The sequence below is a fragment of the Flammeovirga sp. EKP202 genome (genome assembly GCF_014534745.1).
Classification (GTDB): Bacteria; Bacteroidota; Bacteroidia; order Cytophagales; family Flammeovirgaceae; genus Flammeovirga.
The window spans coordinates 1-57671 of sequence record NZ_JACVVP010000023.1 but is presented as its reverse complement, the minus strand read 5'-3'; the positions used below and the strand labels follow the sequence as shown (position 1 = coordinate 57671).

The 57671-nt window shown below is 34.6% G+C and carries 49 protein-coding genes, 1 pseudogene and 1 CRISPR repeat array (1 of these 51 running past the window's edge); of the genes and pseudogenes, 40 read left to right on the top strand and 10 right to left on the bottom strand.

The features are described from left to right. Positions 1-1026 carry the 3' portion of a porin gene (locus IC221_RS15350; RefSeq protein WP_223241398.1) on the top strand. The gene continues 270 nt to the left of window position 1, outside the view, so 1026 of the gene's 1296 nt are visible here — the last part of the coding sequence; the start codon falls outside the window, past its left edge; its stop codon occupies positions 1024-1026. Positions 1027-1127: 101 nt separating this feature from the next. Here the strand turns inward: IC221_RS15350 and IC221_RS15345 are convergent, their stop codons facing one another. The 3 genes from IC221_RS15345 to IC221_RS15335 form a co-directional block, all read right to left on the bottom strand. After that, the gene (locus IC221_RS15345) at positions 1128-1709 is read right to left on the bottom strand and encodes a hypothetical protein (RefSeq protein ID WP_188169811.1); all 582 of its coding nucleotides are present in this window, start codon (positions 1707-1709) and stop codon (positions 1128-1130) included. 221 nt (positions 1710-1930) lie between these two features. Further along, complete coding sequence (locus IC221_RS15340) at positions 1931-5506, bottom strand: M1 family aminopeptidase (RefSeq protein WP_188169810.1); 3576 nt, start codon at positions 5504-5506, stop codon at positions 1931-1933. A 13-nt stretch (positions 5507-5519) separates the two neighbouring features. After that, positions 5520-6404 (bottom strand): ABC transporter ATP-binding protein, encoded by an 885-nt coding sequence (locus IC221_RS15335; protein WP_188169809.1) that lies wholly within the window; start codon positions 6402-6404, stop codon positions 5520-5522. 315 nt (positions 6405-6719) lie between these two features. Between IC221_RS15335 and IC221_RS15330 the strand changes: the two genes are divergently transcribed. Both IC221_RS15330 and IC221_RS15325 read left to right on the top strand, forming a co-directional pair. Then, the gene (locus IC221_RS15330) at positions 6720-7679 is read left to right on the top strand and encodes an aldo/keto reductase (RefSeq protein ID WP_188169808.1); all 960 of its coding nucleotides are present in this window, start codon (positions 6720-6722) and stop codon (positions 7677-7679) included. A 157-nt stretch (positions 7680-7836) separates the two neighbouring features. Next, positions 7837-9024, top strand: coding sequence for an aspartyl protease family protein (locus tag IC221_RS15325; RefSeq protein WP_188169807.1), 1188 nt, complete (start codon positions 7837-7839; stop codon positions 9022-9024). 68 nt (positions 9025-9092) lie between these two features. Here the strand turns inward: IC221_RS15325 and IC221_RS15320 are convergent, their stop codons facing one another. Then, positions 9093-10436: a DEAD/DEAH box helicase gene (locus IC221_RS15320; RefSeq protein WP_188169806.1), complete on the bottom strand. Its 1344-nt coding sequence runs from the start codon at positions 10434-10436 to the stop codon at positions 9093-9095. Positions 10437-10655: 219 nt separating this feature from the next. Between IC221_RS15320 and IC221_RS15315 the strand changes: the two genes are divergently transcribed. From IC221_RS15315 to IC221_RS15210, 22 genes are all read left to right on the top strand, one after another. After that, positions 10656-11933 carry a thioredoxin family protein gene (locus IC221_RS15315; protein WP_188169805.1) on the top strand — a complete coding sequence of 426 codons (1278 nt, stop codon included), beginning with the start codon at positions 10656-10658 and terminating at the stop codon, positions 11931-11933. Between the two features lie 4 nt (positions 11934-11937). Further along, positions 11938-12519 (top strand): YfiT family bacillithiol transferase, encoded by a 582-nt coding sequence (locus tag IC221_RS15310; protein ID WP_188169804.1) that lies wholly within the window; start codon positions 11938-11940, stop codon positions 12517-12519. 4 nt (positions 12520-12523) lie between these two features. After that, complete coding sequence (locus tag IC221_RS15305; protein ID WP_188169803.1) at positions 12524-12994, top strand: GNAT family N-acetyltransferase; 471 nt, start codon at positions 12524-12526, stop codon at positions 12992-12994. After that, entirely contained in the window at positions 12984-13427 is a 444-nt protein-coding gene (locus IC221_RS15300; RefSeq protein ID WP_188169802.1) for a GNAT family N-acetyltransferase, read from the top strand. Before IC221_RS15305 ends, IC221_RS15300 begins: the two co-directional genes overlap by 11 nt. Then, complete coding sequence (locus tag IC221_RS15295) at positions 13412-13939, top strand: GNAT family N-acetyltransferase (RefSeq protein ID WP_188169801.1); 528 nt, start codon at positions 13412-13414, stop codon at positions 13937-13939. The genes IC221_RS15300 and IC221_RS15295 overlap by 16 nt, the downstream gene beginning before the upstream one ends. Next, the gene (locus IC221_RS15290) at positions 13926-14468 is read left to right on the top strand and encodes a DUF1697 domain-containing protein (RefSeq protein ID WP_188169800.1); all 543 of its coding nucleotides are present in this window, start codon (positions 13926-13928) and stop codon (positions 14466-14468) included. The genes IC221_RS15295 and IC221_RS15290 overlap by 14 nt, the downstream gene beginning before the upstream one ends. A gap of 18 nt (positions 14469-14486) precedes the next feature. Then, positions 14487-16106, top strand: coding sequence for a hypothetical protein (locus tag IC221_RS15285; RefSeq protein ID WP_188169799.1), 1620 nt, complete (start codon positions 14487-14489; stop codon positions 16104-16106). Between the two features lie 276 nt (positions 16107-16382). Then, positions 16383-18269 (top strand): DUF4139 domain-containing protein, encoded by a 1887-nt coding sequence (locus IC221_RS15280; protein WP_188169798.1) that lies wholly within the window; start codon positions 16383-16385, stop codon positions 18267-18269. Positions 18270-18603: 334 nt separating this feature from the next. Beyond that, positions 18604-20277 (top strand): PhoX family protein, encoded by a 1674-nt coding sequence (locus IC221_RS15275; protein ID WP_223241397.1) that lies wholly within the window; start codon positions 18604-18606, stop codon positions 20275-20277. 182 nt (positions 20278-20459) lie between these two features. After that, positions 20460-22253 (top strand): cytochrome-c peroxidase, encoded by a 1794-nt coding sequence (locus IC221_RS15270; protein WP_188169797.1) that lies wholly within the window; start codon positions 20460-20462, stop codon positions 22251-22253. A gap of 204 nt (positions 22254-22457) precedes the next feature. Further along, positions 22458-22883 (top strand): MarR family winged helix-turn-helix transcriptional regulator, encoded by a 426-nt coding sequence (locus IC221_RS15265; RefSeq protein ID WP_188169796.1) that lies wholly within the window; start codon positions 22458-22460, stop codon positions 22881-22883. Between the two features lie 2 nt (positions 22884-22885). Beyond that, the gene (locus IC221_RS15260; protein WP_188169795.1) at positions 22886-23440 is read left to right on the top strand and encodes an NADPH-dependent FMN reductase; all 555 of its coding nucleotides are present in this window, start codon (positions 22886-22888) and stop codon (positions 23438-23440) included. Continuing rightward, the gene (locus IC221_RS15255) at positions 23418-24233 is read left to right on the top strand and encodes a pirin family protein (RefSeq protein ID WP_188169794.1); all 816 of its coding nucleotides are present in this window, start codon (positions 23418-23420) and stop codon (positions 24231-24233) included. Before IC221_RS15260 ends, IC221_RS15255 begins: the two co-directional genes overlap by 23 nt. A 63-nt stretch (positions 24234-24296) precedes the next feature. Further along, entirely contained in the window at positions 24297-25691 is a 1395-nt protein-coding gene (locus tag IC221_RS15250; protein WP_188169793.1) for an MATE family efflux transporter, read from the top strand. Between the two features lie 192 nt (positions 25692-25883). Continuing rightward, positions 25884-26756 carry a lysophospholipid acyltransferase family protein gene (locus tag IC221_RS15245; RefSeq protein WP_188169792.1) on the top strand — a complete coding sequence of 291 codons (873 nt, stop codon included), beginning with the start codon at positions 25884-25886 and terminating at the stop codon, positions 26754-26756. A 173-nt stretch (positions 26757-26929) separates the two neighbouring features. After that, positions 26930-27367 carry a hypothetical protein gene (locus tag IC221_RS15240; RefSeq protein WP_188169791.1) on the top strand — a complete coding sequence of 146 codons (438 nt, stop codon included), beginning with the start codon at positions 26930-26932 and terminating at the stop codon, positions 27365-27367. Positions 27368-27659: 292 nt separating this feature from the next. Continuing rightward, positions 27660-28178 (top strand): peptidylprolyl isomerase, encoded by a 519-nt coding sequence (locus IC221_RS15235; protein ID WP_188169790.1) that lies wholly within the window; start codon positions 27660-27662, stop codon positions 28176-28178. A gap of 120 nt (positions 28179-28298) precedes the next feature. Then, positions 28299-28820: a peptidylprolyl isomerase gene (locus IC221_RS15230; protein ID WP_188169789.1), complete on the top strand. Its 522-nt coding sequence runs from the start codon at positions 28299-28301 to the stop codon at positions 28818-28820. An 11-nt stretch (positions 28821-28831) separates the two neighbouring features. Beyond that, entirely contained in the window at positions 28832-29041 is a 210-nt protein-coding gene (locus tag IC221_RS15225) for a YwbE family protein (RefSeq protein WP_188169788.1), read from the top strand. 21 nt (positions 29042-29062) lie between these two features. Continuing rightward, positions 29063-30349, top strand: coding sequence for a DEAD/DEAH box helicase (locus tag IC221_RS15220; RefSeq protein WP_188169787.1), 1287 nt, complete (start codon positions 29063-29065; stop codon positions 30347-30349). A gap of 446 nt (positions 30350-30795) precedes the next feature. Next, on the top strand, positions 30796-31233 hold the full coding sequence (locus IC221_RS15215; protein ID WP_188169786.1) for a MarR family winged helix-turn-helix transcriptional regulator: 438 nt from the start codon (positions 30796-30798) through the stop codon (positions 31231-31233). A gap of 61 nt (positions 31234-31294) precedes the next feature. Beyond that, entirely contained in the window at positions 31295-32233 is a 939-nt protein-coding gene (locus IC221_RS15210) for an NAD(P)H-dependent oxidoreductase (RefSeq protein WP_188169785.1), read from the top strand. A gap of 135 nt (positions 32234-32368) precedes the next feature. Here IC221_RS15210 and hpt read toward each other — a convergent pair whose 3' ends face one another. After that, positions 32369-32917 (bottom strand): hypoxanthine phosphoribosyltransferase, encoded by a 549-nt coding sequence (gene hpt, locus IC221_RS15205; protein WP_169655670.1) that lies wholly within the window; start codon positions 32915-32917, stop codon positions 32369-32371. Between the two features lie 205 nt (positions 32918-33122). Here hpt and IC221_RS15200 point away from each other — a divergent pair, with 205 nt between their 5' ends. From IC221_RS15200 to IC221_RS15190, 3 genes are read left to right on the top strand one after another with little or no spacing between them, the layout of a single operon-like run. Beyond that, a complete protein-coding gene (locus IC221_RS15200) occupies positions 33123-33800 on the top strand; it encodes a hypothetical protein (RefSeq protein WP_188169784.1) in 678 nt (225 codons plus the stop codon). 6 nt (positions 33801-33806) lie between these two features. Next, complete coding sequence (locus IC221_RS15195) at positions 33807-34670, top strand: hypothetical protein (RefSeq protein WP_188169783.1); 864 nt, start codon at positions 33807-33809, stop codon at positions 34668-34670. Positions 34671-34672: 2 nt separating this feature from the next. Then, the gene (locus IC221_RS15190; protein ID WP_188169782.1) at positions 34673-35218 is read left to right on the top strand and encodes a hypothetical protein; all 546 of its coding nucleotides are present in this window, start codon (positions 34673-34675) and stop codon (positions 35216-35218) included. Here IC221_RS15190 and IC221_RS15185 read toward each other — a convergent pair. The 5 genes and pseudogenes from IC221_RS15185 to hisE form a co-directional block, all read right to left on the bottom strand. Next, complete coding sequence (locus tag IC221_RS15185; protein ID WP_188169781.1) at positions 35213-36055, bottom strand: DUF4249 family protein; 843 nt, start codon at positions 36053-36055, stop codon at positions 35213-35215. The genes IC221_RS15190 and IC221_RS15185 overlap by 6 nt on opposite strands. 7 nt (positions 36056-36062) lie before the next feature. Further along, positions 36063-38663, bottom strand: coding sequence for a TonB-dependent receptor (locus tag IC221_RS15180; protein WP_188169780.1), 2601 nt, complete (start codon positions 38661-38663; stop codon positions 36063-36065). Positions 38664-39046: 383 nt separating this feature from the next. After that, a complete protein-coding gene (locus tag IC221_RS15175; protein ID WP_367397772.1) occupies positions 39047-40552 on the bottom strand; it encodes a helix-turn-helix domain-containing protein in 1506 nt (501 codons plus the stop codon). Between the two features lie 398 nt (positions 40553-40950). Continuing rightward, entirely contained in the window at positions 40951-41301 is a 351-nt protein-coding gene (locus IC221_RS15170; protein WP_188169779.1) for a hypothetical protein, read from the bottom strand. 65 nt (positions 41302-41366) lie between these two features. Then, positions 41367-41627, bottom strand: a pseudogene (gene hisE / locus IC221_RS15165) (phosphoribosyl-ATP diphosphatase); the annotation flags it as partial. Between the two features lie 326 nt (positions 41628-41953). Between hisE and IC221_RS15160 the strand changes: the two are divergent. The 12 genes from IC221_RS15160 (at position 41954) to cas2 (ending at position 54045) form a co-directional block, all read left to right on the top strand. After that, the gene (locus IC221_RS15160) at positions 41954-42565 is read left to right on the top strand and encodes a hypothetical protein (RefSeq protein ID WP_188169777.1); all 612 of its coding nucleotides are present in this window, start codon (positions 41954-41956) and stop codon (positions 42563-42565) included. A gap of 243 nt (positions 42566-42808) precedes the next feature. Further along, positions 42809-43303 (top strand): hypothetical protein, encoded by a 495-nt coding sequence (locus IC221_RS15155; RefSeq protein WP_188169776.1) that lies wholly within the window; start codon positions 42809-42811, stop codon positions 43301-43303. Positions 43304-43595: 292 nt separating this feature from the next. After that, positions 43596-44129 carry a helix-turn-helix domain-containing protein gene (locus IC221_RS15150; protein ID WP_188169775.1) on the top strand — a complete coding sequence of 178 codons (534 nt, stop codon included), beginning with the start codon at positions 43596-43598 and terminating at the stop codon, positions 44127-44129. A gap of 237 nt (positions 44130-44366) precedes the next feature. After that, entirely contained in the window at positions 44367-45302 is a 936-nt protein-coding gene (locus tag IC221_RS15145; protein WP_188169774.1) for a YafY family protein, read from the top strand. A gap of 58 nt (positions 45303-45360) precedes the next feature. Then, positions 45361-46188, top strand: coding sequence for a CRISPR-associated endoribonuclease Cas6 (gene cas6 / locus IC221_RS15140; RefSeq protein WP_188169773.1), 828 nt, complete (start codon positions 45361-45363; stop codon positions 46186-46188). Between the two features lie 16 nt (positions 46189-46204). After that, positions 46205-48784, top strand: coding sequence for a CRISPR-associated helicase Cas3' (gene cas3, locus IC221_RS15135; protein WP_188169772.1), 2580 nt, complete (start codon positions 46205-46207; stop codon positions 48782-48784). After that, complete coding sequence (locus IC221_RS15130; protein ID WP_188169771.1) at positions 48777-50528, top strand: hypothetical protein; 1752 nt, start codon at positions 48777-48779, stop codon at positions 50526-50528. Before cas3 ends, IC221_RS15130 begins: the two co-directional genes overlap by 8 nt. A gap of 40 nt (positions 50529-50568) precedes the next feature. Continuing rightward, positions 50569-51510, top strand: a complete 942-nt coding sequence (locus IC221_RS15125) for a DevR family CRISPR-associated autoregulator (protein WP_188169770.1) — start codon at positions 50569-50571, stop codon at positions 51508-51510. Next, positions 51510-52184 carry a hypothetical protein gene (locus IC221_RS15120; protein WP_188169769.1) on the top strand — a complete coding sequence of 225 codons (675 nt, stop codon included), beginning with the start codon at positions 51510-51512 and terminating at the stop codon, positions 52182-52184. Before IC221_RS15125 ends, IC221_RS15120 begins: the two co-directional genes overlap by 1 nt. 67 nt (positions 52185-52251) lie before the next feature. After that, positions 52252-52770, top strand: a complete 519-nt coding sequence (cas4, locus tag IC221_RS15115) for a CRISPR-associated protein Cas4 (RefSeq protein WP_188169768.1) — start codon at positions 52252-52254, stop codon at positions 52768-52770. Continuing rightward, positions 52767-53771 (top strand): type I-B CRISPR-associated endonuclease Cas1b, encoded by a 1005-nt coding sequence (gene cas1b / locus IC221_RS15110; RefSeq protein WP_188169767.1) that lies wholly within the window; start codon positions 52767-52769, stop codon positions 53769-53771. The genes cas4 and cas1b overlap by 4 nt, the downstream gene beginning before the upstream one ends. 13 nt (positions 53772-53784) lie before the next feature. Continuing rightward, on the top strand, positions 53785-54045 hold the full coding sequence (cas2, locus tag IC221_RS15105; protein WP_188169766.1) for a CRISPR-associated endonuclease Cas2: 261 nt from the start codon (positions 53785-53787) through the stop codon (positions 54043-54045). Between the two features lie 205 nt (positions 54046-54250). Then, positions 54251-57625: a CRISPR direct-repeat array (repeat unit 30 nt; unit sequence ATTCAACAGCAACCTATGAGGTATTGAAAT). Positions 57626-57671: the final 46 nt, after the last annotated feature.

The following is a 57671-nucleotide window of genomic DNA, read 5'->3' as shown; positions in this document are numbered from 1 at the left end:
GATAAAAACTGGGGAGCAGACAAGGGAATATCTCTAAGACGAGTACGTTTGAAAGTAAGCGGTTGGTTATTAGACAACGTTTATGTTTATATGCAAGCGGATTTTGCAGGTACTCCAACACTGCGAGATGCCTACATGGACTTATATTTTGATCACCATAAATCGACATGGCTTAGAGTGGGGCAAAGCAAGGTGCCTTTTGGATATGAAAATATGCAATCGTCTCAGTTCCGTATTCCTTTAGACCGTTCAGATCCTATCAACTCCGCTTTACCCAATGAGCGTGATTTAATGGCTGTTTTATATCATACTCCACAAAAAGTGAGAAAGATTTATGAATACATGAAAGATAAAAACCTAAAACATAGTGGTAACTATGGTACTTTTGCACTAGGTGTATTCAATGGTCAAGGAATTAATACTCCTGATAAAAACGATAATTTACATGCAGTGGGTAGAGTGTCTTGGCCTTTCCAATTTGCTAATAATCAAATTATGGAGTTATCTGTTCACGGATATGCTGGTAAATATGTTTTACCAACCACTTCTCAAGGTTTGCAAGCAGAAATTGATAACAATGGAGAAAAAGAAATTATATACGCAGCAGGTCATAATTTTAACGATAGAAGGGTAGGAGGTACTTTTGTTTGGTATCCACAGCCCATCGGTTTTCAAGCAGAATACAATTACGGTATTGGACCAGAATATGACCCGGAAGCGAATTTAGTGAAAGAACAAAACTTACATGGGGGGTATGCTATGCTTTATGGTAAGTTTAATTACAAGCATCACACATTTTTCCCATTCACAAGGTATATCACTTACCATGGTGGAAAGAAGTTTGAGTTAGATGCTCGTAGTTATAGAGTAAACGATTTAGAAATTGGTGTAGAGTGGCAACCTAATAGAGCGTTTGAATTTGTAGCAATGTATGTAATTGCCGATAGAACGTACGTTGATTCTCAGAATCCTATAAATGACCAAGCAGGTAATCTTTTAAGATTACAAATGCAAGTCAATTTCTAGACAACAGTTTCTTTTCTAATGAGTAGGAATTATTTAAAACACAAGCGTCATTTTGGAATATATCCAAAATGACGCTTGTATTTATAGGGTGAGAAGGTTTATTAAAACCTTTTTCCTATTGCAAACCCAAAAGTAATAGCGTCATAAACTTTTTCTTCTCCTCTAAATTTTATTTCATAACTCAGCATAGGCGTAACATCCCATCCGCCTTTTCCTACAATAGGAAACTCTCTCTCAATAGACATTTTGAGCACTCCAAAATTTTTATTCTTTTCCATCTCTATTCCGGGACCAATACCAAAAACCCAAAGGTGGGCAAACTCTACAAATCCCATTAATGCTCCAATGTATACATACTCTCTTTCAAGTTCATCCCCTTCCCTTGTTTCAATGACATAATTTTGCAGTTCTAAATCATTGGATAATCCAATCGCAAAACGATGTGAGAACCAATATTCGTATTCAAAACCAATGGTGGGGATGATTAATGTTTTAGTGCTATTATTATTGTTAAACCCCTTAGGAACATAACTATGCCCCCAAAGCAAGGCTATTCTGTGATGTTTAAGTTCACCATGTGCTTCCTCTCTTTTATGGACTTTTTTATCTGTCGAAGAGATTTCCTGAGCAAAAGAAATAGAAGTAATAAAGAGAAATGGTAGACATAGGGTTAGGTACTTCATTTGAATAGAGAACTTTATAATGAAACTTTTATCGTAGGACGTTTCAAAATAAAGAAAACAAATACTTTTCAACCTATTTTAAATTGCTCATTTTGTCTTAATCCAAATAGTTCTTCTCTTAGTACTAGAACTAGAGTTTTGGGTGATAGTAAAAGAAAAAGGATAGAAATGTGAAGTGTTCCGTGGCACAAACATTTCTATCCCTTTCATTTTCCTACATTCTAGAATTTTTTGCTATTGTCATTAATTACCCTTTCCACATATAACCTCTTAGGGTCAATGGCTGCTTTTACAGGCTTTTCAGGTAATTTTAATTGAATGGTTTGAGATTCATTTTGAAGAAAAACCTTTTCCGTATAGAAGAGTTCTTTCTCATCTTGGTCTTTATAAAAACCAATTTCTACCCAATCTTTTATTGGAACATTGACTTCATTACCTATAGAATCAGATTTGATTTTTTTAGCTTCAACTTGTAATGAAACTTCATACGTTGAAGCATTAATTTCACTTAGTGAGGCTTCCTTAATTCTATAATCATATAACGTAATATCTTCAAACCAGTCTCCGATAAGGTACTGTAATGAATCCGGAATTTTAGGTTGAAGATGTCTCAAAAAGTCATTGGAAGTAGGGTATGGAGGTGCCTTATACCTGTATTCAGCAAGGAAACTTTTTAAAGCCGCATTGACACTGTCTTCTCCTATAAAGTCTTGAAGAGCGTACATAATTACACTTCCCTTTCCATAATGAAGGTAACTTTGATTTTCAACTTCTTTTAACGGTAATTCCTTTTCTCTTTCAAAACTTCTTCCTGTTAAATAACGATCATAATCATATTTCAAGAAGTTTTTCATTTTGATATCATCATTATTCGAAGATTTTTTCATGACCATCAGAGAAGAATATTCCGCTAAACTTTCAGTCATTAATGTACTACCTTGCACATTGGCACTAACTTCTTGATGAGCCCACCATTGATGTGCCATCTCGTGTGCAATGACAGCATCAACTACATTATTCTTTTCCTCATTTTCCAAGTCTACAATAAAACCAAAAGCTTCTGAATAAGGCATGGTTCCAGGGAATGCTTGGGCAAAGGTTGCATATCTTGGGAATTCGATGATACGTGCTTGTTTCAAATAATAAGGACCGAAATTTTCAGTATAATATTTTAATGAATTTTCTATAGCAAGGAGCATTTTATCTACATTCACGCCATGTTTTTGATCATGGTATACTTCCATGCTTACACCCTTCCAATTTCTCTTTGCCACTTCAAATCTTCCTGAATTAAAGGAAACAAAATTCAGTGCCTTATGATCCATTTTATAGGAATAAAAATTTCGATTATTTTTTGTCCATTGTTTGACCAAATTACCAGGAGCAATAGCCATTTGATCGGCAGATGTTGAGATGGTTGTCTCAAAATTCACCCAATCAGATTGTCCTCTAGAAAGATAGTTATGATTACAGGCTTTACTACAATGCTCTGTGAGTAAAGGCATACGGTTCCTTGGCGGCAGGTTATGTTCCTTTCTTTTGAAACGATCACTTAATTCTACAGAGGAATTGTATCCAAAGAAAGGTAAGAAAACAAGGTTATTAAAGAATGTACCATTTTCTAAGATCATGATATCTTCTCCGCTGTTCTTAAACCCTTTTGTGATATAATTAGCATGAATGACAATTTCCAATGAGTCTTTGTATTGTAATGGTTTTTGTAATACAAACTGTTTAACACTTAACTCTTTGTCATCAAGAATTTCTATCGCATTTTGAATTTCAAACTGTATTTCCCACTCATTATTGTAAGAGTACATCAAAGTATCAATACTTTCTTTATTTTCATTGACTACTTTTAGGTTTGAAACCGTATAAATATTCCTTTCTTCAGGGTATATATTTACGTTGTATTCAATGTCTACAATTTTAGGGGCAGTCATGTCTTCGTACTGCTTGTATTTCTGTTCGTATTGTACTTGAAGCAGTTCGGTTTCTTCCTCTGTTTTATAAGTATTCATCATCTGAGTATTGTAGAAGATAAAACTTCCGATACTCACCCAAACAATAAATAGCGTTCCAACAGCACCGATAAAATTAGCATCCGTTTTTTGAGGAATTCTCTTGATTCTAGTCAGTAAACTATGTGTGGTGCCTCTACTAGAAAGTAAACCTCCCACCAATAGCATAATGATACCAAAGAGAACCCAATATGCATTAAACCAAATAGCCGAAATCACTGAAGGACCATATCCACTAATATCCGAGAATTTAATTTTTGGAGCACTTGCAATATCAAGCATTCTTGAAGAAATGTCTAAAGCATTTAACATTAGTTCTATTGCAAAAAGCATCACAATAGAAACTCCAAATCCAATAAATTTATGATCGACTAGGATATGGATGAGCATTAATACGGCTGTCCAGGTAGCAATCATTGGCATGATGTTCAGGATATATGTAAGGCAATAAACATCAATATCAATGGCAGTAAATCCAGACCCTAGTTGGTAAAGTATACCCACTATTGATAGGCAAGCATAAATGATAAAAATACTAGTATTGATTGCAAAATACTTGGCAAACAAAGAAATATAAGGGCTATGCGGACTGGCATCAATCACTTCATTGAGATGATGATCTCTATCTTCCCAAAGAAGATCACCAGCATAATAGACCATTATTATCAATAAGAAAATCAACGTACTATTTTGAATATCCTCCACTACCATATACGTCACCGGATATGATTGAAGCCCCATATATTCGTAGCCCTCTTTCAAAATAGCAGCTAACTGTACAAAACTAAATAGCAATAAGATCTTGAATGTATTACTATTAACGATATTTTTCAGATGAATCTTTGTAAAACTATAGCATTGAGCAAAGTCGGTAAACTGCGAAAAATGACTATAGGTCATAGGTTTTTGGAAAGTGACATTTTCCTTTTTAACCGCCTTTTCTGTTTTCTTTTTGAATTTGCTACCCCTTTTTTCAAAAGAGAAAAACCCATAAAAGAGTTTTAAAAGTACAAAACTGATAATGATCCATAAAATTCTATTGTAGACAATAAAACTATTGAAACTTGGTGTCAGTGTATTTTTTTCTTGAGGTGTGAAATATTTACTATCCAACCCAAAGGCTGACAAACCAAAAGGATCCACCATTGCACCTAAAACTTCATTTTCTAAGTCTGAACTTAAGGATAAAGCAATACTGTAACCTATAAATAGGAGCATTGTACCTGCAAAAGAGACAGCCGTAGATCTTGAAATAGAGGCAATAGAAAAGATGATTACACCAGAAATAAAAATATTAGGTATGATCACTAAAAAATAATTAGCAAAGAAACCTGAAAAAGAGATAGGTCCCATTTTTTCTGGGTCGACCCAACCCATGGCAGGAGCAATAAAGGTGGCAAGAATAAAACCTATATATATTCCTAAAAATGGTAAAATTGCTAATGTAAACGCACCACAAAATCGACCTAAGAAGTAATCTTTTTTCTTGATGGGTGTTGTAAACAGTATATCATCAAAATTATTATTGAAGTCTCTTAATGCCGCATTATTAAAAAATGCAGTAGCAATAAAAAGACCTAATAATGAGAATATTAAGCCCATATGCATGATCACATGCGGACTGTTTCTATGTATATTACCAATGGTACCGCCAATGACAATACTGTCACTCGATACGGCTGCAAAAACTAGTATTCCTAATAAAAGAGAGAAAACGTAGATCATGGGCTGTTGAAGTGCCGACCTAACTTCTCTACCATAAAATTCTTTAAACATGTTGATAGTGGGTTTAGTCTGCAATAATTGAAGCGGATGTTTTAGCGAAGAAAACATCTTCTAAATCAGGTTTTACTTGAATAAAACCCTCTTCAGGTTGTTCATGATGAAGCACATGGATTACAGACTTACCAGAGTTCATTTTATTAGAGATAACTTTATGCTGTGCTTGGTATGTTTCTATAGTGTTACGTTCCACTGTTTTTTCCCAAACCAAACCCTCTAACTCACTCAATACATTTTGTGGAGAACCTTTGTACATGATTTCTCCTTCATTCATAATGGCCATATCAGAGCAAAGTTCTTTTACATCATCTACAATATGAGTAGAAAGAATGACGATAACGCTTTCAGCTACATCGGCTAATAAATTATGAAATCGATTTCTTTCCCCAGGATCAAGTCCAGCAGTAGGCTCATCTACAATGATCAGTTTAGGATCGCCAATTAAAGCTTGAGCAATACCTATTCGTTGTTTCATGCCTCCCGAGAAGCTTTTTACAGCCTTTTTTCTTTTTTCGTAGAGGTTGACTTTTTGTAGTAGGTAACCGACTAGTTCTTTTCTTTCTTTAGCTTTTGAAATTCCTTTAAGTACAGCAATATGGTTGAGTAGTTCTTCGGCTGAAATTTTAGGATAAACCCCAAATTCCTGAGGTAAATACCCCAAAACTCTTCTTAAGGATTCAGGTTCATTGAGTGCATCAATGCCGTTAAGCGTAATACTCCCTTGATCAGGTACTTGCAACGTGGCAATTGTTCTCATCAAAGACGATTTTCCTGCACCGTTTGGGCCTAATAACCCAAACATGCCGCTTTCTATTTCTAGACTGATGTTATTAAGAGCTTTTACGCCATTATCGTAGGTTTTTGTAAGATTTAATATGCTTAGTCTAGCCATTCTTTTGAGTTGGATTAGATGAAAAAAAGATTAAATAATGAGTATTTGTTGATTATTATTCGAAAGTAAAAGATGATGAATATAATTTGACACTTGAGAGATTTAATAATGCTCCTTGTTAGTTTAGACCTTTTAGTTTTTGTGAAGAATAATGTTAGTAACAGATACTCAGGACTCAAAGCTAAGAAGTTTTTCTTGAATAGTTACTTTCCTATTCTGAATTTTTATTGAGATAAAATAAAAACAGTCCTTTTTTATCAACTTAATCAGTCGTATATTAATAATGCAAAAACTATTAGGAAAACTATATTACACATGAGCAAAACCTTTAAATTAAATAATGGAAAAGAAATCCCTGCTATCGGATTGGGAACATGGAAATCTGAGCCGGGAGAAGTATTTAAAGCTGTAAAAAAAGCAATTGAAATAGGGTATAAACACATTGATTGTGCAGCAATTTATGGAAATGAACCTGAAGTAGGAGATGCCATAAAAGAATGTATTGACGAAGGTATTGTAAAACGTGAAGACCTTTTTATTACCTCAAAATTATGGAATGATGCCCATCTAAAAGAAGATGTGCCCAAAGCCATAAACAAGACATTACAGGATCTGAAATTAGATTATTTAGACCTTTACCTAATTCATTGGCCCATCGCTTATAAGCCAGGGGTTCAATTCACCCAAAAAAGAGAGGAGTTTCTGACGGCAGGAGAAGCACCGATTCTTGAAACTTGGAAAGCAATGGAAACATTGGTTGCTGATGGGAAGACACATTCCATTGGGGTATCTAACTTTAGTATTGAAAATCTAGAAACAATACTTACCAATGCTACAATAGCTCCTGTCATTAATCAAATTGAGATGCACCCTCTCAATCAGCAAAGGAAAATGATGGAATATGCTGATGCACACGATATCATTCTAACGGCTTATTCACCTTTAGGAACAAGAGATAGTTTGTCGTTTGAAGACGGAGCTAATCCGCCCATCTTATTAGAAAATGACCTTCTAAAAGAAATAGGAGATAAGCACGATGCAAGCCCTGCTCAGGTAATGCTTGCGTGGGCCAACCGTAGGGAAACTGTAGCGATTCCAAAATCAGTACATGAAGATAGATTACGTCAGAATTTAGCTTCGACTGAAATCAAATTAACGCCTTGGGATTTAAGAGAAATTGCTGATCTTAATGAAAAGTACAGATTTGTAGATGGTTCTATTTTTACTTCTGGTGGAAGTCCTTATACTTTAGAATTTCTTTGGGGAAAAGGGTAATACCATCTAATTAAAATAATAAAGAGAGTGATGAAAGAAGTAGTAGTTTACTTTTTTTATCACTCTTTTTTTGATGAAATTGAATGCTTCACTTCTTTCTACAACCTAATCTTCACGTTTGGTGTCATGTTTAATAGTTGAAAACAAACTATTAACTATGTTATATTTTAAGAAAATTCTATTCTTCTGTCTATTGCTATCCCTTTGTGCTTGTAATCGAAAACTGATGTCGGTGATTAATTCTGGACATGCCACTGAAAAATTTCGAACAATTATTCCTTTTGAAACTAAAATGGGAATTATCATAATTCAAGCAAAAATTAAAGATAAACCCTACCAATTTATTTTTGATACCGGAGCTCCAAGTTGTATTGTTTCTTCAGAAATAATGAAATCTTTAGATGCTAAAACGATTACCACGAGTAAGATCTATGATGTAAACAATAGCTATAAAGAACAGGAATTTACCAAAGTGAATAATATTGAAATTGGTGATGCAGTGTTCTCAGATGTGGGGGCAATGGTAATGGACCTAAACACTATATCTACAATCAAATGTCTTGATGCGGATGGGTTGTTGGGAAGTAACTTATTTCGACATGCTACTTGGTATATTGATTATGAGAAAAAAGAAATTGTTGTAGCAAATGATCTAGCAAGCTTAGAAAAGCCGTTGGAAGGTTTTCATTCTATTAAGTTTTTTGAAGGTTTTGGTGGAGTTCCTTCTATCTTCACCTACTTGAATGGGCATAAAATATTAAATACAACAATCGATTCTGGTTTTGGAGGAACAATATGTTTAGCAGAGGACAAAATGAAGAAAATGAGTGATACTCCTATAAAAAAAGGGTATGGTACTACAAGTGCAGGTCTCTATGGAGATGGAAAACCTAAGGTAACTTACCAAGCAACCGTAGACCAATTTTCTTTGGGAGAAGGAATTGACTTCATGCAAGAAAATATAGTTTTTGAAGGTAAAGGAAGCAACCTAGTGGGGAATGGTATCTTTAAGCATTACCATGTTATTCTGGACTGGGAAAAAAGAGAGATCTACTTGAAAAAGAATAATCTTACAGAAAAGTCTAAAAAGGATTTTGGGTATTCTTTGGGATATGATCATGAAAATAGTGTTTATATCAATAATATTTATGAGGAATCAGAAGCCTCTAAAAAAGGTTTACAATTGAATGACAAAATTATTTCAATCAACGGAGTTAATTTAGAGCAAATTACCGAAGAGGAGTGGTGCAGTTTTCGTTTGATGAATGATAATAGTAATTCCAAAGTCTTGATGATTGAGAGGGAAGGTAAGCGACAAAAAGTAACTTTGGGTTCAAGTAGCTAAAAATGAAAAGGGTGAGAGGAAATTGCAATTATTCCTCTCACCCTTTATGCTACTATTTGTTTTAGCATTTATTTTTTTCTGAACTTTTTTTTCAACCTTCCTCTGTTGACCGGTTTGGTTTTCTTTGGTCCTCTGTGTACCTTTTTTGTTTGGTTGGCAGGGTTGTTAATTCCTACTTTTTCATGGAAAGCACCGCCTCCACTAGCTTCATTGGTTTTCTTTGTAACGAAGTAATTTTTAGTAGAAAGCTTAGGTTTTTCCTCTTCTGTAAAAATATCTGATACTTTTACCTCCTCCGGCATAGGTTCTAATGGAATTTGCTTTTTCATTAATTCCTCAATCATCATTTGGTATTCCTGTTCTACCTCATTGATGAATGTTATGGCCAATCCCTTTTCATCTGCTCTACCTGTTCTACCAATTCTATGGATATATTCCTCTGGAATTTCGGGAGTATCAAAGTTGATAATATGCGTAATGCCTTTTATATCAAGTCCCCTTGCAATGATGTCTGTAGCGACAAGAATTTTAAGTTTTCCTTCATCAAATTCATCTACCATTCTGAAACGGTAGTTTTGTGATTTATTGGAGTGAATAACTCCTACTTTTTCAGGAAATAGCTTTTCGATCATCTCATAAAGGCGATCTGCTAATTTTTTATTTCTAACGAAGACCAATACCTTTTCCATTTCAGGTTCATTGGCAAAAAGATATTCCAACAGGTTGACCTTCGTGAAAAAATTGGGCACATGATAAGCTCGTTGTGTTACCTTGTCAGCAGGAGTACCCGTTTTTGCAATCTCTACTTTGGTAGGTTTTCTAAAGAAGGTCTTAATGATCTCTTCCACATCATCAGTGATAGTGGCTGAAAGCATGATGTTTTGACGACGAGGAGGTAGTAAATCCATCAAACGAGTCAGCTGAGGTCTAAAACCAAGGTCAAGCATTTCGTCTACTTCATCAATGACAAATTTTTGAATTGTTTTTAATTTCAAAACACCAGACAACGCTAAATCATATACTCTACCCGGAGTACCTACTAGGATATCGACACCTTCGTTGACATATTGTTTTTGAGTATTGATATTAGCACCGCCATACACCCCTAAGATTCTCAAGGATTGATATTTAGAAAGTGCCTTAGCCTCTTCAACTACTTGAGCTACAAGTTCTCTGGTAGGCACAATAATGAGTACTCTAGGCTCATATTGTTTGGAAAAATTTAAATTTTGAAGAATAGGAAGAAGATAGGCCATCGTTTTACCTGTACCTGTTTGGGCAATACCAATCATATCTTTTCCTGCTCCGATGACCGGAAAGGCCTGTTCCTGAATAGGAGTTACATTGATAAATTCTAAATCATTAATTGCATTTAGAATAAATTTATTCAGCTTTAATTCGTCAAATGTCACTTTCTCAAAATTTATGTTTCCACAAAGGTACATTCCTTGGGGAATAAAGTGTGAAAATAAAGAAGAATTATAACACACATTGACACGCATGCTCTAAAAATGTATCTTGTGTTTACATTTAATAACGGATTATCAGTGATTTCAAATTGATTTTATTTATTTCTCACAACATGTAATTTGTGTATTGCGTTTTTTCTAATCTATTAATAATGAGATGAAATGGATAGATTAGTTAAGACAGAACCAATTGATAATCAACGTGGAGTTTATATATCGGAAATCTCAAGCAAACCATTACCAATGATCAAGCTACAATTATTATTATTGATAGGGGTCTTTTTAGTGCATCCCCTAACTGCTCAGCAGGTTGATTTTTTTGAAGGCAAATGGGAAGAAGTACTTAAGGAAGCGAAAAAGAAAGACTTGCAGGTGTACGTTGGAGTCAATACGCCTTATTGCGAATCTTGTAAAGAAATGGACCGTCATGTTTATAGTGACAAAGAAGTTGCACGCTTTTATAATGAGCAGTTTGTGAATTATAAAGTGGATATTCAATCGGAAATTGGACGTTTTATTAGTTCCAATTATAATATTCGATCGTTTCCAGCACATTTATATTTTTCATCCGCTGGAAAAATTCTTCATCAAGCGAAAGGGAAATTACCTCCCAAGGTTTTTTTAGAAAAAGGAGAAGAGGCCCTATCTCCCAGTTTTCAGCTGTATACCTTAAAGAAAAAAGTTGAACAAGGAGAAGAGTTAACTTTCAATGAATACTTAAATTATACATTAGCTTCTTACGATGTAGGTGCGATGGATCATGCTACAAATGATAAATTATTTACATTATTAAAGCCAGAAGATCTAAAGGATAAAAAAGTACAATCGGCAGTGAGTCAGATATTATATAACTCGGATGTCAACTCTGAAGCATTCTGCTTTTTTGTGAAATACAAACCACTATTTGCTGATATTTTTTCTCCTCAAAAAATGAATAAAATTTATAGAGGATTAGCAAAGAATACACTTTCGTCTTCTATGGAAGTAAAGGATGTACATTCTTTTGAAGAAAAGATGGCTCAATTAAAAGAAGTGCTTCCCAATACAATAGCACTCCGTATGGCTTTTAGTTATGAACCTCGCTTTTTTCTTTCTATGGGTTATGATGAAAAAGCATTTGAATCCATTCAAAACAATTTCCGCTACATACAGTCTAAACCTAATGCATCGGAGTTAAAAAAGTGCAACGATTGGGCTTGGTATTATTATCAGCATTCAGATAATGTGGAACAGCTACAAGAAGCATTGAAATGGGTGACATTTAGTATATCAAAGAAAAACTCCTATAACTACTTAGACACTCAAGCACATTTGTATTATAAATTAGGAAGGTATCAAGACTCTGAAAATGTAGCACGAATTGTGCAAAAGCATTATCAAGAAACAGGAAAAGACACAAAAGCAATAGCACAGCTATTAAGTAATATAAAAGTACACTGATCTTATGAACAACTCTTTCACCACTCTAGAAATATTAAAGTTCCCCTTTGGACAATTTGAAGTCCCTGCTTATATCCATGAAAATCAAATTAAACTTTGGATACACGAAATAAGAGTATTCCCTATTCGACTAAAAAAGCTAGTAGAAAATCTAACAAAAGAAGAACTCAACCTCATTTACAGACCTGGAGGATGGGCTATTAAACAAGTAGTACACCACTGTGCTGACAGTCATATGAATAGTTATATACGATTCAAGTTGGCCTTGACGGAAGAGAACCCTTCTATAAGACCCTATTTTGAAGATCGATGGGCGGAGTTGGTAGATAGTCAAGAGGAAGATCTCTCAGATACTTTACAGATGATTGAATTTCTTCATAAAAAATGGACATATTTGTTAGAGAGACTGACCAAGGAAGATTTAAACAAAACTTTTTTCCATCCAGAATCTGAAGAACAAACGAGCTTAAAGGAAAATATCGGCATTTATGCTTGGCACTGTAACCATCATTTAGGTCATATTAAACAAGCCCTAAAGTTTCGAAATGTTTTTCCTGAAATAGTTGAAAACCTAGAAGCAAAGTGAAATTATGATTACTCTTATCAAGACAGACGCAAAACACCGTGATTTTTTACATATGGTAAATCTTTTAAACCAAGACCTTGCCGTGAGAAATGGTGAGGACCATGAGTTTTATATGCAGTTCAATGGCTTGGAGGATATTGACCATGTAGTATTGGCCTACAGTGATGGAAAAGTAGTGGGATGTGGTGCCATGAAAGAGTTTGAAGAGAGAATTTTTGAAGTGAAAAGAATGTACGTGTTACAGGATCAGAGGGGAAAGGGAATTGCAACTAAAGTACTTCAAGAATTGGAAGAGTGGGGAGTAGCCATGAATTTAAAAGCATTGGTTTTAGAGACCGGTTTGATGTTACCAGAAGCCATCGGTTTGTACGAAAAATATGGTTTTGATAAAACGCCAAATTATGGTCAGTATATTGGTAATGAAGATAGTGTTTGTTTTAGAAAAGAATTAAAAGCTCCATCTTATGAAAGTTAGAAAAGCTAATTTTACAGATTTTGATCAATTAGCAGAATTGTTTGACGCCTATAGAGTTTTTTATAAACAAGAAAGTGATATTGAAGGTGCGAAACAATTCTTGCAAGAAAGAACAGAAAGAGGTGAAAGTGTAATTTATGTCGCAGAAGAGGAAGGACATTTAATTGGCTTTGTACAGCTCTATCCACTTTTTTCTTCAACTAGAATGAAAAGACTTTGGTTGTTAAATGACCTCTTTGTGGCAACATCACATAGAGGAAAAGGAGCATCGAAATTGTTGATGGGTGAAGCCAAAAACTTAGCAAAAGTTTCAGGTGCAGCAGGGGTGATTTTAGAAACAGAAAAAACAAATACGGTAGGAAATCAATTGTATCCTGCTGTTGATTTTAAATTAGACACAGAACATAATTTTTACTATTGGGACGTAGAGTAATACAGTTGAAGCCATTACAGAAAGAGAATGTCAACTCTTTTTATCAATGGTTGAATGATCCTAAAGTAATCCAATATTCTCTATCTCTTTTTCAAAAACTCAACACTGAAGAAGAGATAGATTTTTGGTTTAAAGGAGTATTGAGGGATGCCAAAACGCTTTCTTTGGGTATTTATGCTGACGAAATATTTATAGGTTACGCGGGAATATCTAATTTTTCAAGCACTAATAGATCAGGAGAATATTATATTTTCATTGGAGATAAAACCTATTGGGGACAAGGAGTTGGAACTGAAGTAACAAAGCAAATTATAAAAATTGCTTTTGAAGAAAAGGAGTTGGAAAGATTGATGTTAACCGTTTCAGTACCCAACAAAGGTGGAGTTATTGCTTATACCAAAGCAGGGTTTAAGGAAGAAGGTATTTTAAGAAATGCAGCGTTGAGAGATGGTGCATTTCATGATAAAATAATAATGTCAATTTTGAAAACTGAATACAATGGGCAAACATAAATACATCAGTTTATTGAGAGGAATCAATGTAGGGGGCAGGCGAAAAATCTTAATGAAAGATTTAAAGGAACTCTATCAAAAAGAAGAGGTGGAAGAGCTACAAACTTATATTCAGTCTGGTAACGTTCTATTTCAAAGTAAAGCAATTGTTGAAGCAGATTTCTCTCAAGTCATCAAAGAAAGAATTCAAGAACAATATGGGTTTGATGTACCGGTCATTACGGTGGATTTACAAACATTAAAAAATGTTGTAAAACTCAACCCCTATTTTGGAGAAAACGTATCAATAGATAGTCTACACCTTACGGTGCTCTCTATAATTCCTGAGAAAGATAAATTAGAGCAAATTGTTTCCCCCGTTAATGGAGATGAGTTTTTTATTCATGATCGCTTCGTCTTTATTCATTGCCAAGGAAAATACAGTCAATCCAAGTTATCCAATCAGTATTTTGAAAAGAAATTGGGTGTAGAGGCAACCACTAGAAACTGGAAAACAGTAGAAAAGCTGATTGCATTACACGAAAATTAACATAACACAAAACGTCAAATGAAAAAAACTATCACTTATGCTTCCATATCAGTCATTCTGTTATTTTTATTGTATTACTTATTTTTACCAACGATAAGATTTGATTTTACAGGATGGATAGTCGCTATTTTGGCTGTTGCAGGAGCAATATTATCCATAGAATCTATTGTAGAGCAAAATAAGAAATTCACAACCACCAAAGTAATTACATCATCTATCCTTTTATTAGGTTTAGTGTATGTGACAATTGTACCTTTTGCAACCTCTTGGGCTTTATTTAGAAGTAAAGATTATAGAGATATGATTGGGGAAGTAAAAGCGGGTGAAAATTTTACAGATCATGTAGCACCAATTTCAACGGATGAAATCAGAATTGTAGATAATGCCATGGCTCACCGATTAGGGGATAAGGTGTTAGGTTCTATTCCTTCGTTAGGTAGTCAAGCTGAATTAGGAGAGTTTAGTATTCAAAAAGTAAACGGGAAGTTGTATTGGGTAGCACCTTTATTACACTCCGGTATTTTCAAATGGAATAATAACCGTGAAGGAACTCCAGGTTATGTAATGGTGTCTGCCACTAATGAACGAGATGTAGAATTAGTGCAAACTGTAGGAGGAAAAGGAGTACAGATTAAATATCAGCCAGGTGCTTATTTCTCGACTGATTTACATAGACATATTTACTTTAATGGTTACATGACAAAAGGAATTACAGATTTTTCATTTGAAATTGATGATGATGGAAAACCGTATTGGATTGTAACGCTTTATGATAAAAAAGTAGGTTTCTCAGGTAAAAATGCTTCTGGTGTTTTGACAGTTGATGTCACTTCAGGAGAAATTATAGAATATGAAATTGATAAAGCACCCATCTGGATTGATAGAATTCAGCCGGAAAGTTTTATTGTAAATCAATTGGATGATTGGGGAGAATATGTTTTAGGGTATTTCAATTTCTCGAATGAGAGAAAATTGACGACTACAAAAGGTATCTCTTTAGTATATGGAGCCAATAATAGAGCGTATTGGTACACTGGTTTAACCTCTGTGGGTAGCGATGAAGGTACGGTAGGTTTTGTGTTGGTAGATACCAGAACCAAAGAAACGATATGGTACCGTCAGATTGGTGCAACGGAACAAGCCGCTAGACAATCAGCAATGGGTAAAGTACAGGAAAAAGGCTATGTCGCTTCTTTTCCAATTACTTATAATATCAATGGAATGCCAACTTATGTCATGTCTTTAAAAGATAGAGCGGGGTTGATTAAAATGATTGCAATGGTTTCAGTGGAAGACTATACAATTGTGGGTGTAGGGAATACCATCAAAGAAGCATTGAGGTCATATAAAAACAGCTTGAATAGCAAAGGCAATGCAGTTTCACCAAGTACTTATGCTAATACTTATCAGATTACTTCTGTAGTTACAAGGATAAGCAAAGACATCAGAAACGGCAATACGAATTACTATTTGATGGTGAAGGATAAGCAAGAAAAACTCTTTATTGGTTCTTCAATGATTTCGAGTGAATTGCCCATCACTGCCATTGGAGACAGTGTTGCAGTGAGGTATGATGATAGTAATTCTGAAATAGTAGATATTGTTGATTTTGAAAACTTGACTATTGATTTGAAATAAAATAAATCATACATAATAGTATGCCTGATAGCTGCTGCTGTCAGGCTTTTTTGTATATTTAAGCAGTTGCACATTTAAAATTGGGATAAGTTGGATTATTATTTTTTAGTCTAATCAAGGCAGAATAGAAGAACATAGCCGAAGCTACGTGATGATATTCTAACGAAGAGTAGGATAAAAAAGGTAAGATAAAATGTCCGTTTTCTTTTGTCCTAGTACTTATTATGATAAAGTACGACTATCGTATTGAATGAGAACTATTGAAATTAAATGAACATGAAAGCTACAATCACTCTTCTTTTTCTTCTACTTTTTCAGACTTATGTAATGGGGCAATCTTTTCAGGAAAAGAAAATGAAAAGTACCATTAAATCAGCCAGAGTATTCTTGCAGGGAGCAGAACTTTTAAGAAAAGGATCTATAAAAGTGGGGAAAGGTAAATACAGATTAACGCTCAACAAATTGTCTACTTCGATTGATGGAAATAGCCTTCAAGTGAAGGGAAAAGGAGACTTTACGATTCTTTCTTCTAAGTTTAATATCAATGTGACCGAAAAACCTAAAAGTAATTTATCAGTGGATAGCTTACTGATAGAAATAGAAAAAATAGATTTCAAATTAAAGCAAATCAATAAACGAGAAAACTTACTTCGTCAAAAAGAAATCTTAATCACTAGTAATAATAAGCTCGGTAGTGAACAAAAAGGAGTGACTTCTACAGAATTGACTCAGATGTTGAGTTTATACGAAACACAAATCACTAAAATAGATAATGAGTTTTTAGAGTTGGAGAAAAAACAGAAACAACTTGAAGAGAAAAAGACGACATTAAATTATCACTTTAAACAAGCGGGTGGAGTGGAGAAAGTAAGATCTGGGGAGATCATTATTGAAATAGAATCACAGATACCACAAACGGTCACTTTAGAAGCGTCTTATTTTATAAAAGATGCTGGTTGGTTACCAAAATACGATATTAGAGCAGATGATATTACTAAACCTTTGAAGCTGGAATATAAAGCTGATGTATATCAAAATACTGGAGTGGAATGGAAAAATGTTGCGTTGACTTTGTCAAATGGAGAACCGGCTCAGTCTGGAGTAATGCCTCAGTTAAGAAAGTGGGAGTTGAATTACGCAAGGTACACAAGGTCTACAAGTCAGAAGTATGAGGCTTACCACGGAAATAAAATTTCGGGTATAGTTTATGATGAAAATGGAGAGCCTTTACCAGGTGCTAATATACTATTTGAAGGAACCTCTATTGGTACAATAACTGATTTTGATGGTAAATTTTCTTTGACAAAATCAATACACGCCGAATACATTGTTATTAATTACATTGGTTACCAATCTGAAAGATTATCTGTTGATAGGGCATATTATGATATCTACTTACAAGTAGATACTGAATCATTAGATGAAGTAGTAGTAGTGGGGTATGGTTCTACAGGCAGAAGTGTTGGTAAAAATAGACCTAAAGCAGCGTCTTATGTGTCAAAACCAAAACCGAAAAAAGAAGCTATAAAAATGACTTCAGAGATGAAAGTCAATACCACTACAGTTGACTTCAAGATTGATAAAAAATATACAATCAAATCGGGTACTGGAAGTATTGCTGTAAATATGAAAGAGTACCAAATTCCTGTAGATTATCAATATTTCTCCATTCCGAAGCTAGATCAATCAGCTTTCTTGATTGCAAAAATTCCATCTTGGGATCAGTATAACTTATTAAGTGGTGAAGCCAATCTTTTTTTAGAAGGAGGATATGTAGGAACAACATTGGTGGAGGCCAATACTTTGACGGATACATTGGACATATCATTGGGCAGGGATAAATCTATCGTCGTTAATCGAAATAAAGTAAATGAATTGGCGAAGAAAAAGTCAATTGGTTCTACAAAAACAGACAGTAGAGAATTTGAATTAGAAATCAGAAATAAAAAGTCGTCTCCTATCAAAATAGAATTTTATGATCAAGTGCCCGTTTCAGTAAATACTGAAATTACAGTGACCACAGAAAAGCTTTCTGGAGGAAAACAGAACGATAGTGATGGCTTCGTAAAGTGGACAGAAGAAATAGACCCAGGTAAAAGCATTAAAAAATCATTTAAATATTCTGTGAAGTACCCGAAAAAGGAAAAAGTAATTCTAGAATAATTAATTGAATTTAGACTTAATTTAAATAAGCAGTACACATTAACTTAAAGAAAGTAACGTGTACTGCTTTTTGTTTTAACAAAAGGTAGAACTGAAATTTAAAACAATTGATTAAGTGAATGAATATTTACTTAAAATTAAATTCCGTGGATGAATTATGATTTACATTGAAAAAAATCAGGTTAATTTTATGTAAAATGTAAGGGTGTTTACATTGTTATTTATTCATGAATGCATTAAAATTATGTAAATCTAACTTAACTAAATCCAATTTTCCCTTCTCTAATTTTGCGGTGATAAAAAACTCATACATTCATCCAATCATCGTAACAAAATGAAAAAACTTATTATCTCTTTGATCTATGTTACACTAGCAGTTTCTTGTTTCACTTCATGTGAAAACAAAGATGAAACTACTGATCCACAAGAAATTATCGGAACAGGTCAAGTTGTAAACTATACAGTATCAGAAGACGGTACTGAAGTAACTGTTGAATTCGAAAATGGCCAAAGATCAACAATCACATTTGATGAACCACTAGTTGGAGAGCAAGGAGTAGGAATCAAATCGATTACTTTCGATGAAGCAACAGGAATGTTGACATTCACTTTGACTGACGGAACAGTATCTAAATTCCCAATCGTTGCTGAAGCTCCAGTGGTAGAATTAAAAAATCACTCAGTAACTCCACACTTATTAAAGCGTCATCCAGGTTTCGAAGACCTTGAAATCTACACTATCCTTTCATCAGAAGATGAGTTAGAGCAAAGCCCTGACTATGTATATGGTTCTATGGCTGACGGTGCTGGCTTACTTCGTAATGATGACGGTACTTTCACTTTAATCAACAACATTGAAGCACACTACTCAGTAGCTCGTATCTCATTTGACGAAACGTTCAAGCCTTTAAAAGGTGAAATCATCTTGAATTCTAATGCAACTGGTAATACAGCACAATGTTCAGGTACTTTAATCACTCCAGAAGAGCACGGATTTGGTCCACTATACTTGAGTGGTGGCGAATGGGGTGGTGATGCAAGATATGTATACGCTACGGATCCATTCAGAGACGCTTCTGAAGCAGGTACTGCAAGAACTTTAACTTCAATGGGACAATGGACAATTGAAAATGCAGTTCCATTAAACAAAAATGCTTTCCCTGATAAAACAATCGTAATGATCGGTGATGACTCTCATGGTGATGCAGGTGGACAACTTGTTATGTACGTTTCAGAAACTGTTGGCGATCTTGACAATGGTAAGTTATATGCTTTAAAAGTAGGTGATGGTACTGTAACTGACAATGACCTTGTAGCTGAAAATGCAGGTGAGTTTGATGCAACTTTCGTAGAATTAGACGAAAGAACTTACGATGAGTTAAATGCAGAGGCAATCAGCAAAAACATCATGGCATTCAACCGTGTAGAAGATATCGATTACAGAAGAGGTTCTGCTGCTGCAAACCGTGAAATCTACTTCACTGCAACTGGACGTACTGCTTACAACGACACTAGAACTAAATATGGTAGAATCTACAAATTAGTTTTAGATGCTAACGATCCACTTAAAGGTAAATTATCAGTAGTATTAGATGGTGACAATCTTGAAGGAAAAGGAAAAAGATTGCATAGCCCAGACAACATCTTAGCAACTTCTAATTACTTATATATCCAAGAGGATCCTAACGGATATGCTGACAATGAATTGAAGCAGCATGATGCTTACTTGTATCAGTACAACTTAAATACTGGTGTTCTTCAAGTAGTGCTAGAGTCTAACCATAGAGGTTCTACTGGTTTAGACAATGGTTATGCATTGGCATCTGATCGTTGGGGTAAGTGGGAATTAACAGGTATGATTGACGTATCTGATGAATTAGGAATCGATGGTACTTTTATCCTAATCCAACAAGCTCACTCATGGTATGACGATGGATTCAAAAATCCATTAGGAGGTGATATCAACGAAGGAAGTATCTTGACTGTAGTAAAAGGTTTAGATCGTTAATCTTCATAAGTCTCATTAGAGTTAGGATAACCAAATCACTTATATCCTAGCTCGTTACTTGAGCAGTTTATTTATAAGAAGGGAGAGGAAAACATACTATTTTCTTCTTCCTTCTTAACACTTTCTTTGTCATAGCACTTAAGTCTGCTTGAGTTTATTCAAATTTTATAATAACTACTCTGATGAAAAACTTATTAATACTAGCAATATTCGGAATAACTATTTGTGGTTGTAATTCAACTGTTGACAGAGATCAGATTATAAAAAACCAGAAAGAACAAATCATCCATTATTATCATGAAAACCTTAATAATTGTCTTGCGAAAATAGAAGAGATTAAGACAACTGATAAACCTGATGAATTAAAAAAGACATTTGATGAAGCAAGGATTCCATTTAAAAGGATAGAACCAATCATGTCCTTTTATTCGGCGAAAGGCTATCATACCCTAAATCAACCCAACTTACCACATGTTGATGAATTCGATAATTCGGATAAAGTGATCGATGCAATTGGTTTTCAGGTTATTGAAGAGTTATTATATGCTTCAGATTCTGTTGATGTTCAAGAAATTCATAGACAAGCGGGTCTTATGAAAAATATGTTGAACCTAGAATTGAACAACAACAAAATTTTAGTTTTAAAACCTTATCACCTGTTATGGATGGTGAGAAATGAATTAGTAAGAATTACCTCATTAGGAATCAGTGGTTTTGATTCTCCAGTTTATTTAAATAGTCTTCAAGAAGGTCAATATTCTTATGATGGTATTGCTTTCTTAATTTCTATCAGTGAAGAATACTTTAAGGATGAAGTCCTTCTAAAAGAATGGAACGAGAGTATTGAAGATGCAAAGCACAAGTTGACATCTTCAGAGAGTTTTGATCAGTTTAATCGTTATTTATTTATTAAAGAATCCGTACATCCAATGTTGGAGTTATGGGTAAAGACGATTAAAGATTGGGAAGTAGAGTTTCCTTTTGAGCAAAAAATCAATTATTACGCTACCTCTTTATTTGATCAAAAGACATTTAATATCAATAAATTCTCATCGAGATATAGCATAGATTACAATGAGGAGGTTGTTCAGTTAGGACAACAACTTTTCCATGACCAAAAATTATCGTCTAACGGTAAAATGAGTTGTGCGACTTGCCATGATCCTCAAAAAGCTTTTACAGACGGATTGCCAAAATCTATCACGAATACGGGAGCTGCTAACAAAAGAAATGCACCCACATTAATGTATGCAGGGTTACAGGCTGCTCAATTTTATGACTCACGAAAGTCATTATTGGAAAATCAGATCATGGACGTAGTAAAAAATAAGGACGAGTTTCACTCTGATATGTATAAAGTAGAAGGAGTTGTGAAAGAAAATAGTGAATACACTAAAATGTTGGAAAAACATTATGAAAAAGTGGATTCTAAAAGCATACGAAATGCGATTGCTATGTACGTGAGAAGCTTGAGCCCTTTCAATTCTAAATTCGATAAAGGCATTACTTCAGATCAAGTCACTTTAAGTTCGGCTGAGGTCAATGGATTTAATTTATTTATGGGGAAAGCCAAATGTGGTACTTGTCACTTTGCCCCAATTTTTAATGGCACCGTTCCACCTTTATTCAATCATAGTGAATTGGAAGTATTGGGTGTCCCTTCAGAGAAAGTTTGGGAAAGTGCTGAGGTAGATCCTGATAAAGGCCGTTTTGAGATTTCAAAAGCACCTATTAAGATGTTTGCTTTCAAAACACCAACGATTAGAAATATTAGTAAAACAGCTCCATATATGCACAACGGCGTTTATGAAACATTAGACGAAGTCTTGAAATTCTACAATCAAGGCGGTGGAGAAGGAATTGGTATTCACCTAGAAAACCAAACACTTCCTCCAGACGAATTGAACTTGACAGAGAAGGAACTGAGCGATTTAGTAGCCTTTATGGAAAGTTTAACGGATCAAGTAAACTATTGATTAGTAATTGTACGCAATTAAAAACGACCTGCTGTTTTTGATTGATAACGTACCTTGATTAGACATCAGTTACATTTATAGCGAAAGCTCATTTCAATTAGAAATGAGCTTTTTTGTGCCCAACAAAAATATTATTAGAAAACATTTGCATTTACAGAAAAACGTTTTTACTATTGTATATACATTAATCGTTTAAACAAATAAATGCATTCAAAAAAATATTATAAAGCAATTCATCAGATCATTGTAACAGGACATTGGATTACTGATCAAGTAGGAAAAGACCTGAAAGAATATGGTATTACAGAACCACAATTTAATGTGTTGAGAATATTAAAAGGACAAAAAGGAGATCCTATTACTGTTCAAGAGATACAAGAAAGAATGGTTCAACGATCAAGTAATGTTACAAGGATTGTAGATAAGCTTTTGGATAAAGAACTGGTAAATAGACAGGAATGCCCTACAAATAGAAGAAAAATGGATATCACCATTACTCAAAAAGGGTTGGAGGAACTGGAGAAGCTAGACGATAAAGTCGGGCATTTTCATGACCAATTCCAAGGAAATTTATCTGAAGAAGAACTAGAGACATTAGCAACATTAATCAAAAAATTAAAAGGAGAATAATTATGAAAAACATCGTAGTATTTGGGGCATCAAACAGCCGTAACTCAGTAAATCAACAATTAGCTCAATGGGCAGGGAATCAAATTGAGAATGCAACAGTAAAGGTTTTAGACCTTAATGATTATGAAATGCCTATTTATGGAGTTGATAAAGAAATGGAATCAGGTATTCCTGCAGAAGCAACTCAGTTTTTAAAAGATATTGAAGAGGCAGATGCATTAGTGATCAGTTTCGCAGAGCATAATGGAAATTACTCAGCAGCTTATAAAAATATCTTTGACTGGGCATCAAGAGCAGACCGTTCTGTGTATAAAAATAAGCCCACTTTTGTAATGTCAACTTCACCAGGTCCAGGCGGTGCAGGAAGCGTAATCAATATTGCCAAAGGCTCTCTACCTTATGCAGGTGCAGAAGTAAAAGGAAGTTTTTCTCTACCGTCATTCGGACAAAATTTCTCAGCAGAAGAGGGAATTGTAGAAGGGGAATTGAAAGCAAAATTTGATGCTGAATTTTCAAACTTTAAAGAAGCAGTTTATGAAACGTCAATTGAAGCGTAAGCAACCGGGAAGAAATGGTTTTCAATTCATTCTAGATCCAAGTACTAGAAGAGAATTACAACCCTTCGTTTTTTTCGATGCCGGTAAAAGTAAAAGAAGAGATGAGGGAATGTTCTTCGGAATGCACCCTCACTCTGGCATCGGTATCATCACTTATTTTGAAGGAGGAGATTTAGTACATCAAGATTCAGGTGAAAATGATGACATAATTAGAAGTGGTGGAGTACAATGGATCAATGCAGGAGGAGGAATTTTCCATGCAGAAGGCTATAGAAAACCATTGGAGGAAGAAAATGAAGAGTGGAGCTTAGCCATTCATCAACTTTGGTTGCAGCTACCTGAATACCTTGAAGAAGGGGAAACAGGCTATCAAAATGTACAGCCTGAAGAAATGACGGTGGTGGATAATGTAAAAGTTATCGCAGGAGAATACCAAGGTCAAAAAGCCTCATTAGACCTTCCTTACGATATTACTTACCTGGATATTTCTTTAAAAGAAGGGGAGGAGATATTGATTCCAACACCTAAAGGACAATCAAAAGGTTTTGTTTTCCCAAGAGAAGGAAAAATAAGTTTATATGATGAGGATATTTCTTCAGGCTACCTTAGTATTTTAGAAGAAAATGAAGGGGAGCTTTATTTTAAAGCAGAAAAGAATGCAAAATTTGTAGTTGGGATGACGGCTCCAACGGATCAACATATTGTTGTGGGAGGAGGATCTATCCACTCCTCGTTTGAAGCATTAAACAACTCAAAAGATCGTATTCAAAAAATTTCAATGACATTATCTTAAGTCTATTTTTTTACAATGACTATTGTACATACAATAGTTGTATATGTATTTAATTTTAATCTCATGACTGACATATTAAAAGACAAAACCAGTAAGGTGTTACTCAAAATGAGTTTTCCTATCAGTATTGGAATGCTCTCTACGTTCTTATTTCAAGTCATTGATACCTATTTTGTGGGAAAATTAGGAGGTGAAGCTTTAGCTGCATTAAGCTTTTCTTCTGTATTATATTTTATCATTGTAGGGTTATTTATGGGGCTCGCCGTGGGAGTTTCTACTTTGGTAGGAAAAGCTGTTGGAGAGAAGAACGATATCGCTAAAGAACAGTATGCCTTAATTGGTTTATTGATGTGTTTTATCCTGACCATAGGAGTTGCTTCAGTGGTGTATTATTTTTCCAACCCCATTTTCTTAATGTTGGGAGCACCTCAAGAAATTTTACCATTGATAGATCAGTATATGTTACCGCTTCTTTCAGGTATTCCTTTATTAACTACGGGGATAATGGCAGGGAGTATTTTAAGATCAACAGGTAATGTTGTAATGCCTGAAGTAACGATGGCATTAGCGGGAGTAGTCAACCTAATTTTTGATTACTTATTGATTTTTGGTGAATTCGGTTTCCCAAAGTATGGTATTTCAGGGGCTGCCTATGCTACAGTATTGTCATGGGTTTTTATGAGCATAGGAATGTTAATACTATTTGTAAGTGATAGAGTGATAAAATTTTCATACCCCATTGCCGCACTGCCCATCCGAAATATTATTCAGCAAATAATGAAAGTGGGTTTACCGACCACTTTAACGCAAATGGTGGCTCCCGTAACTCAGATGTATTTGACCTATATTATTGCTTCTCATTCGGCTTTGGCGGTAGGTGCATTTGGTGTGAGTAGCAGAATTGAAATGTTGATGTTAATAGGAATTTTAGGAGTAGGAACAGCATTGATACCTTTTATTGCTCAAAACCTTGGTGCAAAACAAAATAAAAGAATTGATGAAGCTATTGTTTTTGGAGGAAAAACCTCAACGTATTTAGGAATTACATTGGCTGTTAACTTATATCTTTTCATTGCTCCTTTAGCCGCTCTATTCAGTGAAGACACTGTCATTATTGATTATACTATTTCCTATTTCCGTTTGGTGGGTGTCTCTTACGTATTTTATGGTTTCTTTATCATGACTTCTTCTACGTTCAATGGATTACAAATGACCAAAGATTCTTTAAAAATCATGTTGATCAAATCATTTGCAATGACAGTACCTCTAACATTAATTGGTTCTTACTTTTTTGCTATTGAGGGGATCTTTATAGGTTTGAGTATCAGTAATATTTTAGGTGGAATATACGCCAGTATTTTTATGAGAAAAAAATACAAAGAAATGGATTCGGACTTACAGAATGCCGAAATATGGCAAGATTATAAAAGTGATATTCAAGGTTTATTTTATAGGTAAATAGTATTTTATGCTTCGCAGAGAGAGAATGCATTATTGTTTTTGTTACCAAAAACAGTGGTGCATTTTCTGTTTTTTTATTTTGTTATTCATTAATAAATGAATTATTTTGTCTTAACACAAAACAATATTAATAATTAAACTTACTATTTTAAAGTACTTAAAATTCAAAAATAACCTTCGATCAAATTAATGATTTTTGTAAAACTTTTTTCTCGATTACCATTCTTTTTCATACACTTCCTTTCTTATTCTATTTCGTTTTTTATGGGTAGCATTCTACGTTACAGGAGGTCTCAAATCATGCAAAACCTTAAAATTGCTTTCCCTGAAAAATCACATTTAGAAAGAAAGAAGTTACTATTTCAATTTTACCTCAACCTCACAGATGTTGGTTTTGAGGCGATCAAATCTTACAGCATGACGAGAGAACAGATGCTGAAAAGATTTAAGATCACTAACCCTGAAAAAATGGAAGAACACATCAAAAACAACGAACCATTTTTATTATTAGCAGGGCATATTACAAATTGGGAATGGCAACTTTCAGGCTATGCTAGTCAATTGGATTTTGGTTTTGGAGGTGTTTATAAGCCATTATCAAGTAAATTTACAGATACACTAATGCTTGATATCAGAGCAAATTTTGGAGGGTACCCAATTCCTATGGCCAAAACAATGAGAGAGATTTTAGTGAGGATGAAAAGAAAGAAAATGTTCTCGTTTGGATTAGTAGCTGATCAATCACCTCCCGGATATGATAAAAAAAGAGAATGGGTACAATTTTTTGGGAGAGAAACGGCTTTTTTTTCAGGTCCAGAAATTATCACTCAAATGACCAAAATGCCGGTCTATTATGCACACATTTCTAGAACTAAGAGAGGACATTATGAAGGGCAGATTATTCCTGTTTTTCAGGCTGGAGAAGAGTACGTGAAAGGAAGTAGTCAAGTCACCAAAAAATATGCAGCTTTACTTGAGAAAAATATCAAAGAATCGCCAGCAGATTGGCTTTGGTCACATAATCGATGGAAATATACTCGTGATGAAGTAGAAAATAAGTAATAGAATGGGAATAAGTAGAGTGCACTTATTCCCATTTTTTGTTATTTTTATTCTATCCTTTTGAGACAAAATGAGGTCGAATCAGCTTTGTTTTTAAGACTGATTATCTGATCATAATTCATTATATATTAGTCTCATTCTAAATATAATATTCAGTTTGTTTTTTCTCTAATATGAATAAGTTTCTCATAACAATATCCTTTTTCTCTCTTTTATTATTATCCTACACTTCATCTGTTGCACAAGCTTTTACGGATTACAAAATCGGTGAAAAGTTAGAAGGAAAAGACATGATCAATATGGATATCGCAGGTGTTTCAGGGACTTTATTTATCTACACCAATAATAAAAAAATTATCAGATCAATGGGTTTTGTTCCTTCAAAAGATGGAGGAAATACCCCATCTGAAGTTTATAAAGGTGAATTTGTAAGGTTTAAGACTTTTATGGAACAATACTACCAAAGTGGATTTGAAAGGACAATCGATAACAACCAACAGAAACAACATTATAAATTGAAATACAATGGTTGTAATGTAGTGATTACCATCGGTGAGTTTGGAGATACATTTTCCACTGCAAGTCTGGTTTTTATGATCAATAAGATCTGAAAAAAATACCCTAAAATGGGTATAGTTTGTTAATCTGAAATTTCGGAGATTTGTATTAGCAAGTAGTATTAAACTAGGCAATTAAACTATTACCGAAAAGGTAACAAAATTGATTCTTTACCCACAAATAGGTAGACATTCAGGCGAAGATGTTTACCTATTTTTTATTTTTACCCCATCCCAACAGCTTTTTTCCCTCAAATCCTCTCTTAATTCACAATAAATCTTTCTTATAAGATAAAATCTTAACTCAACAGATTAATTCTTAGTACCTTTACAAAAAAAATATAAAATGAAAGCAACAAAAGATAAAGTAGTCACTTTAGTATACAGCTTAAGTGAAGAAACTGCAGAGGGAACTCTTTTACAAAAAGTAGAAAAAGACGATCCATTTGAATTCTTGTTCGGTCATATGGATGTACTTCCAGAATTCGAAACTGAATTAGAAGGAAAGGAAGCAGGATATAAGTTTTCATTTAGCATCTCTAAAGACGATGCTTACGGTGATAAACAAGAAGCAGCGGTAGTGAAAGTTCCTAAGGAAGTTTTCAATATCGAAGATGAAATAGATCAAAACGAAATTTTAAAAGTTGGTAATGTATTGCCAATGGTTGGTCCTGATGAAATGCCAATGGAAGGTGAAGTTACTGAAGTACATGATGATCATGTAGTGATGGACTTTAACCACCCACTTGCAGGTACCAACTTGTATTTCGTAGGTGAAATCATTGATGTTAGAGATGCTACAAAAGAAGAACTAGAAGAGGCTGTTCAAGTGGACAACTTAGAAGGTTTGGAAGGTCTTCAATAATGATATCACATTTATAAGCACAAAACTTAGTTTACAATGTGCTGAATACAAAGCTTTCTTCCGAGGGATTTATTCGAAAGAAAGCTTTGTTATGTATTAGGATAAAGAATAAAAAGTCTAATGGGAGAATTAAGTATTTCAGAAGGATTAGTAGTCGCATTAACTTACAGATTATATAGAGATAATGCTGATGGTAATTTTATAGAGGAAGCACCAAAAGAAGATCCATTCTTATTTTATGTTGGAGCGGGTGGTGTTCTTCCAAAATTTGAAGGAGCTCTTTTAGGTAAAAAACAAGGAGAGAAATTTCAAATTTCACTAAAAGCAGAAGATGCTTACGGTAAGGTAATCAAAGAATATAGCGAAGTGAAAGTCGCTAAAAATGCTTTCGGTTTTGCAGATGAGGAAGAGGAGGAAGCAATGCTTCAAGTAGGGCACATTCTTTCTGTAGCAGATCAGGATGGTGATGTTTATGATGGCAAAATCACAAAGATCAACAAGAAGGATGTGATCATGGACTTGAACCACGAATTGGCAGGTATGGATTTATTCTTTGACGGAGAAATCGTAGAAGTAAGAAAACCAACAAAAGAAGAAACTGATTTTGATGGTGAGGGCGTTGAAATTATGCCTTCAAAATAAAAACAGCTCTTATGGACGACGGAAGAAAAAGAAGCAACATTAAGATTGGAGGTCATGTGAATATTGTTCTCAAAGCAGATCAGAGAACAGGCGATTTGACGGAAGGTTGGGTTGAGAAAATTTTGACAAAATCTTCTTTTCACCCTCACGGCATCAAAGTGAGATTGGAAACGGGTGAAGTTGGAAGAGTAAAAGAAATCCTTGAAGACGGAGAGTTTTAATTCTCCAAAGTACATTTCAGAATGAAGTTTGAAAAATACAATATTTCCTCGAGCTTAAAGAGAAGCTTAGATGAAAAAGGTTTTAAAAAGCCAACAGATATACAGTTTAAATCTATTCCTCCTATTTTAAAAGGAGAGGATGTATTGGCTATTGCCCAAACAGGTACTGGTAAAACGGCGGCATTTGCGATTCCTGTAATGGAACGACTATTGAATAAACCGAACCGAGGAAATAGAAAAAAGAGTATTCGTACTTTGGTGATGGCTCCAACAAGGGAGTTGGCCCAACAAATTACTGAGGTATTTGAGACAATCGGCAAGTACACTAAACTAGATATTTTGTGTATTTATGGTGGTGTGAATCAAGATAAGCAAATTGAAAAACTAGAGTCTGGTGTTGATATTCTAATTGCCACTCCTGGACGTATGTTTGATTTACAGCATCAAGGGTATGTGGATTTGAGCAGAACAGAAATTTTGGTATTAGATGAGGCCGATCACATGTTGGAGAAAGGTTTTATCAAGGATATCAAAGATGTGATTCGCTTTTTACCGAAACACAGACAAACACTTTTCTTCTCCGCAACGATTGATGAGCAAATCAAGAAATTGGCTTACTCGTTGGTTAAAAATGCCATTAGAATTCAGATCTCACCAAAAGATCCTGTTTCTAAAAACGTACGTCATGCACTGAGCTATGTGAAAATGGATGATAAACGTTTCTTCTTAGAAAACATCATCCGTGAACATCCAGAGAAGAAAATTCTTGTTTTTGTAAGAACAAAAGTAAGAGCGGAGAGAGTTCATAAGGCCATGGAAAGAGTAGGTTTAGAAACGGTGACGATTCACGGTGACAAAGACCAAAAAGCACGTACTCATGCGATGAAGACCTTCAAAGAAGGAAAAGTAAAAGTCTTGATAGCAACTGACGTTTCTGCTCGTGGTATTGATATTCCAAATGTGCAGATTGTAGTGAACTACGATATGCCTGACGTTCCGGAAAATTATGTACACCGTGTAGGTCGTACTGGTAGAGGGATGGAAAAAGGAGATGCTATTTCGTTCTGTGACGAACAGGAGAAAGAACTGAAGGAAGAGATTGAAGATTTCATGGGCAAAGAAATCGCCGTACATCGATTGGAAAGAGGTGATTACGCCAATATTGTTGGTTTCTCTGCTGAACAATCTACAGACTGGAAATCTGTGATGAAAGAAATTGCTCAGGACAAGGTAGATTATAAAGAAATCAAAAAGAGATCGAACAGAAAGAAAGAGAAAAAGAAATTGGTCAAGAGAACCAAGAAGTAATTTTCATTTCTTTAGAGAATATAAAATATAGAGTCCCATGATTGTGAAATTGTGGGATTTTTTTTGTTTAAAATATCAATTGAAGAGGTACAGGATTGTAGAACCACAATGTCTTGTCGCTTACGAGCCATCACATCAAAAATTAAGTACTAAGACAGCAGAAAATGAGCAAACCGTGCACCATGACTGAAGTCATGGGCAGGTGATATTGACTCCGACAACACTAAAGTGTTACCTCTGTTCTCAACCTTCAAGACTTTAGTCTTGGTTAGGTTGCTGCATCACCTGCCCATAGTTTTAACTATGGTGTACGAAACACCCAGTTACTTTTGTCTTAGTACTTCTACCAATATGCATGTATTAGATTATTTTAAAGTGTTTAACATAAATATATTTGTATGTACAACTAATTTATGTAATTTTGCATCAATCAAATGATAAATAGGATGGGTGATCAAAGTAAATCTTTTCAGGAATGCTGTTTGTATTTCGCAGCCAATTCACTTTCCCGCTTTATAGGGAATATTGCTAACGATGCATTTAGAGCTACAGGCTTGCAGACTTCTTATGCTCATTTGTTGTTATTGATTATTGAGGAGCCAGGTTTGAGCCAAGGGGAAATCAGTCATAAAATGAATTTGAAACCTTCGACAATCACACGATTTATAGACAAGTTGATCACGATGGGTTATGTGCAGCGTTCACAAGAAGGTAGAACAGTATACATTCATCCTACAGAAGAAGGGATTAAAATGAAACCAAAATTAGATCAAGCATTGGCAGATCTTTTTGATAAATATTGTGAGGTTTTAGGGAAAGAAACAGCAGTTAAATTGACTGCAGACATTCACAAGGCTAATCAAGCTTTAGGAGAAAATGAATAGGGAAATTAATTCTCTATTTTTTTATAAAAACATTTGTATGTACAACTAATAAAGATAAGTTATGAAAACATTAATGATTGTAGCACACCCAAACTTAGATAATTCAATCGCGAACAAATACATTTCGTCATCAATCCAAGATAAAGTAAAGGAGATAGAAGTAAGAGAGATATTTAAATTATATCCAGATTATAAAATTGACATTGAAGCAGAACATGAAGCATTATTAAAAGCAGATACAGTTATTTTCCAATATCCATTCTATTGGTATAATATGCCTGCGATCTTGAAATTATGGTTTGATGAAGTGTTCTCCTTTAACTTTGCATACGGCCCAGAGGGTGATAAACTAAAAGGGAAAAACTTTTTATTGAGCTTTACAGTAGGAGGGCCAAGTGATGCCTATTCGCCATTGGGTTACAATCACTTTAGAATTGAGGATTTCTTAAAACCAATGGAGCAGTCGGCTTATATGGCTCAGATGAATTATCTAGATCCAATTTACGTGCACGGTATGGTTTACGTTCCAGGCGTATACAATACACAAGAGATTGTTGAGCAAAGAGCCGAGAAACAATTGAAAAGCATTGTGGAAACATTAAATGCTTTATCGAATGCTGACCCAGAACAAAAAATTAAAGATTTTATAAAGGAGTGGTTTGCTCAGTTTGATGTTTTAGGTGATGAAGGGTATTTCACTAATCATCTTCTGAAAGATACAGTTTTACAATTTCCTGAAGGAAAATTTATTGGTCATGAAGGTTTTAAAGAGTGGTACGATGGCATCAGGCAAACGATAAAACCGAATAACAAGCACTCGGTCAAATCGATTGTAGTTACAGAAAGCAATGGCCTTTATAATGTTGATTTAAATGTGAGCCTAGAAGCTGAATTGACAAGTGGAGAATCGTTGAATTTGAATGTCAAGGAAGATTGGAAAGTGGAAATTACTCGAGATGGCAGAGTGAAAATTCATGAATATATTGTAAAACCACTTTAATGAAATGAATGACCCTATGGTAGTAAATTCTAAATAATCGACGAGTGTACAATATTAGGGGCATTTAGAAATACAAAAAGGCTTTCAGATTTTTATTTTCTGAAAGCCCTTTTAATATATCGTTTTTAGAGAGGCTTATGCTTTGTCTTTCAAAACTAAAATCTCAGGAATATTTCTTCCGAAGTGATCATAGTCCAATCCATAACCTACAACAAAGCGAGGGTCGATTTCAAAACCAACATAATCAATTGTGATAGGAATTTTCAAAGCTTCAGGCTTGTAAAGTAAAGCACAAACTTTTACAGAAGCAGGCTTCATTTCTTCAAGATCTTTTAATAAAGCTTTCATTGTACGTCCTGTATCCACAATATCTTCTACGATGATAACGTGTTTACCTCTAACGTCAGCTTCATTAAAACCGATCAATTGTTTTACTTTACCAGTACTCTCAGTACCTTGGTAAGAGGAGTATTTTACAAATGAGATGTCAATTTCCAAATCGATCTCTTTTGCAAGGTCTGATGTGAACATGAATGAGCCATTCAAAACGCTGACCATCAATACATCTTTTCCTTCGTAATCTTTAGTGATTTGTTGTCCAATCTCTTGATTACGTTTCGCAATTTCCTCTTTACTGATAAAAGGAACGAATTCTTTATCTAATACTTTTGTGACTTTAGCCATGAGTGTTTCTCTATAAGACTATTTTGATTACTCTTTCTTGATAGATTAAGAAAGTAAAAGACAAATATAGTATAGTGCGTCCAATAATAATTGTGAGTATTTCCTAAATGATTACTTTATCTTAAATTTTTGGAATTTTCATTCAATTGATTCAAATTTATATAAGCATTTTTATAATCAAATTCTAACCCCTTAATACTTATCTATGTCAGATCAAGAAAACGTTGGGTTCTTTCAGAACTTTGTCAACAATATTGAAGATTATATCAACAACTTAGTTACACTAGATATAAAGACCATTGTCGGTGATTTCCATGTCAATGGAGAGAAAGACGAAATCGTAAAAAAAGAAGGAACGGACTATAAAGTAATGAATAGCAAAATTCACCTTTTGAAAGGTGATGTGACTTCTTATGTAAGTAATGATCTAGTGCAAGATAGATATGCATGGGTTCGAGATTTTCATGCTCAAAAAGAACAACATGGTCATGCTATTATTAATGATAACATCAAGGCAGTCTATAGTTTATTTGAGTTGTATGCAAAAACGAAGGGGGTAGATGTACCGCCTGCTGATTCTTTTTACAGCAGTGCAGCTTCAGCACCTCAACAAGTTTTGCCTACAGCTACAGCACAACCTGCTCTTTCTTATAATCCTGAAGAAACGGCATTTGATCCTTCGCAAACGGCGGCAGCAGCTCCTGATTATGAAGCAGCAGCATTTGACCCAGCTTCTACTGCAGCAGCAGAAGAACCAATTGCAGACGCTCCAGCCTTAGATACTCTTCCAATTGATTACGATGCTCCCGCTGCTACTTCATCTGATGAAGGGACTTCAGCGGAAAGCGACAATGAGGAAAATACTAAAAAAGAGGAAGAATAGAATACAATGGAGAAATCCCTAAAGTCTATCGCCAATGAGCTATTAACTTTAGAAGTTAATACCATTTTAAAAGAAAATACTACAGGTGCCAAAATGCCTGTCAATAAACGTTTGGCCTTAAGAGACATCATTGAGAGGTACAGAAAAACATTGATAGAGTATGGTATTTGTGAAAAAGCCAAAGGAACACCTCCTGCTATCGATGCTTCTGGTAAAGAGAAGTTTTTGTTGCGTTTTGAAGGAGCTGGTGAATATTCTTTTTATGAAGTAAAGAGAGCAGCCCAGGAAGGAAAAAGGTATTATGAGTCTTTGTTGCCTCGTATGCAAACGGATGAGCAGTCTGAAAGTTTGAAAGAAAGAATTCAGATGCTTTACAGAATCGAGCGACAAAGTGCCAACTTTATCGGAATGTTCAAAATGCAACGTACTAAATTAGCCATTGAAACAAAGCAAGGGCAGAGAGGATACGATGATGAATTCCATGATGGAGGTGCAGGTCAATATGAAAAGTATCCTTCTCAAATGGGTTCACATAAATGGAATAATGATATTTTGCTTCGCGAAATGAATGAAGTGGAAGAACTGGATTTGGGAACGGAACAGATAACGCAGATCCGTAAAGCTTGGGAATTGGGTACCCAACAGGTTTTACTTCAAACAGTGGTGCAGATTGATGGAGATGTAACTTCCTACCTCACTCCTAAGTTTGTTAAGCTTCCTCCTGAATTGAGAACGATGGTGATGAATTTCCATCAGAACTCGACCAATGAAGCAACTGGACACTGGTCTTCATTCTTCAAGGTGCTGACAGATTTGACTGGAAAAGCATTTTCATCCATTTTCGGAAATAATAAAACTACTGAATCATAAACATGACGAATTGGGAGGTATTTAATGCAAAACTCAAACAACTCAAAGCATCAAAGGATGCGGCTGAGATGTTGGTGGAAACTTTCCAAAACGGAGGGGTAGAGATCAATACCCCTCTGCTTTTAAAAACTGGAGGGGAATATAGTTTTATGACCGTAATTCAGTTGGATGCAGATGTTTTTAATTATATTCCTAAAATGACAGACACTGAAATTCAACTTAATTCCAGTCTCATCAAAAGGGCGTTAAGAAGGCATTGGTATGAAGTAGAATTCGCTTTTTTTAAGTTGAAAACTAATCAAGAATTTTGGGATGCTTTATCTTATTTTTTAATGACTTTGGCCAATTCAATATCAATTCTCTATGCTATCGATTTTCATAACGCCGTAGAATCTATATTGAGCATTGTCGTGGCTTTTTTATCATTTTACTTTAGAAAAAAAATCAAAGAATACATTAGCCCATATCTGATTAGAGGTGGTTTTAAGGTCTATAAGTTTGCACAGCCTTTGTTGAAAAAATACTTCAAGAAAAAACTCGCACTATAAAGTATCTCCTACAGCAAAAACTTCAGAATCGTCAACTCCTTCTAAAGAGTAATAACCGAAAGATTGATCGCCTGCACTACTGATAAAATTACTTCTAGGGTTATCCGCAGAGGTGTTGGTGCCTGAAACATCAATTAGATTATTGAGTGCTCTATAATAGTCGTAGGTATCTCTAGTGAGTGACTTGAAGTGGACTTGAATTGTATCGCTTTCAGAGAAGTTTTTGCTTGTAAACTCCACAAAAACAGACTTTCCATCAATTCCCTGATCAGTATAAAGAGGTACTTTGTTATTAGATAGAAGGACAAATTGCCCATTGATTTTTTGGGAAACCCTCCAACTATAGTAATTTCTTTCATTTTCGGGATCCGTGAAAAATATCCTTAATACGTGTTGATCGGGTTCGTTAGTAGATTTAAAACCGATAGAATCTATGGGTACTTTTGTCGGCATTTTCATAGAAGCTTGGTAGAGTGTATCGGGGTCTTCAATACTACCAGGAAGATAGACCGAGAAAAAGTAAAATTGATCTTCTTCAAGCTCTACATTATTTTGTGCCTCATACACTGCACCTACACTTGAAGTGCTGACGTAATTAAATGAAAAAGAGGTTGTATTGTTTGATAACACCACACTGGCGTTTTCAATGGGAGGGAAGTCTATAGTATCATTAAACCCTAAAGATTTCGATAAAACGACCCTAGAAATAACATTACTTTCAGAGATATTGGCATCAATAATAGTACTTGGTTCACCACTAGGTAAGTCGAGTTTGACGGGTTCTTCACACCCTATTATCGTTAAAAATAGTACTATAATTAGGCAGTAGTATTTCATTGTTTGTTTAGAATTTAAAATTGTAACTGAACGAAGGAATGATACTAAAGAGATATACCTTTACAGTTTCCAGTTCTTGTGGGTTATTGTTTTTACTTCTGAAAATATAAGAATAGGTATTCTTACGTGCATAAACATTATAAATAGAAAAATTGAAACTACTTTCATTCTTCTTTTGTTCGTTCATCTTTCTATAGAAAGTCAATGAAATATCTAAATGATGCGTACTTGGCAGCCTTGCCTTATTTCTGTCTCCATAAATTGGAACTACGTAACCTTCTTTATAATACTTGCCAATAGGGGCAGTATACGGTCGACCAGAAGCATAATTCCAAACAGCAGAAAACTGAATTTGTTTGGAGATTTGGAAGGAAGCTAAAATATTAAAAACATGGCGTTGGTCCTGATTTGTTGGATACCAATTGCCATTATTGATTTGAGGTATTTTTATAAAAGAAAAACTATAGGTGTAGGAAACAGATCCGGTAAGTTTTCCTTTTCTTTTTCTGAAAATGGATTCAACACCATAACTTTGACCAATCCCGGTAGTAACGTCAGTTTCTACATGATCGGTGACGATGTACCTACCATTGGGTTTAAATTCTAGAATATTATCTGAAGTTTTGTAATAAGCATCCAATGAAAAGTCATACATATTATCCCTTGATTTGGTCAAGTACCCAATTGAATATTGGTTATTGATCAGTGGCTTGATGTATTTGTTGGAAGGAATCCAAACACCAGAGTTACTAGGAAGTGTAGTCAAAGCCAACTCTTGAGCGTATTGTGTCATGCGATCATAGGCAACACGAACAGATTGTTGTGGAGTAAGGGCCACACTCACTGAAAATCGAGGGTCAATATTATGATAGGAATGATCAAAACTAATTCCCGAATTTCTCACTGTATCAATAATATTACCATCAGAAATACTATCCGCTTGCAAAAGGAATGGTTCAATATCATAGATATATTCTCTTTCATTTCTGACATTGTCAAATCTAGAATAGCGTAAACCAAGCCCAACTTTTACCTTTTGATTCATATTCCATTCAAAATCCATATAGGCACCGGACTCTACAGCTCGTATGTCTTGAGGATCGTTTGGAGTGACAATCGATTCTTCATCAAAGGGTGTAATACTACCTTGATTGTAGGTATGCAAAATGCTTTCAATTCCCGCTTTGAGTGTGATATCAGGAGTGAAGTATTGTTCTACTTTGTACTTTAAACCATAATCGTCCAAAGCGTAGGTAGTTCTGTAGCTTGTCTCTGGAATATTATTGACAATATTGGCTACGTCATAGTTGGTATACCAAAAAGTAAGGTTACTAAAGGTCTTTGGAGAAAGCAAAGAAGACCAAGTAACATTGGCAGTCTTATTTCCCCATTCACTTGATGAAATATTTTGAAAAGCTAATTTGTCTCTACTGAAATAAGCAGAGACAGAAAGTGTATTTTTCTTATCGAGTTGAAACTTCAATTTGGAACTTAAATCATAGAATAAAACCGTATTGATTTCGCCTCTTGTAGAACTAGAGAGTAAATCGGTATAAGGCCTTCTTCCTGATATAATAAATGAAGATTTATCTTTTATAATAGGAACTTCTAATGTCGCATTGGCTGACATGGTTCCAATTCCGCCTGAAAATCGAAGTTTTTGATTGTTTCCTTCTTTTAAATGCACATCAATGACAGAAGATCCTCTACCACCATATTGAGCAGGAATACCACTTTTATAGGTTTGTACATTTTTAAGGGAGTTGGTATTGAAAATCGAGTAAAATCCTAAACTATGTGTCGCATTATAAATGGGTACATTGTCAATTAAAAATAGGTTTTGATCAGTACCACCTCCTCTCACTGAAATTTCAGAACTCCCTTCATTGGCACTTTTGAAGCCAGGCATTAACTGTAGAGATTTCATGACATCGCCTTCTCCCAAAATTAAAGGAAGCTCGTTCGTTGCTTCAGGTGTAACGGTAGTGATATTACTCAATTGTAATATACCATCGTAAACCTCTGAGTTACTTGAAAGTACTACAATTTCTCTAAGTTTCGTTTCTTTGACTTTTAGGTTGAGGTGCATTTCCGTTTCCCCTTTTACGTCAATGATTGTATCAAGATTGACATATCCTAATGATTTGATCGAAACAAGGTATTTTCCCGCCGGGACAGAGATGGAATAGAAGCCATTAAAGTTACTTACAGTACCTATGGAAATATCTTCAAAAAAGACCGTGGCTCCAATGACTGTTTCTTGTGAATATTGATCTCTGATGATACCGTTGACAGGATATCGGGTGAGTCTTCGTCCTTCTTTTGAATCTAATGGAATTCTGATGACAGACACAATGACATCGTCTCCATCCATTCTGTATCCTAAAAATTTCCCATCAAAAAGTGCTGTTAGTACTTCTTCCAGTGTGGCGTTTTTCTTTTGAAAAGTAAAACGATTTACTACAGGTAGGTTGTCATCACTATAAATGAAATTGAGATTACACTCTTTGGAAAGGGTATGAATAGCTTCTGACCAACTGACTTCATCAAAATCAAAGTCATACTTCTCCTTTACTCTTTTTTGAGCAAAAAGGAGGGAACTACTCATACAAATGAAAAGTATTAAATAGAAAATATGTTTTGTGCGTAATGTCACGAAGATTTCTAACGATGAAAAAGTGTAAGCAGTTGAACATCTAAAATTGGGATAAGTTGGATAGTATTTTTTAGTCTAGTCAGAATAGAAAAGCATAGTCACGGCTATGTGCTGATATTCTCACACCAAGTAGAGTAAAAAAAGAAAACCCAAAACTTCTGATTTTAATTATACAACAGCTTAAGTACTAGAGTTTATTGATACTTAATTATTTAAAATACAGAAGACGAAGAAATTTCAAGAATTGAATAATTCCATGAATCTCTTCGTCTTTTTAATATGTTATTAGCAACCGGAATTGCTAAGTTATACTCAACAGCAGAATTATTCTTCGCCTAAGATACAACAGGTTTTCCTAAAATTGCTTCTAAAGCAGAAATTCTTTCTTTTTCTTGTTGTTCTTTTTTCAATACAATAGAGTCGGAAGCTCTCACTTGACAGTCTACTGATGGACAGCGTTCACATGTCTCATTGACAAATTCCATTCTTACTTTTTCAGATTGCCATAATTTGGACTTTTCTCTGAAATTGTCATTGATCAAGAATCCAATTGTAATACTGGTATCGATGGTTTCGTCTACTAATGGTAATGCTCTTGCAACACTGATACAGAAGTATTCCTTACCTGAAGTAATGTATCTTGACGTTTGGGCGTCACAAATATATTCGTCTTCTTTTCCTTCTGCTCTAGCTTGTTCAAGATCTTCAAAAATCTTCAGAGAAACCCATCTTCTACAATAGTGCTCACTTAATACAGTGCCGTGTGGACTGTGCAAACCATCAAGGTGAAGCTCTTTGGTGAGAGAATAACGATTGGAGCCTGGAATGTGGTCTAGTCGTAAGAAGAAGATTTTACTTAATCCAAAATGCTTTGGAAGAATACTTGTAAGACGGTGAAGGAAAGTCTCTGGAGAAGTATTATGTTTTACAATTAAGTCTAACATTTTCTCATTAGAGAAGGTATTGCTATGTACAATTCCTTCAAGGTCTTTGACTAAAGCTTCCTCAGGTACTAAAAATGCCCCAGCAAAGTAGGTCGCCATATAATCATTGAAAAGCATATCAAATGATTTCACCTGCATCCAAGAGTAGGTCATTGACCTTTCTTGAAGATTTAAAACCTGAAAGGCAGCTTCACGTGCATAAATAAACGTACGTCTTCTAGCATTCAGCTTTTTATTGATCATCAAGACGTGCGTACCATCATCTTCTACTTTAATTACTGTTCTTAGAGTATCTAAAGCTTCGTGTTCAGAAAGGCTTTCTTCATCAATTCTATAATTACAAAAAGTAGTAAGGTATTGGCGAAGTTGAATTTCTAAAGGCTTCTCATCATCAATGATTTTTCTTCTAAACTCATTGGCTGCAAATTCAACATGCTCAAAGTAATTGTCATGGATTTCCTGATAAGAACGTAACACCGAAAAGTAAAAGTTCTCTACGGTGAGGTTGTAATTTCTAGAAATCTCAATGATGGTATTGATGAAAGCAGAAAGTTTGGAAGGAGCATCAGACATTAACTCCAATAAATTTCTTGGCTCTAAACCAAAAACATCAAGTGGTAATTCTTGAAGGATATTAGAGTTCAATAACTTTGAAATTGCCCCCAATTTTTTGGAAATCTTCAAAGACACCAACTCATCATAAGATACTTTTAATGCAGCTGCGAGTGATGTTATTTTATTTCTCTTCGGGTATTTTTTTCCTTTTTCAATTTCGTTGATATAGGAAACAGACATTTCAGCCTTTTTTGCTAATTCCGATAAAGATAATTTCTGCTCTTGCCTATGCATTCGGACTTTCAAACCGAAAATAAGGCGTATATTTTCTTCTAATATCACAGGATATATATTGACTAACTTGGTTCCTAATTTGATTTTCTAATACACTCAGCACCAACACTAATGATCCACAACACTCGAAATCATCGGTATAAGCACCCTTTCATCTATTCAATAGTAACAAGATACTATGTAATCACGATCAAAAATACTTTATGGTGACTAATAAATGTAAAAATAGCACAGTTTTAATGAAAAATCGGATTTTTTGCGAAATTTCGCTTTCATTTAGTATTTCGTTTTGTTAAGTTTGTAATATCAAATAACAAAACACTGATTTGTTACTGTAAGAATTTCTACTCAGTAAGATATTTTACGCTGATAATCAGATATATAATTTTTCGTTTTCAAAAAAAGGCTACCTTTTCAGAAGGTAGCCTTTTTCGATTCCGTAAAATTTATGAAGCAAAGAATACAAACAATCCACTGACAAAAACCAACAAACCCGCCGCTGCAATAGTTGCAGTACCATAAGCTACAAGGTCTTTTGCAAGATTGGCCTTGCTCTGAGAAACTACCGCTTTGGAGTGTCTCGTTGCAAAAGCAATTCGTATTCTATTCTTTTTTTCTATTGGCCAAGAAACCATATCCGTACTCATCTCCACTACCAAATCAAAATCTTCCCTCAGTTCATGGTCAATCGTCAGCCTCCTCAAAAGTGTTTGACTTTCAACGGGACTCAGTTTTCCATTGAGATACTCCTCTATGAGCTCAAAGTTTTGAAATGATATAGATTCTAAGGTTTTCATGTGTTTCTTGGGTAGTATGTTGTTTTGTTCTATAATTTAATCAAAATCAAGCATACTTACATAATTTACTTGTGACGTTCTTCTAAAATTTTTGTCACATCTTCTAAACTATAACCTTTAGCACGTAATAGTACAATATAATGGTACATTAAATCGGCCGCCTCATTTAAGAATAGTTCTTCACTATCATCCTTTGCTTCGATGACTAATTCTACCGCTTCTTCACCTACTTTTTGAGCAACTTTATTGATTCCTTTTGCAAATAGACTACTTGTGTAAGAAGTGTCAGAAGGATTATCATGTCTGTCTTTGATGGTCTGCTCTAAAGCTTCAAGAAATTTTATTGACATAGTAACGTGTAATTGTTTTGTTAACTTAGTGTAATCTTTATTAATACACTCGATTTGAAGTACAAAGGTACAGATTTTTATTTTTCAATAATTATAAAAATGACTTTTTACGTACTTTTAAGGTCTACTTTCAACATCATCCCTCTTAATTCATTATTCTACATTTTTCATTCTTAATTATAAATTACTAAAGAGACTTTTTGATTTCAATCTATTTTATAACCTTTGCAAAAATAAATTTATTATAACATTCAAGTGGATTCACGAACAAGAAGACACTTCCAATAATAACGATTGAAGATATGGCACTGAATACACGCGTTTTTGTTTCTGATGTAGACAATTTAGGAGATGGAAGATATTGTGCAGGAATGGGAGTTGAATTGATTGGCTTTCCCATTGAAGCATCACATAAACGTTATGTGTCTCCTGATAAGTTTAAAGAAATTGCAAGCTGGTTAGCAGGTATCAAATTCGCTGGTGAGTTATACGAAACTGCCGATATTAACCTTGAAGAGTATGAAGCAATTGATGTTTTAGTGACAGACAATCCTGCTTTGGTCAATGATTTATCGAAATTAGGAAAGCCTTTAATTTTCAGAATTAAAGTAGAAAATAACCTTTCAGAAATCGAACAACAAATGTCAATCTTGGAGCAACAAGTGGAGATGTTCCAGTTGGAGTTTGACGAAACGTTATCAGAGGATACTTTAAAACAACTGAAAACATTTACTGAGGAATATAAAATCTTAATCGCAGGTGGTTTTGATGAAAACTCAATCAATGATGTTTTAGAAACTGTAAACCCTGAAGGTATCGCCTTAAAAGGTGGTTCTGAGGTCGCAGTTGGTGTCAATACTTTTGATGGATTGGTAGAAGTAATTGAGGCTATTGAAGCAGATGAGTGGGAGTAGTTTTTAGAATAAAATACTCAAAATAAGAAGGTATTAGAATGGAGGAAATTCATTTTGATACCTTTTTTGTATTGCTATTTTCATAGTGTTTTGATGACAAAGACGGAAAAAAATTGCATTACTGATTTAAATACATTAACATTATATCAAATTTAACTATTCTCAATTGCCAAATACATAAAGCTAGCTGACGATTTATGCAAACGCACTGAGAACGATTCTCAACTTAACAAAAACAATATCATGTTGAACATACAAGATAAAAACGACTTGTTTGCACGTGTGGCATCATTATCATGCACAAATGAAACTGAAACGCAAACTACTTACGATGCTATTCACCAAGAGTATAAATACCAAAACTCTTCAAATGTTCTGAAGGATATTTCTACTGAAAGAAAGAAAAATCGTTTTGAAAGCAGAACGACAGAGTTGAACGAAAAGAAAAATCAGCTTTCTTATGTAGAAGACGAGTTGACCAATATGCAAACTACTCACTCTAAGTACAAAGCGAAGGTTGTGGAAAAGAACAAATTGGTTGCTGATATCAGTGACTTAGAATTAAAATTGGAACAAAATGATGGATTGGAAGTCTATTTCGATCAACTAGACAACATCATGAAAGAAGCCGAAACGGTTGTTCTTTTAGAACTTTTACATCATATTAAAGATCATGCATCTACTAATGCCTGGACTTTAGTGGACCATGGTATTAAGGAATTGGAAATTATAGCTTAAAAAAAGTAAGCCGGTATGTCAGCTACCGGCTGAATTATTAGGACTTCAGTCTTAGAACAACTTAAGTACAAGGACAAAATTATTGGCATAAAATGACGTGCACCATGACTGAAATCATGGGCTAGTGATACTCACTCCACCAACACTAAAGTGTTGCCTTTGTTTTCAACCTTTAAAACTTTAGTCTTGATTAGGTTGTTTTATCACCTGCCCATAGTTTTCACTATGGTGCAAGTAATACCGATTACTTCTGTCCTAGAACTATTTATCTCTCAACTTTACTATTTCTTTAATGCAACTCACAAAACCTCAAAGAATTGAACTTCAAATATTACTTGAAGCAAAACTTTCCAAGAAAAAAATTGCTAAAGTTTTAAATGTTCATCTCTCAACAATCTACAGGGAGATGAAAAGAAATAGTTTTGAAGGAAAGTATAATGCAGAAAAAGCAGATCAGTTGGCCTTGGCGAGAAAAAAAGTGGTAGGAAGCCTTTCCAAAACCACTAAAAAGCAACCCCTCAAAAGGAAAAATAAGTATGAACTCTACGCTGATCGACGTTTTATTTATTGGAGATCTGATACACCGAGAAAAAGAAAGCAGTATTTGTTTCTTCAATACAGGTATTATTGGAAAACACAACGTTATAAAATAAGATTGGGGTTTGAAAAAACATTTCATTATCTCAATGACATTCCATTAATGGAGTTGTTAATCACACATCTTCAAAAAGAACAGCAAACTACTCACTTCTCAAAACCTCCAACTAAAACTCTTCCTTCAATTCTTTCTACTTTACAAGAACACTCTTACAACAAAGTAGCCTGATACCATAGTGTCAAATGCAATAAATTCTACCCTAAACCTTATCATTTTAGGGTAGAATTCTATAACTCTTAAAGAATTTTTACTTCAAAGTGCTTCAAAACTTAGTTTTTAGAAGCACTTTTTTTTGTGTAGTTAGATTTTCGCATTTGCTCACGATAGTTACGTTCTTATTGTTAAGTTTTCCTAATAGGATAGTGTGTTAAATAAGTATTTATTAACTATATAACATTAAAGAGAATGACAATCTCTTTTGAGCGAACAACAAATTGTATTAAAACCAATATGCCTACTCCTAAGAAACAACTTTATAGAATTATTGAGATAATTCGGTTATTAGAAACAACAGGAATATCATCAGAAGAATACCAACAAAAATTTGGAAAACATAGAAATCAATTTAAAAATGATAGGGATTTAATAGAAGATATGTATTACCCGTTGACAATAGAATCTAGGTGTGAAGCTTCAAGGGTAAAGACATTTTATTTTTCAAAAGACCAGAAATTCCGTCAACCACTGTTATCATCTTCTGATAAAGAATTGTTATTTGAGCAGCTTCGATTATTAAAAGAGAGCGATTATGAAGCATTTAGAAGAATTAATAAAAGTGTCGACATATTAATTAATGATTCTATTCTAATTCCTGATAATCGCTTCTTTCTGTATGAGAAACTGACTTTTGCAATCCAAAACCAAAAAAAGGTCCGTCTCTATAATTATATATCAAGAGGTGAGGTGAAAGATTATGAAATTGAACCGATTGAGATCACCCCTAATAAAACACAAGTATATGCTTATGATTGTGAGGCTAAGGTTTGTAAAACATTCAAGCTTTCTAGAATTAACGGAATAGAGGTATCAAAAGAGCAATCTATTCATCAGCAACATTATGTTATCAAATTTCATGATTCATTTGGGTTTTCTAGCCCATTAGAAGAAGTGCTACCTGTAAGCTTTAAAATGACGAAAAGAGCCAATAATATATTTTGTGAAGAGTTTCCTTGTTCTTCCAATGAAGTGAAAAAGCTATCAGACAATCAATATGAATTCAATAGTAAAGTGGGGAAGTATACTGGAGTGGGCCGTTTTGTGTTGGGAATGTTAGATCAAATATCAGATGTTCAGCCTCAAGAGTTTAGAGATCATCTAATAAAAATCATGAGAAATTTTTAATGCACAGTAGGATAGTGCATGTAGAGGATATATTTGAATTATGATAATATAAAATATAATGCGGTTAAAATTAAAACTAAAATGGAGACAAAATGGCTTTTTAAAAAATCATTATAAAGCATTCATTCAAGCTTTTATTTATAAAATGATTCAAGCCAATAATGAGATGTTTTCTTACTTTCTCCATAATGTAGGTTACAAACATGGAGAAAATAAAACCTTCAAACATTTTACTTTTTCTGATTTGTATTACGAATCTGGAAAAGCACTTAGAGGTAGAAGAGATTTTCATATTTCAACACAGGAAAATGTAATACTTTACCTTTCATTTTCTATTGATGATATAGCCCAGCACTTTATCCAAGGTATGTTTATGAAGCAAAAGGGCAGGTTAGGGATGATGGATTTTGAAATAGTAGGTGTAGAGATTCAACCAAAGCCAACCTTTCTTTCTAGTCAAAAATATGAATTATTAAGCCCGATTTTTTTGAGTCAAGTAGCCGAAAGAGATGCTTTTTTAAATCCTTTAGCAAGAAAGGAAAACTTTGATAGAGAAAAGGACAAACATCAGTATTACTACTGTCCTCTTCATTTTGAAAAGTATAAAGCTTTTTTCTTTAAAAACTTAAAGGAAAAGATAGAATCCCATGCTTTTGCACATGGAGAAGATAAAGACATTAATACAGATAATTGGGAAATGACATTAGAACAATATTTCTCTCCAAGAGCTGAAAGAGCAAAGCCAAAAGATAAACGTTCCAAACTTATTGGACACTATTATTCCTTTACTTTTTTAGCTCCTGTAGAAGTGCATGAATTATTGTATGAGTGTGGAGTGGGTAGTGAAAATGCTTTAGGGTTTGGGATGGTGGAAGTTATTAGATAATTAATGGTATATAATTATGACTAAACAACTTAGTATGTTAGCTTTAGAAAAGCTAATTATTGATAGTTATCAAAAAATATTAGGTCATCCGCCCTATTCATATCAGCTCGAAGTAGCAAAACAGCTATTAATGGGGAATAATGTAATTCTTTGTGTTGACACTGGATCAGGAAAGACATTAGCTTCAATAATGCCTTTTTTAATTGCAATGGCTAACCCAGAATTTTCTTTCCCACGAAAAATAGTTTACAGCCTTCCTCTTCGGACTTTGGCTAATTCTATTCATAATGATATAAAGAAGTTATGTGGTAAATCTTTTGAAGTAGTATTACAAACAGGTGAATATGCTGAAGATCGACACTTTGAAAGAGATATTATTTTCTCTACAATTGATCAAACATTAAGTAATTTTTTATCCTTCCCTTTAGCATTGTCCAAGCGTGAAGCTAATATTAATGCAGGAGCCATCATCGGGAGCTACTTGGTCTTTGATGAATTTCATTTGCTTGATACTGAACGCTCAATGGCGACTTCATTAGGAATGCTCAAAAGCATGGGTAACCTCACCCAAACCTGTATTATGACCGCTACCTTAAGTGAGAATTTCAGAGAATTTATTCGAACCAACTTAGAGAATTATAGCATAATTAGCCTAGATGACTTTCCTCAAGACCGAGCAAAAATTGGAAGTCTAATACCCTCAAAAAATAAAAAGACTTTAAAAGTAGAAAAAGGAGAATGCATTAGTGCAGAAAAAATACGAGATAAGCATCCTAAAAAGAAACGTTCCATCGTAATCTGCAACAGGGTAGAAACTGCACAAGACCTCTACATGGATTTGAAAGCCTTACAATCAAAATGCGATGACGCAGACTTTAAAAATGCTAAAGTCATCTGTTTGCATTCTCGATTCTATCCCGAAGACCGAAAAGCCAAAGAAGAACAGCTCAAAAGACTCTTCGGAAAAGACGAAGAAGGTAACATCTATCAAGATACGAACGCCATTCTAATAGCCACCCAAGTAGTCGAAGCAGGTATAGATATTTCTTGTGAAGTCATGCACACAGAAGTATCTCCCGTTAATTCATTTTTACAAAGAGTAGGACGTTGTGCCCGATATAAAAACGAAACAGGAGACATATATGTTTATGATATCCTTGATGAAAACGAACAGCTTAAGATTGAAACAGACGAAGAAGAAGATCAGAAAGAAATCAATAAAATTAATTCAAAATATCTGCCTTACGATAAAGAGCTTTGTTCTCGTACACTCGAAGAACTGGCCTCATACAATAACTTGGATGGAGACACACCAAAACAACTCATCGAAGAAGTTATGGGTAAAGATGAAGTAGAGAAGCAAAGAAAACTTGAAAGCTCCTTAAGTAATTCAACTATAGCCAAAAACTTTGGAGAATGTTGGTTGGACTGTAATAAAAACCATTACCGACAACGAATCCGTGATATACAAAGTGTAGAGCTAGTTCTTATTGGAGATCAAGAGGAAGAAGAAGTCATACAAAACCCCGATACCTTTCAATCAGTCGGACTCTTTAAATGGAGCTTGGTTGGTTGGCTCAAAAAAATTACAAATGGAGAGGGTCCTTTAGCCTTTGATTCAGATATTGACTGGCTAGCCAAAGAGTTAAAAGAATGGGACAACTTTTTTGATAATGACGAAGGTGAACAACTAAGCCTAAGCGAAATTCAAAATGCAAAATTCTATACTGATAAGATTTTTCTCAATAAAAAATACTTCGGCTACTCATCCGAAATCGGCTTGAACTGGACACATTCCGCAACCTTCGGAAAAGTCGCCCGACGAGCAAAAGAAAAGGAGACAGAAAAAGAAAGTTTCTCTTTCAAAAAAGATAGCTTCGAACAGCATAACAAAGCCTTGCTAGGAGCTTTCTATGTTGAATTTTTAGGAAAAGGAGAAGACAAACTCGACTTCATCTTTACCCAAATGAAAGAGTATTTGGACGATGAAAACCTAGACAAAACAAGCTTTATCCGTCTGATAACCTTTATGTTCCTACTTCATGACTACGGTAAACTTAATAACGCTTGGCAAACACCAATGCAGACTTACCAAGCCCTTAAAGAAAGTATCCCTCTGCAAGACTTTAATGAAGTATTGGGGCATACTGATTTTGATCCAAGCTCAGCTCAAGATTGGCAATTAAGCAAAGTTGAAAGACTAAACAGTAGACCTCCACATGCAGGTATTGGGGCTTTAGTAGCTGAAGAATTGATAGGTGAACAGACAAGCAATCCCTATCTAGAAAATATGCTTCCTTTGGCAATTGCTCGTCACCATCATCCATTAAGCTCATCAAACACAACATTTAAAATATCAGATAGCAATTACAAAGCTTTCCAAAACCTGTTGGATGAATTTGGCTTTAACCTATCGCCCGATCGGAGTGGTGAGAGGGATGAATTTGATTTTGAGGATTTTGAAGAGATCAAAGAAGCGGTTATCTACTTTTTCTTGGTTCGAATCCTAAGAATTTGCGACCAAAAAGCCACCCAAGATTATGAAAAATACGCACCTTATGCGGAAAGTCTAAAAAAATACTTGAACGATGTATAAAAACTTTTTTGTCAAAAAAACATCAGGCACTTATGCCGAAACATTGGAAGCCTATGGACTTGCCATCTTGTTAAAAAAAGTCACCCAGGAATTATCCTTAGCGATCAAGGTAACACTTATAGATAAGGATGGGTATTACCTACTCACATTGGATAAGGAAATCACTCAACAAATGTTGGAGGGATTATCCTACTTTCCTTTGATAAAGTTCTTGATAAAGGATGAAACAACACTAGCACCTAAAGAGCTAGGTCAAGATGATTATTTTGATTATCCAGCACAAAATGAAATAAAAGATGGATATAAGGAAAAAGCACAACTCATTGAAGAAAATGAGAAATTGAGCAGTGAAGAAAAGAAGAAAGCTTATGCAGACCTTAACGAGCTACAAAATAGTGAGTTTAATGAAAAGCTTGATAAAGCCTTTGATGTTTACAGAGAGCTAAAGCGTAATCCTTATAGTGCTTACATGAGTGCGTATGAGAACCTTACGATGAATAAAGAAAACTTTGCTTCTATCATCAAAAGTCTATTGGAATATTACATAACAGGCATAGAAGGCAAAATAACATACTCACTTAAGGCAAAGAAAATCACATCACAACAACTTCTCAACCCTTATCAAGGAAAGGGCTTAAACAAACCCAAATCAAATGACGGGGGAATGGGAAATCTCAAATCTTCTTGGATTACTGAAAGCATGAAGATCATAGGAGCCATAGAAGTAATGACCATCCAATTCATCAAAGTAGGAACTGACTTTGATCTCAAGATTTATGTTCTTGACTTTAAAGTAACAAACATTGGCATAACAGGACTACCATTGATTGTAGACTTCAAAAGAGAGTTGAAAACAAACTCTTCGGTCAAGCTTGATATACTCAATATGTTCCGATTGGTAACGCTTTTTATCAAACATGACAAAGAATACAAAAAGAAGCCAAAGCAAGTAATCAATGGTTTCCATACCGTTTATCAGAAGAAATTGGGATTCAATCGTGCTGTAGCAAACATTTCATTTCTAGGCACCCCCAACTTTATCGAATATAGCAACAAGCAAGAAGCCCGAGACTGGATAACCATTCTCGAAAGCCAAGAAAGTATCATCAAATCTATAGAAGAAAACGGAGATGCTATTCAAGCGTTACAAGCCTACAGAAACTTTTTGAGTAGTACCAAAAGTAGTTCTTTAGACGACTTTCATCAATTCTACAATTGGTACGCAGGCTACTTGGTACGCTCACTAGCCAACGAAAAATACTATATCAAACCATTCAGAGTAGAAACACTTTCAAGATTCTATCAAAATATGCAAACAGAAAACCTCGATCTCATGCAGATCATCGAAAACGAAGGCTTTAAAGCCGTAGCCAAAGCTATTCGTAAAAGTACAGTCAGCTTGCAGTACACCCCAAAGGAAAATCGTAAATTCGAAATCCGTTATGGACTATCACAGCAGTTGCAAAACAAATCGAAATCCAAAGAAGATTTGACCACTTTCATAGGAGATTTTATCAGTACCTACAATGCAGAAACTGCTCGTTTTGTAGAAAAACAACAAAAAGAAGTCGAAGCAAAAGAAGAAACATATTTTAGAGCAAATGTAAAGGTCTCTGAACTCAATCAGTTCTATGACTTGGTTAATCAATATTCATCTCGCCTTATTGGAGCTTTACTTACTTCCTATGGATTTGCCCTAGAAGGTACTGAAAGAAAGGAACTATCTAGCCAAGAAAACAAATAGTACAGAAAAAAATGAATCACCTCTAAAAAAAATAAATAGCATGTCTGAAAAAACAAAAATCGCTAGCCTATCCATCAGTGCTGAAATCACACTGAATATGCACTCGCTCAACAACGAAGGAGGAGAAGGAAATCAAATCATCACTCGTCAAGTCACAGTAGTAGATGACAAAAAAGAACCTCATACCGTCAATGCCATATCGGGAGATATGTTCAAGCATATTCACGCCGGACATCAAGCCAACTATTGTGTCGAGAATGCCTTAAAACTTAGTGAAAAGGCAAAATTGTTAAGCCCTGATAGAATTAGTGCAGATGAGTTAAACAAAGTAGTCAAAGAAAAATCACAAGCAGGTGTACAAGACGGAATCATTAGTACATGTACTATTACCGATACACATGGTGTATTGATGGTTGATGACGTAAAAGGAATCAAAAACACCCCTCGCAAATCCTTAGTTGAATTTGGTTGGACGATTGGAAAACCTACTGTATCTGATACAGAAACACATTTCCATATGCGTGGTGCAACACAAGATAGCCCTAATCCAACGCCTTTTAACAGACCAACCAATCATGGTGTCTATGCTTTTATCTGTAGCCTTGACCTTTACAAAATTGGTTTCAACGAGTTCAAACGAGAATACCCAATTGAAGAAAGTGAACGATTAGAACGTTATAAATCCGTGATGATGGGACTCTTGAATAGTGTACTTAACCCAAAAGGTGCAATGACCAGTACACAAAAACCACACATCACTAATTTTGCTGGAGTTATTACTATTTCTGAATCCATGACACCAGCACCAACGGTCAGCCCGCTTAATGATACTTATGATACACAAATTCTGAAAATCACAGAAAACTTGAACAAGATCGATAAAAAAGCGAAACTACAATGTTTGTCTTTCAATAGCATGGATGAGTTCACTGAAAAAATGGCGGACCTGATCAATGAATATGAACCTTACCGAATCAGCTAATGCCTAAATTTTCAGCCAAATTTTTACCGACTGCCCTTTTCTCCTTAAAGAACAGCAACGCCACCAACTCTGGGGCGAAGTCATTGCTATTACCTTCGCCCTATTCAATAAAAATGGCAATCTTGAATCAGGCAATTTTGGTAGGCAATGATTTGGAGGTATTGGAACAGAAAAAAAGTACAGTCTTTGATTACATCAAACAGGCTAAAATAACCTACCATATCGAGTCGGGCAGTTGTTTTTCTGTCAACAACTCTTTTCTGAAAATCCACAAGCCTGCCCGAAGTGGAGGTGGATTTCAGCAAACAGTCGCTTATCGGGAATACGTTCATATCTCCAATCCCATCGAACTGATCTTCGAGGTAACATCAGAGGAAGCAGAAACATACCTGAAAGAGTATATCTTTCGAATTAACTACTTTGGCAAAAAAGGCTGTTTCTTCCAATTCTTGGAATATAGCAACAGCCCTCAAGAAGCTAATGTTAAACCCTTCGATATTAACGAAGCCCCTGTCGGTATTCTACAAGAATATGATGATTTTGATCCTTCGGTAAGCTTTGAACAAGTCAACAGTTACAGTTCAAAGAAAACTAAGAGGAAAAAAGAGGTACTGGTTTTACCTTTGAAAAGTACACATACTTCCAAAGGCTACACCGTTTACGAATGTATTTAACAAATTAGAAGTTACTTTATAAATACAACTATAAAGTAACTTCGTCCATTCTTTAGACAATAAGAAAATGGATATCACCCCAACCCTCATCGCCTACCTCCATCTCTGCCATCGCAAAATGTGGTTACATGCTAAACATTTGAGAATGGAAAGTTCATCAGACTTAGTAGCAGAAGGAAGATTGATTGGAGAAACTACATATCCCCAACGTGCTGGAAAATGGCAAGAAATTGATTTGGGAATAGGAAAAATCGATTATTTTGATGCGAAAACAAATACTGTTCATGAAGTCAAGAAGTCCAATAAAAAAGAGCAGTCACATATTGCTCAGGTGAAGTACTATCTGTATTTGTTAGAGAAAATAGGAGTAGAAAACCCAAGAGCGGTCATTGAATACCCCAAACTTCGGATTGTTGAAAATGTAGAATGGGATAGTGCTACAGATACCATTGAGGTAGAGCAATGGTTACATACTGCGGAAAAGATTTTACAGGGTACATGTCCTCCGAAATTATCAAAAAGTAAATGTAAAAAGTGTTCCTATTTTGACTTTTGTTGGAGTGGGGAAGAAACGGCTGAGTTATGAAAAAATCATATTATTTATTTAACCCAGGAAGGTTAAGTAGAAAAGATAATACGTTGAAATTTGTTCCTGTAGATGAAAATGGAAGGGAAGGACAAGCAAGGTACTTGCCCGTTGAGCAGGTCGGCAACTTGTATGTGTTGGGTAGTTTAGATGCTAATTCAGCTTTGTATAATTTTTTAGGGAAAAATGGTATTGGAGTTCATTTTTTTGATTACTACGAACATTATACGGGTTCTTTTTATCCTAAAGAATATCTACAGGCAGGGCAGTTGAATGTTCAGCAAAGTTTACATTATGCGGATTCCAAAAGAAGAATACAAATCGCTCAAGCTTTTATTGATGCGGCTTCTTTTAATATGCTCAAAACAATAAAATATTATCACAATAGGGGCAAGGATCTTACAGCTTCAATATTTGCGATAGAAGAATATAGAACACGTATCTCTTCCACAACACAGATAGATGAATTAATGGGATTGGAAGGTAATATAAGACAGTCTTATTATAGTGCTTTTACAACGATAAGTCCAACTTTTCCATTGTTTAGCAGGGAAAAAAGACCTCCCACTGATCCTATGAATGCGTTGATTAGTTTTTCTAATATGCTATGTTATACAGCTTGTTTAGATATGATTTATCATACACAATTAGACCCGACCATTAGTTTTTTGCATGAACCAGGTGTACGCCGCTTTTCGTTAGCATTAGATCTTGCAGAAGTTTTTAAACCTGTTTTAGTAGACAGAATGATTTTCTCTTTGGTCAATAAGGGAGTAATACAGCATAAAGATTTTAATGCTGAAATTAATGCTTGTCTATTGAAAGAAAGTGGTAGGAAAAAAGTTTTACAAGCTTGGGATAAAAAATTAACAGACACGATTAAGCATAGAAGTTTAGGTAGAAACGTTAGTTATAAACACTTAATTAAATTAGAGTGTTACAAAGTCAGTAAACACTTGATGGATATTGAGCCTTATATTGGATTTAAATGTTGGTGGTAATACAAAGAGAACTATGTATGTAATATTGGTTTATGATATGAATACAAAACGAGTAGGTAAAATGCTTAAACTTTGTAGGAAATATCTCAATTGGATTCAAAACTCTGTTTTTGAAGGAGAATTAACAAAAGTACAACTTGAAAACTTTAAAGCAGAGGCAAAAGAGATTATGAAAGAAGGAGATTCTTTGATTCTCTTCAAGAATAGGGAGCAATACTGGCTTCAAAAAGAGGTAATCGGTGATGAAAAATCATCTATTGATAATTTCCTTTAGTCGTCGGTCCCTAAGTTGTTTATTGGTTCGTTCTTTGACATTTTGTAATAATTATTGAAAACAACTCCAAAACAGTATAAAAACGAGGTTGTCGATCTAAGGGGGAAATCTTATAATTGCCTATCGACGATATTTTTTGATAAAATAAAAAATCAAACCTCTTTTTTATGTATGTTTGGGGTATATTATGTCGTCGATTCGACGGATTCAACAGCAACCTATGAGGTATTGAAATAGAAAAAGACAGCATCATTCATCTCCACTTCAAAATTCAACAGCAACCTATGAGGTATTGAAATAAAAAGCTTAAAGTCTTAGATACTAATCCAGATAACATTCAACAGCAACCTATGAGGTATTGAAATTGGGAATTGACATTAAAAACGAGTGGGAGTGGAAAAATTCAACAGCAACCTATGAGGTATTGAAATTTGTAGAATATGATCTTATTGGAGTTCTTGATGACATTCAACAGCAACCTATGAGGTATTGAAATATACATGACGTATTCTTCAGTCGATCCATCGACTTTATTCAACAGCAACCTATGAGGTATTGAAATTCTCTCTCAGTCACACCTGCAGGTAGACTTTTGGGAATTCAACAGCAACCTATGAGGTATTGAAATTTCAAACTGCCTTTGCTGTAGCACGTACAGGTATGATTCAACAGCAACCTATGAGGTATTGAAATAAATCTAACTGCTTAATTTGCTTAGACTCTACTGAAATTCAACAGCAACCTATGAGGTATTGAAATTTCACTGATGTTTTTAAAAGCATGGGTGAACAAATATTCAACAGCAACCTATGAGGTATTGAAATTTATGAGAACATAGGGGGGACGAACCAGGAGCTTTAATTCAACAGCAACCTATGAGGTATTGAAATAAAACAATCAATCTATTGACTCAAGGTAAATCAATATTCAACAGCAACCTATGAGGTATTGAAATAAAGTAAAAACGAAATTGGTCGTTGCATTAGATAAAATTCAACAGCAACCTATGAGGTATTGAAATTTAACAAATGAATCAAAAATAAATCTTTGGAAGGATATTCAACAGCAACCTATGAGGTATTGAAATTGGGTCAAAACTCACATTTTTGAAACCATCTTAATATTCAACAGCAACCTATGAGGTATTGAAATTCTATTTAAGGATGTTAAAATCCCTGCACACTGGAATTCAACAGCAACCTATGAGGTATTGAAATTTGGTATCTGGCAGACCTGGTTGGATTAACTGAAATATTCAACAGCAACCTATGAGGTATTGAAATTCGATAGGAGTACCATACTGATGATTGGTCTTTGAATTCAACAGCAACCTATGAGGTATTGAAATATCATCGTAATATCTACTATTCTTCACATCTTCAAATTCAACAGCAACCTATGAGGTATTGAAATTACAAAGATTAATAATCTGTATATCTGTTGTATATTATTCAACAGCAACCTATGAGGTATTGAAATAGTGCTGTAATTTTGGTAGTTTACGCTTATCACAAATTCAACAGCAACCTATGAGGTATTGAAATGTTGCAAATAATAAAACATTACTGTCACAAGAAATATTCAACAGCAACCTATGAGGTATTGAAATCAAAAACTTGAAGATACTCTAAAACCTGTAGAGTCGATTCAACAGCAACCTATGAGGTATTGAAATTGGGAGGTTGGTTATTTGATAACGGTGGAGGTCAAATTCAACAGCAACCTATGAGGTATTGAAATTTGAGAAAAGATATAACAATGTGCCCGTTTCTAGTATTCAACAGCAACCTATGAGGTATTGAAATAAAAGAAGAAAGTAGACGAGTCTGAAAAAGAAGACAAATTCAACAGCAACCTATGAGGTATTGAAATAAGCACGTTCGTCTGCTGTACGGCATTTATTGAAATTCAACAGCAACCTATGAGGTATTGAAATAAAGTTGAAAAGTTCGCTCTTCTTCTTCATGGAACATTCAACAGCAACCTATGAGGTATTGAAATGGATATGGTGCAGGAGTAAAGCTTGATGTTTATTCGATTCAACAGCAACCTATGAGGTATTGAAATAGAAACAGGCATGACGAGACGTAACCAAGAGAACGCATTCAACAGCAACCTATGAGGTATTGAAATACCATCAATGACGATTCTAAAAACGAATGGATGATAATTCAACAGCAACCTATGAGGTATTGAAATTGAAAAGAGCGATTCTAATTAGAAATCAGGATACCGATTCAACAGCAACCTATGAGGTATTGAAATTCTGGAATTACAGAGACAAACGGAGTGTACGACATATTCAACAGCAACCTATGAGGTATTGAAATAAAAAGCTAAAAGTTTTAGACACTAATCCAGATAACATTCAACAGCAACCTATGAGGTATTGAAATTCTTAACTGTAAATTAACTTCTACTTTTTCATTGAATTCAACAGCAACCTATGAGGTATTGAAATATTTTCAATTATGCAAAAGCGATGGAAGGGGATTTAATTCAACAGCAACCTATGAGGTATTGAAATAACTCCTTAATGTTGATTTGAGATCTGAAACAGAATTCAACAGCAACCTATGAGGTATTGAAATTTACAGAGCAGAAATATATGGCAGGGTTAGTAGATCATTCAACAGCAACCTATGAGGTATTGAAATATAAGAACAATACAGAATATTTTAAAAACTACAGATATTCAACAGCAACCTATGAGGTATTGAAATATGGAACCCGTTAAGCCAGCAACAAGAATACCTGATATTCAACAGCAACCTATGAGGTATTGAAATGAGAGTAAAACAATTTGTATACGCTAGGGAATATAATTCAACAGCAACCTATGAGGTATTGAAATGTGTCACCACCTAATTTCCCAGCAACGATGAGGTCAGATTCAACAGCAACCTATGAGGTATTGAAATTAGATTTTATACTGTTTTGGAGTGGCGATAAATCAAATTCAACAGCAACCTATGAGGTATTGAAATGAAAGTAAAAAGGAGATTTAAGAGAAAAGACAGAAGATTCAACAGCAACCTATGAGGTATTGAAATATGGAAAGCGTTAGCACTTCCTAATATAACATTTCTATTCAACAGCAACCTATGAGGTATTGAAATTTGGGAAGAAATACTTATTATCTAGGGCTTGTATACATTCAACAGCAACCTATGAGGTATTGAAATTCAGTGTGAGACTCAACAACTTGTCCCCAATTTTTAATTCAACAGCAACCTATGAGGTATTGAAATTCAACTCAAGGTTTGATTTTCTAACATTTCGAATAAATTCAACAGCAACCTATGAGGTATTGAAATATAATATCTGTTTCTCTGCAACTGCCGATGATTACTATTCAACAGCAACCTATGAGGTATTGAAATTTTAAGTAAATGTAAGTGGAACCTTCCTTTAAAGCATTCAACAGCAACCTATGAGGTATTGAAATATGTTACTTTAACTTTGCTGAAAAAGTTTGTGATGGATTCAACAGCAACCTATGAGGTATTGAAATAAATTTAAAACTTACAAGTACAATAAGAGGTAACGAATTCAACAGCAACCTATGAGGTATTGAAATGAGCGATTGGGGATCGTGCCCTCTGCTCTCTGCAAGATTCAACAGC

Excerpts from the sequence above, each read along its gene's own strand:
- IC221_RS15345 (WP_188169811.1), bottom strand. The coding sequence starts at position 1,709 with ATGAAGTACCTAACCCTATGTCTACCATTTCTCTTTATTACTTCTATT.
- IC221_RS15340 (WP_188169810.1), bottom strand. The coding sequence starts at position 5,506 with ATGTTTAAAGAATTTTATGGTAGAGAAGTTAGGTCGGCACTTCAACAG.
- IC221_RS15335 (WP_188169809.1), bottom strand. The coding sequence starts at position 6,404 with ATGGCTAGACTAAGCATATTAAATCTTACAAAAACCTACGATAATGGC.
- IC221_RS15330 (WP_188169808.1), top strand. The coding sequence starts at position 6,720 with ATGAGCAAAACCTTTAAATTAAATAATGGAAAAGAAATCCCTGCTATC.
- IC221_RS15325 (WP_188169807.1), top strand. The coding sequence starts at position 7,837 with ATGTTATATTTTAAGAAAATTCTATTCTTCTGTCTATTGCTATCCCTT.
- IC221_RS15315 (WP_188169805.1), top strand. The coding sequence starts at position 10,656 with ATGGATAGATTAGTTAAGACAGAACCAATTGATAATCAACGTGGAGTT.
- IC221_RS15310 (WP_188169804.1), top strand. The coding sequence starts at position 11,938 with ATGAACAACTCTTTCACCACTCTAGAAATATTAAAGTTCCCCTTTGGA.
- IC221_RS15305 (WP_188169803.1), top strand. The coding sequence starts at position 12,524 with ATGATTACTCTTATCAAGACAGACGCAAAACACCGTGATTTTTTACAT.
- IC221_RS15300 (WP_188169802.1), top strand. The coding sequence starts at position 12,984 with ATGAAAGTTAGAAAAGCTAATTTTACAGATTTTGATCAATTAGCAGAA.
- IC221_RS15290 (WP_188169800.1), top strand. The coding sequence starts at position 13,926 with ATGGGCAAACATAAATACATCAGTTTATTGAGAGGAATCAATGTAGGG.
- IC221_RS15285 (WP_188169799.1), top strand. The coding sequence starts at position 14,487 with ATGAAAAAAACTATCACTTATGCTTCCATATCAGTCATTCTGTTATTT.
- IC221_RS15280 (WP_188169798.1), top strand. The coding sequence starts at position 16,383 with ATGAAAGCTACAATCACTCTTCTTTTTCTTCTACTTTTTCAGACTTAT.
- IC221_RS15275 (WP_223241397.1), top strand. The coding sequence starts at position 18,604 with ATGAAAAAACTTATTATCTCTTTGATCTATGTTACACTAGCAGTTTCT.
- IC221_RS15270 (WP_188169797.1), top strand. The coding sequence starts at position 20,460 with ATGAAAAACTTATTAATACTAGCAATATTCGGAATAACTATTTGTGGT.
- IC221_RS15265 (WP_188169796.1), top strand. The coding sequence starts at position 22,458 with ATGCATTCAAAAAAATATTATAAAGCAATTCATCAGATCATTGTAACA.
- IC221_RS15260 (WP_188169795.1), top strand. The coding sequence starts at position 22,886 with ATGAAAAACATCGTAGTATTTGGGGCATCAAACAGCCGTAACTCAGTA.
- IC221_RS15255 (WP_188169794.1), top strand. The coding sequence starts at position 23,418 with ATGAAACGTCAATTGAAGCGTAAGCAACCGGGAAGAAATGGTTTTCAA.
- IC221_RS15250 (WP_188169793.1), top strand. The coding sequence starts at position 24,297 with ATGACTGACATATTAAAAGACAAAACCAGTAAGGTGTTACTCAAAATG.
- IC221_RS15245 (WP_188169792.1), top strand. The coding sequence starts at position 25,884 with ATGATTTTTGTAAAACTTTTTTCTCGATTACCATTCTTTTTCATACAC.
- IC221_RS15240 (WP_188169791.1), top strand. The coding sequence starts at position 26,930 with ATGAATAAGTTTCTCATAACAATATCCTTTTTCTCTCTTTTATTATTA.
- IC221_RS15235 (WP_188169790.1), top strand. The coding sequence starts at position 27,660 with ATGAAAGCAACAAAAGATAAAGTAGTCACTTTAGTATACAGCTTAAGT.
- IC221_RS15230 (WP_188169789.1), top strand. The coding sequence starts at position 28,299 with ATGGGAGAATTAAGTATTTCAGAAGGATTAGTAGTCGCATTAACTTAC.
- IC221_RS15225 (WP_188169788.1), top strand. The coding sequence starts at position 28,832 with ATGGACGACGGAAGAAAAAGAAGCAACATTAAGATTGGAGGTCATGTG.
- IC221_RS15220 (WP_188169787.1), top strand. The coding sequence starts at position 29,063 with ATGAAGTTTGAAAAATACAATATTTCCTCGAGCTTAAAGAGAAGCTTA.
- IC221_RS15215 (WP_188169786.1), top strand. The coding sequence starts at position 30,796 with ATGGGTGATCAAAGTAAATCTTTTCAGGAATGCTGTTTGTATTTCGCA.
- IC221_RS15210 (WP_188169785.1), top strand. The coding sequence starts at position 31,295 with ATGAAAACATTAATGATTGTAGCACACCCAAACTTAGATAATTCAATC.
- hpt (WP_169655670.1), bottom strand. The coding sequence starts at position 32,917 with ATGGCTAAAGTCACAAAAGTATTAGATAAAGAATTCGTTCCTTTTATC.
- IC221_RS15200 (WP_188169784.1), top strand. The coding sequence starts at position 33,123 with ATGTCAGATCAAGAAAACGTTGGGTTCTTTCAGAACTTTGTCAACAAT.
- IC221_RS15195 (WP_188169783.1), top strand. The coding sequence starts at position 33,807 with ATGGAGAAATCCCTAAAGTCTATCGCCAATGAGCTATTAACTTTAGAA.
- IC221_RS15190 (WP_188169782.1), top strand. The coding sequence starts at position 34,673 with ATGACGAATTGGGAGGTATTTAATGCAAAACTCAAACAACTCAAAGCA.
- IC221_RS15185 (WP_188169781.1), bottom strand. The coding sequence starts at position 36,055 with ATGAAATACTACTGCCTAATTATAGTACTATTTTTAACGATAATAGGG.
- IC221_RS15180 (WP_188169780.1), bottom strand. The coding sequence starts at position 38,663 with ATGAGTAGTTCCCTCCTTTTTGCTCAAAAAAGAGTAAAGGAGAAGTAT.
- IC221_RS15170 (WP_188169779.1), bottom strand. The coding sequence starts at position 41,301 with ATGAAAACCTTAGAATCTATATCATTTCAAAACTTTGAGCTCATAGAG.
- IC221_RS15160 (WP_188169777.1), top strand. The coding sequence starts at position 41,954 with ATGGCACTGAATACACGCGTTTTTGTTTCTGATGTAGACAATTTAGGA.
- IC221_RS15155 (WP_188169776.1), top strand. The coding sequence starts at position 42,809 with ATGTTGAACATACAAGATAAAAACGACTTGTTTGCACGTGTGGCATCA.
- IC221_RS15150 (WP_188169775.1), top strand. The coding sequence starts at position 43,596 with ATGCAACTCACAAAACCTCAAAGAATTGAACTTCAAATATTACTTGAA.
- IC221_RS15145 (WP_188169774.1), top strand. The coding sequence starts at position 44,367 with ATGACAATCTCTTTTGAGCGAACAACAAATTGTATTAAAACCAATATG.
- cas6 (WP_188169773.1), top strand. The coding sequence starts at position 45,361 with ATGCGGTTAAAATTAAAACTAAAATGGAGACAAAATGGCTTTTTAAAA.
- cas3 (WP_188169772.1), top strand. The coding sequence starts at position 46,205 with ATGACTAAACAACTTAGTATGTTAGCTTTAGAAAAGCTAATTATTGAT.
- IC221_RS15130 (WP_188169771.1), top strand. The coding sequence starts at position 48,777 with ATGTATAAAAACTTTTTTGTCAAAAAAACATCAGGCACTTATGCCGAA.
- IC221_RS15125 (WP_188169770.1), top strand. The coding sequence starts at position 50,569 with ATGTCTGAAAAAACAAAAATCGCTAGCCTATCCATCAGTGCTGAAATC.
- IC221_RS15120 (WP_188169769.1), top strand. The coding sequence starts at position 51,510 with ATGCCTAAATTTTCAGCCAAATTTTTACCGACTGCCCTTTTCTCCTTA.
- cas4 (WP_188169768.1), top strand. The coding sequence starts at position 52,252 with ATGGATATCACCCCAACCCTCATCGCCTACCTCCATCTCTGCCATCGC.
- cas1b (WP_188169767.1), top strand. The coding sequence starts at position 52,767 with ATGAAAAAATCATATTATTTATTTAACCCAGGAAGGTTAAGTAGAAAA.
- cas2 (WP_188169766.1), top strand. The coding sequence starts at position 53,785 with ATGTATGTAATATTGGTTTATGATATGAATACAAAACGAGTAGGTAAA.